The sequence below is a fragment of the Kitasatospora sp. NBC_00039 genome (assembly GCF_045160625.1).
In the GTDB taxonomy this organism is placed as follows: domain Bacteria; phylum Actinomycetota; class Actinomycetes; order Streptomycetales; family Streptomycetaceae; genus Kitasatospora.
This window is the reverse complement of record NZ_CP108289.1, coordinates 958,352-1,013,602: the sequence shown is the minus strand read 5'-3', so window position 1 is coordinate 1,013,602 and position 55,251 is coordinate 958,352. Positions and strand designations below refer to the sequence as shown.

The following is a 55,251-nucleotide window of genomic DNA, read 5'->3' as shown; positions in this document are numbered from 1 at the left end:
CGGGTTCCCGCTGCCGGTGCCGGTGGTGACCCGGGTCAGCCCCGCGTCCGGGCCGCAGGCCGGCGGGACGGTCGTCACCATCGCCGGGACGGACCTGGCCGGCGCGACGGCGGTCAGCTTCGGCGCCGCCGGGAACGCCACCACCTTCTCGTGCACCGCGACCGCCTGCACCGCCACCGCGCCCGCCGCCTCCGCCGCCGGCGTCGTGGACGTCCGGGTCACCACCCCGGGCGGCACCAGCGCCGTGACCCCCGCCGACCACTTCGGCTACACCGCGCCCACCGCCGACCTCGCCGTCGCGCTCGGCGCCAACCCGGTGGGCGGGCTGTTCTCCGGCCGGGTCGACTACACGCTGACCCTCACCAACCAGGGCCCGGCCGCGGTGGACTCGGCCACCGTCACCGCCGATCTGCCCGCGGGCTTCACCGCCTCGTCCACCGACTGCACCATCGCGGCCTCCAAACTGGCCTGCACCGTCGCCGGCCCGCTCGCCGCCAAGGCGAGCACCACCCGGCATCTGACGCTCCAGGTCGGCCTGCTCAACCTCGGCCGCAACTTCACCGTGACGGCCGTTCGCACCGCGAGCACGCCCGCCGACCCGGTGCCGGCCGACGACCGGGCCTCCCGCACCTGCTCCGCCACTCTGGCGCTGCTGATCAGCTGCCGCTGAGCCCCCCGGCCCCCGTCCCGACGCCCGGGGCGGGGGCCTCGTGCCGACGCTAGTGGACGAACAGTCCAGGTTGGACGTACAGTCCAAATATGACCGCAGAGACTCCCGACCCGCGTATCCAGGCCTGGGCGCCCGTCTGCCAGGCGGTGGCGCTGCTGCTCGGCCCCTACGCCGAAGTGGTGCTGCACGACGTCGCGCAGGACGAGGTGCTCGCCCTCTGGAACCCGATGAGCAGCCGCGCCCCCGGCGACCCGTCCCTGCTCGGCGAGCTGGACGAACTGGACCCCTCCGCGCCCGACGTCTACGGGCCCTACGAGAAGCTGCTCCCCGACGGGCGGCGGCTCTCCTCGGTCAGCGCCGTGCTGCGCGACGCCGACGGTCGGCCGTCGGCGGTGCTCTGCGTCAACCTCGACCGCGGACCGCTGGAGCACGCCGCCACCCTGCTGGCCGGCTTCGCCGCCCCGACCGTACCCCGCCCCGCGCCGCTCTTCGAACGCGACTGGACCGAGAAGATGAACGACGTCATCGGCGGCTACGTCCGTGCCCACGGGCGCCCGCCGGAACGCCTCGGCCGTGAGGACCGGCTCGCCGTGCTGCGCGAACTCGACCGGGCCGGGGTGCTCGCGGTGCGCCGCGCCGTTCCCGCCGTCGCCACCGCGCTCAAGGTGTCGCGTTCCACCGTCTACACCCTTCTCGCCGACCTCAGGGCCGAACCCGGGGCCGCACCAGGGGTCGCGCCTGGGCCTGCACCCGGGGACGAGCCCGTGACAGGGACCGCGAGAGAGACCGCGACCGCGACAGAGAACACGACAGCGACCGCGACAGCGACAGCGACCGACGCACCGCAGAGGAACGACCGATGACCAGGCTCCCCGACTTCCGGCTGGAAACCTACTTCTCCCGCTGGGAGTTCACCGCCCGCCACCACCTCACCGCCTCCGACGCGCAGACCATGGGGATGTCCGAACTGCTCGCCCTGGCAGGCCCCGAGGACCGGCACGCCTGGGAGACGCTCACCCTCGGCTATACCGAGACCTTCGGCGACCCGGCGCTGCGACAGGCCGTCGCGGGCATGTACGAGCACGTCGACGCCGACGACGTGATCTGCTTCGGCGGCGCGCAGGAGGCGCTCAACCTCGCCATGCAGGTGCTGCTGGGCCCCGCCGACCACGCCGTCGTGGTGACCCCCAACTACCAGTCCGCGGAGACCATTCCGCTCTCCCTCTGCGAGGTCACCGGCGTCGCCCTGGACGCCGGCCGGGACTGGGCGCTCGACCTGGACGAGCTGACCGCCGCGCTGCGGCCCAACACCCGGGTCGTGTCCGTCAACTTCCCCAACAACCCGACCGGCAAGGTCATCGACGCCGCCGACTTCACCCGGCTCGCCCGGATCTGTGACGAGCGCGGCATCCACCTCTTCAGCGACGAGGTCTACCGCGGCCTGGAGCGCGACCCGGCCCGCACCCTGCCGCAGGCCGCCGACCTCTCCGAGCGGGCGCTCTCGCTCAACGTCACCTCCAAGTCGCTCGGCCTTCCGGGCCTGCGGATCGGCTGGATCGCTTGCCGTGACCGGGAGTTGCGCAGCCGCCTGGAGCGCGCCAAGCACTACACCACGATCTGCAACTCCGCGCCCAGCGAGATCCTGGCCCGGATCGCGATCAACAACCGTGAGCCGATCCTGGCCCGCAACCGCGCGGTCGTCGCCGCCAACCTGCCGCTCTTCGACGCGTTCTTCGCCGCCTTCGCCGACCTCTTCGAGTGGCGGGCCCCGGACGGTGGCTGCGTCGCCTACCCCCGCTACCTCGGGCCGGACGGGGTGGAGGAGTTCTGCACCGCACTGGTCGAGGAGGCCGGCGTCCTGCTGCTGCCGGCGAGCATCTACCGCTCCGACCTCACCCCCACCCCCGCCGACCGCTTCCGGATCGGTCTCGGCCGCCGGGACCCGGAGCCCGCGCTGGACGCCTTCGCCGGCTGGCTGAAGGGCCGGCGGTGACCGTCCCCGCCGGAGGAGGGCGGGCGGACGGGGTGAACCGGTGGGTGCCGCCGGCCCGTTGAGGCAGGTGCGGGGCCGGGTGGCTCCGGGCAGCGGAGGACCTCGGGAGGCCGGCTGTGCTGAGGATGGACGGGCCGTGGCGGATCACGGTCATCGGCAAGGACGCCGCCTTCGACCAGCGGGCGGTGATCCGGGCCTCGTACGGGACCAGCGTCCTGTCCGGTCGGGTGGGCGAGTTCCTGGACGTCCGGGAGGACGAGTGGGAGCTGGAGCTGGAGCACAGCTGGGACGGGCGCTGGTGGCCCAACGTCCGCGTGCGGCCCGGCCCGGTGCAGAGCCTCGGCTCGGGCGCCCGCACCCGGGAGATCCGCAGCAAGGACGCCGACTGGACCGGCGGTCACCCCGACCATCCGAACTTCGTGCTGCGCCTGGACTCGCTGGAGACCACCGCCCCCCGGGCGGGGGAGTCCGCGGGTGCTGCGCCCGAGGCGACGGGGCGTGCGGCGGTGACGGGGATCGTCCCGGGCGTGCTGCTGTCACCGGCAGCCCGCGCCGGCGCCCCGATGGCGGCCGCCATCCAGGCCACCCGTGCCACCCAGGCCATCCAGGCCATCCAGGCCACCCGTGCCACCCCGCCGGCCACCGCCGGGGCGGGCGTGCCGGCCGCGACGCAGATGGTCCGCACCAGCTCCGGCCCCGCGCCCGTGACCAGGCGGCCGGCCGAGGAGCCGGAGCGGGCCGCAGCTGCGGGGCAGGCCGGGACCGCACCGGCCCCGCGGGCGGCGCGCACCAGCCGGCCGTAGCCGGATCTGCCGCATCGTCAGGGCTGAGCAACGACCGGCTCCGCCGGTGCTCAGCCCTGACGGGCCGCCTTCGCCCGGTACTTGAGGCCGAGCAGCACGCCCGAGAGCCCGTGCGGCACCAGCCAGGAGACGTCCTCGCGGTCCTCCGCGTCGAACCGGTACTTGTACGGCTCGGTGCCGCGCAGGAAGTCGAAGGTGGCCAGGCCCTGGCCGGCGGCGGCCCGGACCGCCTCGGCGATCACCGCGGTGCCCAGCCGCAGCGGAGCCCAGCGCTGGTCCCAGCCGATCTGGTAGTAGGCGAAGGTGTCCCGCCACCGGAAGCCGTAGAGCACGCCGACCACCTCCCCGGCCCGTTCGGCGACCAGGAAGGCCGGGCCCTCGCCGCGCCCGGTGGCGGCGGCGCGTTCGAGCAGCCGCAGGTGCAGCGGTGCGCGGGCCGCGTCGAAGGTGGTCGGCAGGCCGAGCGCGGCGCGCCGCTGCCGGTGCAGCCTGAGCACGGCGTGCAACAGCTCGACCCGCTCGGCGAGTTCGTCCTCCCCGACGGCCGGCGCCTCCCAGCGGAAGGTGATCCCCTCGGCGGCCAGTTTGCGGCCGTAGCGGCGCAGGTCGGCGCGGAACTGCCGGGAGCCGAGCGCGTCGGGCCCCGCCGTGAGGTCGGCGCGCGGGCACGGGGGGGCGGCCGGTCTCCACCGCGCCGGGCGGCAGCAGTCCGCCCTGCCCGGGGTCGAGATCGCCGAGCAGCAGCGTGGCGCGCCGCGCCCGCCGGTCGAGCCAGGCGGCGACCTCGGCGCAGCGCTCGGGTGCGGCGGTGAAACCGCAGTGGTCGGCCGCGCCGGGGCCGGAGCCGAGCACGGTCAGGCAGGGGACGGCGAGCGGCGCGCGCGGGTGGAGCCGGCGCCAGGTGCGCAGCAGCGGGACGACGGCCGAGACCCGGCCACCGGGCTCACGCCAGACCGTGATCTCGCCGGCGCCCTGCTTCGCGCCGAGCGTCTCCCACCAGGCCAGCGTCCACTCGGGCGTGGTGAACCACGAACCGCCCGGGTCGGCCGCCGCCAACTCCCGCCAGCCGTCCAGGACGTCGGCCGGGAGTGCGGCGCTCCGGTACCGCACGGGCGCGGCCGCCCGCGTCACCGTCCCGGCCTCGGCCGCAGTAGCTTCGACAGGAACCCCCTCGGCCGTCGTCAGGCTCCGCCGCGCAGTCGGTGCAGGGCCGGATGGAGCCCGGAGAGAATTGTGTCGAACCTGTCCCGGCTGGTGGTGGAGTTCACCCGAAGACGGCTGGTCCGCAGCGGCCGGCGCGGCAGCAGCCGGTCGTGCCGGTGGTCGAACAGAAAGCCGACCCGGTAGCCGAGCCGGCGCAGCACGGTGTCGGCGCGCCGGTCGAAGTTGCCGTTCGGGTAGGCGAAGGCGGTGGGCTCCTCGCCGTCGAGCCAGCCGGTCAGGGAGCTGTGGGCGGGTGATCTCGTCCCGGACGGCGTCGTCGTCGCAGTGGTCCAGGCAGGGGTGGACGGCGGTGTGGTTGCCGATGGCGATGCCGGACCGACGGAGCGTCAGCAGGTCCTGCGGGCCGAGCTGTTCCTGACGGGGCGCACGGGCGCGGGCGCTCTCGCGCAGCTCGGCGAGGGCGGTGCGACGGTCGGCGTCGGGCAGCGTCTTCAGCCTCCGCACCACCTCGCCGGGCGCGCAGCCGGCCAGTGCGCGGGCGGTGCCGCCGTGGGCGGCCAGGAAGGCGGCCTCCGACCACCAGAACGGCTGGTCGCCGCCGATGAGTTCGGTGACCACGAAGGCGGCCGCCGGGATGCCGAGCCGGGTGAGGACGGGCAGGGCCTCGGTGAGTACGCTACGGTCGCCGTCGTCGAAGGTGACCAGCACACTGCGGTGCGGCAGCGGCCGCCCGGAGCGGACGGCCTGGTCGACCCTGGCCGGCGAGACCGGGCGGGCGGTCCGGACGAGGCGCTCCATCTGGAGGGAGAAGGTCCACGGGTCGTCCACGCCGTGGTAGGCCAGGACGGCGAGCCGGCGGGTGGCGGCGAGGCGGAACAGCGGCTGCGCGGGGGAGTTGCGCAGGGCGGCGTCGACGGTGGTGCGCCGGCCGGCCAGGCGGCCGCGCGGTGGTGGTGCCGCGGCCGGTCGCGGGTCCGCGGTGTCCGGATCAGCGGGGGGCCGGGCGGGTTCTCCCGGCGGCCGGGCCGCCGGCCGGGTAGGCAGCCGGGGAGGTGTCCGGGGCGGTGTCGGGACCCGCCGGGCCGGTGCCCGGGCCGGTCGTGCCGATGGTGGGGCCGCCGTCGGCCCCGGTCGAACGCGTGGTCCCCTCGGGCATCGACACGCTCCCCCTTCGTCCCCGTCGGTGCTGCCGTGGCGGGGGTGGAGCGCGGTGCGCGGGCAGATTCCGCCGTGCGGCGCGCGCCTGCCCGGTGGGCGGCCCGCCCCGCTCCACGAATTACCAAGATAGTGCAAAGTCCCATGCTCCGAAGAGGGTTGCGCGCTCCGGGTGGGTTTCGGCGGGAGGTCGGCGCATTGTCGGCGAGCCCTTGGCCTGAGTGCGGGCTGGGAACTTACCGAGTGGCTGCCGGTGGAGCCGGGGAGGTTCGGGGGGAGCGGATCTCCCGTGCCCCCCGAACCGCTTTCGGTCTACGGATCCCCCACGGACCCCGGAGACCTCGAGCACCTCACCGAGATCAGCGTCTCGCCGAGAAGTGGCCGCACCGGGCCCGGAACCCCACTGGGCTCAGAACCCCGCCGGGATCAGAACGGGTTGGTACAGGTGGTGACCCGCTGCGCGGCCTCCAGGGCCGGGCCGCCGGTGGCGCAGATCATCCGCAGGTCCTTGGTGACCACGCGCGGCGTGACGGCCTTGGCGGACCCGTGGGTGACGGTGGTCGCGGAAGCCACGGTGACCCACGGGCTGCCCCAGGCCTGCTGGGTCCGGATCTCGACCCGGACCAGCGTCAGCTGCGCCGGGTCGGCGGCCGACACCTGCGCGACGCCGATGAAGCCGCCGCCGTCCCGCTCCTGCCAGGCGCACGGCTGGTTGACGACGGTGGTGCAGGCCACCTTGCCGGACTCGTCGGTGACCGTGGCTGCCGTGGCCGGCAGGGCCGTCGCCGCCGTGATCCCTGCCACCGTGACCATCAGAGCTGCGATCCGAGCGTGCATGATAGGAACCTCCTTGGAAATCAAGGGAATCTCACTGGATGGGATGAGTCTTGCACAGATTGTGGACATGCCATATGTGCGCTGCATCACACTCCAGGTGACTGTTCAACTACATGCTGCAACCATGACGACCATCCGCCCCGGTCGCCCCAGCCGCCCCGCGTCGCTCCCCCCGGGCGCCCGTCGCCGACCGCTCGGCCGGCCGTTCAGCCGGCCGGCGGCAGCACCATCCGCCGCCCGGCCGTCGCTCCGCCGTCCACCGGGACGGACACGCCGCTCTGGTAGGCGAAGTCGTCCGAGGCGAGCGCCAGGATCGCCCGGGCGATCTCGGCGGGCTCGGCCATCCGCTCCAGCCCCTCGACGTTCAGCGGGCCGAACGCCTGCTTGAACCGCGCCCAGTCGGCGTCCGGGATGCCCGGCGGCCGGACGAACGCGGTGTCGGTGGTGCCCGGGAGGATCGCGTTGATCCGGATGCCCCGAGGCCCGTAGGCCAGGGCCGCCGCCTTGACGATGCCCTGGATCGCCCGCTTGCTGGCCGCATAGGCGCCGCCGTTCGGCCGGGTCTGCTCGGCGGCCGAGGAGGCGGTGCAGACGATCACCCCGTGCCCGGCCTTCAGCATGTGCGGGATCTGGTACTTGACGGCGAGGAAGACGCCACGCGCGTTGGTGTTCATCACGTCGTCCCACTCGGCGACGGTCAGCTCGTGGAGCAGCTTGCCGCTGCCGATGCCGGCGTTGTTGACCGCGATGTCGATCCCGCCGTACCGGGCCGCGACCTGCTCGGTGAAGCGTTCGACCTGGGCCGGATCGCGGACGTCCGCCGGGAAGTAGGAGGCCTCTGCGCCACTGCGGCGGATCTCCTGCTCGACCTGGCGGCCGAGTTCGGCCCGCCGTCCGCAGAACCCGACCCTGGCGCCCGCCGCCGCGAAGGCGCTCGCTGCGGCCCGGCCGATGCCCGAGGTGGCGCCGGTGATCAGGACCGCCCGGCCCTCGAACCGGCGCGGCGCTCGCTTCTCCTGCGGTGCGGCCTCGGCGCGCCCGGCGGCGCCCATCGTGCCGGCCGCCGTGGCCGCGGCCGCCAGCCCGAGCGCGGAGGCGCTCAGGAGGGCCCGTCGCCCGGGGGCGGCCGTCGGTGAAGTCATGCCCTGTTCAGGGGAGTTGGTGGTGTCCATGGCCGTAACCCTGGCAGCCGGGTGCCGCCGCGTCTCTCGGCCGACCGGCCCGACCCACCGGCCTGGAGGAGGAGCGGCCTCCGCCTCAAGGAGGAGGCCGGGCTCGTCCGACCGGCCGCCAACTCCTCGTCCGGACCGTCGGATTGACCGTCCCGGGCGGCAGTCCGGTGCCGCTCCGCCACGGGTGTTCACTCGTACGGGTGGCGGACCGGTGTGAGGCCGTTCGGACGGCTACGATCGACGCGAACCACGGAGGTGGCCTGCATGGACACGGTCATCGTGCAACTGCCCGAACCCCGCCCCGACGCCCGCCGCGAACCCCCCTGGGGGCCCGCGCCCGGCGGACCACCCACCCGGCCCGGTGGCTCCACCCGGCCCGCGCTGCTGCACCTGGGCCCGGGCGAGGTGGCCGAGTTCGGGCGCGGCGAGCCCGGCCGCCCCGTCGCCATTCCCCTCAGCGACCAGGGCGTCTCGCGCCGCGCGGGCGAGATCACCGCCGCCGAGGACTACTGGCGGCTCTCCAACTTCAGCTCCTCCGCCACCTACGTGGTGGAGAACCTGGAGGGCGCGGGGGAGCACGTCAAGGTGGCGCCCGGCCGGCTCGGCGCGCCGGTGCCGTTCGAGTTCTCCCGGGTACTGCTGCCCGCCCTCGGCGAGCCGGCAGCCTTCAAGGTCTTCGCACCGCAGCACGCCTACCTGGACGGCGAGTCCGGTGCCGGCGAAGGCGAGCGCACGGTGAGCCCGTTCGCCCTCGACCCCACCTCCAAGTACTTCCTCGTCCTGCTGGCCCTCTGCGAACCCCGGCTGCGCTCGCCCTCCGCCGCCCTCGTCCCCGGCGCTACCGACGTGGTGACCAGGCTGCGCGCCCTGCCGTCCTGCCGCGGGCTCACCCGCTCCGCCGTCAACTACCACATCGACTACCTGGTGGCCACCAAGCTCCGGCTGCGCGAGACGCCGGAGGAGGCTCCGGACGGGGCCGGCCGCGGTGGCGGCAAGCGGGAGGAACTCGTGGCCCTGGCCCTGAGGTTCGACCTCGTCCGGGAGGAGCACCTGGTGCTCCTCCCGCCCCGGCGCGGCGGCTGAACCCGCCGTGCTACCGCCCGCGCAGCCCGCCGCACCACGGCCGGACCGGCCCGAGGAGCCGCCGCCCGCGGTGCCGCCCGGCTACCCCGTGGCCGGCTACCGCACCGGCGAACCGATCGGAGCCGGCGCCTGGGGCAGCGTCTACGCCGCCCACGGGGAGGGCGAACTCCCGGACGCCGCCGTCAAGTTCCTCAGCCCCGCCCGGCTCAGCCCCGGCCAGCGCCGCACCATGGCGCAGGTCGCCCGCAGCGAGATGCGGTTCAGCCGCCTCGCCGACCACCCGCACCTGATCCGCACCCTCGCCGTCGTCACCGTCGACGACCCGGCCCACCCCGGGCTCGACGGCGCGGTGGCCCTGGTGATGGAACGCGCCGCCCGCAGCCTCCAGGACGTCCTGGCCGCGGCCCGTCCGCACGAGCCCGTCCCCGGGGCCGAGCGGATCCTCGCGGAGGTCGGCGCCGGCCTCACCCACATGCACGGCGCCGGCTGGGTGCACGGCGACCTCAAGCCCGGCAACATCCTGCTGATGGCGGACGGCACCGCCAAACTCGCCGACTTCGGCCTCACCGCCGAACTGGAGGGCACCCACGCCTACGCCCCGCCGCTGGGCTCGCCCGACCACGTGCCGCCCGAGTGGTGGTCGGAGCGGACCGGCGCCCGCGGTGTCGCCCTGCGGCCCAGCGCCGACATCTGGGCCTTCGGCGTCCTCGCCCACCAACTGCTCACCGGCGGGCTGCACCCCTTCCTCGGTGCCACCGCCCGAGCCCGCTCGCTGGCCGCGCTGGCGTACGCGCGGGGCGCGGCGCCGCTGCGGCTGGACGACGCGCTGCCCGCGCGCTGGCGGGCGGTGGTGACGGCCTGCCTCGCCGCGGACCGGGAGGCGCGGGGCGGGGTGGACCTCGCCTCCCTGCTCACGGCCGCAGCGGGCGGTCCGGGTGGGCCGTCGAGCGCCGCCACCGGACCGGTGCGCCGGCGCAGGCTGCTCGCCGAGGCGGGAGGACTGGGCGTGACGGCGCTGGTGGCCGCCGCCCTGCTCGCCCTCACCGGCTCCCCGGAACCCGCCACCCCCGCGGGGACCGCCCGCCCGGCGCCGGTCCCGGCCGCCTCGGCGGGCGCGGCGGCTGCCGGTACGGTCCCGGCAGGCGCGATCCCGCCCGGTGCCGACGTGCCCGCCGCGCTGCGCGGCCCGATCGAGGACGCCGCCCGCCGCTGCCCCGAGCCGGAGATCACCCCGGCGCTGGTGGCCGCCATGCTCAAGGCGGAGAGCGGGTTCGACCCGAAGGCCGCCCACCCCGAGTCCGGCGAGTACGGCGTCGCCATGTGGACGCCTGCCGTCTTCAACGCCTGGGCGCAGGACGGCGACCACGACGGCGTGAAGGACTACATGAACCCGGCGGACGCCATCGCCTCGATGGGCAACTACGTCTGCTGGCTCGACCAGCAGTTCAAGCACCGGGGGCTGACGGGCAACCTGCCCGCCCTCGTCACGGCCGGCTACCGGACCAGCGACAAGTCCGTCGCCGACACCGGCGGCGTACCCGAGCGGGTGAAGGCGCACGTCGCCAGGGTGCTCGGCTACCTCGCCGAGTACGGAGGCTGACCGGCGTGGCCGGCGCGCACCCGGCTGGCCGGCGCGGTCGGCGCGCACCCGGCTGACCGGCCCGGTCGCATCGGCCGAGGGTCCCCGGCGGCGTTGGCCGGCCGCCGGGCTGCCGGGATGCGATGCTCGGCCGCATGATCATGAAGCTCCGCGCGGCCGTCACCCAGTGGACCGCCGTCGTCCCGGTGGCGGCCTTCGTCGTTCTCGTCCTGACCTGGCACCGGGACCTGCCCGGCTGGGTGGTGGCCGTGGTGGCCTGCGTCCTGGCGGGCGCGGTGCCCGCCGCCGTGCACCACGCCGAGGTGATCGCCCACCGGGTGGGGGAGCCGTTCGGCTCACTGGTGCTGGCGGTGGCGGTGACCGTCATCGAGGTGGCGCTGATCGTGACGCTGATGGCCGACGGCGGTGACAAGGCCGCCACCCTGGCCCGGGACACCGTGTTCGCCGCGGTGGTGATCACCTGCAAAGGCATCCTCGGCCTGTCCATCCTGGTCGCCGCGCTCAGGTACCGCGTGGCGGTGTTCAACGCCGAGGGCACGGGCGCGGCGCTGGCCTGCATCGGGACCTCGCCACGCTCAGCCTGGTGCTGCCGACCTTCACCACCAGCTCGCCGGGCCCGCAGTTCTCGTCCACCCAGCTGATCTTCGCGGCGACCGCCTCGATCGTGCTCTACGGGCTGTTCGTCGCCATCCTGACCTTCCGGCACCGGGACTACTTCCTGCCCGTCACGCCGGAGGGCAAGGCCACCCCGCTCCAGGGCGCGGTGCACCTGGCGGTGCTGGCGGCGTACGTGGTGCTGGCGGTCAACCCCTGACCGGAGCGCCCGAAAGCGGCGGGAGGGCCGGCGACCCCGTCGGTCGCCGGCCCTCCCGCCGCGCTGTCCGGGCTCAGCGCCCCCCTCAGGCCCCCCTCAGGCCCCCCTCAGGCCCGGGCTCGGCGCCGGGGCCGTGCGGGTCGCTGCGGGTTCAGGACGACCGGCGGGTGCGGCGGGTGTAGACCACGGCGCCCGCACCGGCGAGCAGCAGCGCGGTACCGGCGCCGGCCACCAGGAGGCTGCCGTCGCTACCGGTGGAGGCGAGGCTCTTGCCGGCCGCGGCGGTGCCGGGGATCGGGGTCGGGACGCTGGCCTTCGCGGGCACGATGAGCGGCTTGTCCGGGTTGACCACGGTGCCGGCGGGCGGGGTCTGCACCGGGACGGTCGCGGTCGGGGCGGTCGACGGGCCGGCGGTGGGAGCCGGGGCCTCGGTGCCCGTCCCGGCGGTGGCCGAGGTGCTCGCGGAGGCCGACGGCGTCGCCGACGGGGTGGCCGACGCGGTGGCCGGGGTCGTCGTCGAGGGGCCGGCCGACGGGGTCGTGGTGGCGGTCGCGCTCGCACTCGGCGAGGCCGAGGTGCTGGGCGTGGCGGACGGCGACGGCTTGCCGGTGGAGCTGGGGGAGGTGGTCGCGGAGGGCGTCTGCGACGGCGACGTGGTCGGCGTCGTGGTGGCGCTCGGCGAGGCGGAGGCGGTCTTGGTCGGGGTCGCGCTCGGCGAGGGCTTGCCGGTGGGAGCGGGGGTGCGGCCGCCGCAGTCGACCTTGAACACCTTGTGCTTGGGGTTGTTCAGCTCGGGCTCGGCCGGCAGCTTCCCGTCGACCAGCTCGACCGAGGCCCAGTACAGCTTGTAGTGGCCGTCCGGCAGGTTGATGTCCTCGGTGCGGACGTGGCCCTTGCCGTCCACCGGCAGGTCGCCGAACGCGACCGCGGTCTCGGTCTTGTCGTGCACGTCGGCGATCAGCCAGATGACGTCCTGGCCGGGGTCGAAGCCGAAGGAGTCCAGGTAGAAGGTGCAGACCTTGGGCTCGTTGCGATTGTCCTCCTGCCCCGTCGCGCTGTCGTGGATCTTGACGGTGCCGTTGTTGCCCTTGGGGGGCGTGCCTCCGGCGGCCGCGTGCGCGGTCGGCGCGAGCAGCAGCAGGGCGGCGGCGGTGGGGACGGCGACGAGGGATCTCGCCGTGGTGGAGCGGATGCGCATGCTGGTGTCCATCGTGGAGGGCGGGCGGGGGAGGCCCGCACGGCAGGTGGGGGGAGCCCTCGGGCAGCCGGGGACCCGGCCGGTGACGGTGGGTGACGGCGCACGAGAGGCCCTAAGGTCCCGCAGTCGCCGCGGTGGCGCAAGGCAGATTTGGGGGGATTGCCATGCCGCCGGGGTGATTGTCCGACTTAGTCCCACGCAACGATCAGATCACCCGATTGTGAGAGAGACGTGCGCCGCTCCGCGCGGCAGTGGGCCCTCGGTCGCCCCGCATCCTCCGCCCGCGGCGAGGGGTGCGAGGATGGCCCCGACCGCCCTCGACGGCGGACCTCCGCCGACCGGCCGCCCCCACACCCCGGGGCGGCCCCATCCGGGCACACGGCGAGGTGGTCCGCCCTGCGTACCCCGGCAGCCCTCAGGCGCGGCGTCTCCCCGAACGCACTCCCTCACCTGCGAAGAAGACGCATCGCGATGCACCGAACCCTCATCACCCCCGCCTCCGGACCTGCCTCCGGACCTGCTTCCGGACCCGCCTCCGGACCCATTCCCCCGCACACCCCCGCACCCCCCTCCGGACGCTCCTGCCGGCCACTGCGCGCCGCCGCCGCGCTCGGCGCCGGAGGGCTGCTGCTCACCGGCTGCGGCAGCGGCGCCGCCCCGGCTCCCGGCAGCCAGGACGACCTGAAAGCCCGGCTCCCCAAAGCGGTCAAGGCCGCCGGGGTACTCAAGATCGGCTCCTACCTCAACTACCCGCCGGTGGACTTCAAGGACTCGTCGGGCGCGCCCGAGGGCCTCGACCCGGAGCTCGCCAAGGCGCTCGGCACCACGATCGGGGTGAAGGTCGAGTTCACCGACATGCCGTTCGAGAAGCTGATTCCGGCCGTCCGGTCCAAGCAGATCGACCTGGCGATGTCGGCCGTGATCGACACCAAGCAGCGCCAGCTCGGCGCGGCCGACGACGGGCACCAGGCCGACGCGGGCGTCGACTTCGTCGACTACTTCGGTTCCGGCACGTCGATGGTGGTCAAGTCCGGCAACCCGCTGAGCCTCTCCTCGCTGGAGAGCCTCTGCGGCCGGGGCGTGGCCGTCCAGCGCGGCACCGTCCAGGACGAGCTGGCCACCCGGCAGACGGCGGCCTGCCTGCGAACCGGAAAGCAGTTGCAGATCCACCGTTTCGACACCGACGAGCAGGCGCTCGCCGAGGTCGCCTCCGGCGCCGCGGCCGCCGATCTGAACGACTACCCGGTGGCTCAGTACAACACCACCCAGCCGGGCCGCGCCGGAACGTTTCAGCTGGCCAGTACCAACTTCCTGCAGGCCGGCCCCTACGGCATCACCGTTGCCAAGGACAACACCGCCCTGCGCGACATCATCGCCAAGGCGCTCGACGAGGTGATCCACAGCGGCGAGTACGACAGGATTCTCGCCAAGTGGAACCTGCACCGCGGCTCGGTCTCCAGCGCGGTCGTCAACGGAGGCCTCTGACCGCCTCCGGCGTTCCGTGCACCCCGCACGGGTGCCGACCCCCGCCCCGATGGCCGGTATCGACCGGTCATCGGGGCGGGGTCCGCGTGTCGGGGCGCGGCGCGGCGGCTGCTGTCCCTATCGTCGGTGACCGCGAGTCCGCAGCCGATCCGACCCGTGGGAGTTGCCTGATGCCCGGCCCAGAGCAGCAGTTGTCCACCGACGTCGAGCCCGGACGCGGGCCGGACCACGCCGATGTGATCGTGGTGGGCGCGGGACCGGCCGGTTCCACCGCCGCCTACCACCTCGCCCGCACCGGGCTCGACGTGCTGCTGCTGGAGAAGTCGGCCTTCCCCCGGGAGAAGGTCTGCGGCGACGGCCTGACGCCGCGTGCGGTCAAGCAGCTGGTCGATCTGGGCATCGACGTCTCCGAGGAGGCCGGCTGGCTGCACAACCGGGGGCTGCGCCTGGTCGCCGGAGAGCGCCGGCTGGAGCTGGACTGGCCGCAGCTTTCGGCCTTCCCGTCGTTCGGACTGGTCCGGCGGCGGGCCGACTTCGACGAACTGCTCGCCCGCCGGGCCGCCTCCGCCGGCGCCCGGCTGGTCGAACGGGCCAACGTGACAGGCGCGTTGGTCGACGAGCGGACCGGCCGGATCACCGGGGTGACCGCCCGCCTCGGTGAGGAACGGACGCCGGTCAGCTACCACGCGCCGCTCGTGGTCGCCGCCGACGGCAACTCCACCCGGCTGTCCCTCGCCATGAACCGCTACCGCCGCACCGACCGGGCGATGGGCGTCGCCTACCGGACGTACTTCACCACCCCGCGCCACGAGGACCGCTACCTGGAGGCCTGGCTCGACCTGCGCGACCCGAAGGACCCGGCCCGGCGCCTGCTGCCCGGCTACGCCTGGGTCTTCGGCATGGGGGACGGGACCGCCAACGTCGGCCTCGGCGTCCTTGACACCGCCGCCGTGGCCCGCGAGGTGGACTGGCGGGACCTGCTCCGCCGCTGGTGCGCCGACCTTCCGCCCGAGTACGGCTTCACCCCCGAGGGCGTCACCGAGCCCGTCCGGGGCTCCGCCCTTCCGATGGGCCTCAACCGCCAACCCCACTATGCCGACGGCCTGTTGCTGATCGGCGACGCGGGCGGAACGGTCAGCCCGGCGACCGGCGAGGGCATCGCCTACGCGATGGAGTCCGGCCGGTACGCCGCCGAGACGATCGTCCAGGCCCTGGCCCGGCGCACCGACCGCGGCCGTGAACTCGCCCTGCGTGCCTACCCGCAGGCGCTGCGCGCCGCCTACGACGGTTACTTCGCGCTCGGCCGGCTGGTCGCCGACGTGCTGGGCCGGCCCCGGCTGCTCGGCGCTGCCGGGGCGCTCGGCCTCGGCCACCCGGCCCTGCTGAAGGTGGCCTTCCGGCTGATGGTCAACCTGACCGAGCCGAACTCCCGCGACGCGCTCGACCGGCTGCTGCACATCCTCGGCAAGGTGGCCCCCAGCAGCCGGTCCTGACGCTCAGTCAGTCAGCTAGGCGTTGAACCACCGCCTGCCCTCGTGCGACATGAAGGCCGTGACGATCAGCAGGGCGATGGCGAGACCGGCCAGGGCGAGGGTGGCGCCGGAGAAGAGCTGGAGCACGCCGGAGATGATCGAGAGCCACTCGATCACCAGTACGGTGATCCGGGTCCAGCCCGCCCGGTGCGGGGCCAGGGCGGCGCAGAAGCAGAGCACGATGGCGATCATGATCGACAGGACGGCGACGAACCGGACCAGCCCGACGCCCTCCCCGTCCTCGCCGCTCATCAGAGCGAAGAGGAAGAGCCCGGCGAGGCCGTTGAGGACGGCATGAACCCAGACGCCCGCGACCGCCCACCTGATCGAGCTCGGCATCCGCTCGGAATTCCACTGGTGCATCTGGTTCGCCATCACTGACCACCCCCGGGTTCGGTACGGCCGCGACCCGGCGGCCCGGCCGTATCCGAGATGGTCCGGTCGGCCTGACAGGGTGTCAACGTGGTGCGTGGCACCCGGAACAGCTTCGTTACGGTCGAGCCGGGGGCTCGTGGTGGAGGGCGCGTGCCCCGGAGGGTTCGCGGCCCTCCACCCTGTGCGCCCTCCGGGATCGGGCATGGGCGGGTCGGCCGAAACGGGAGAAAGCAGTGGCCCTCCGGGCCCGTCCTGTTGACGTGGAGTCAGGTGATCCGCTTGCCTGGGTGCCGACCTGGACACGGAGGGTGACGGATCACCCCCCGGTCGCCATGACGCTGATACGACGGAGACATCGTGCGCCTTCGCCTTCGCCTGTTCCTCGCACCGCTCGCCGCGGTCGTCGCCCTGCTCGCCCCGGCCCTCCCTGCCACCGCCGCCGACGCGGCCACCGCCGGGGCCGCCACCACGACCCCCTCCGACGAGTGCTCGGCCGCCGACTACCACGGCGACGTCCGCCTCGGCCCCGAGGACCTGCCGACCACCGGCCCGGTCGGCCGCGAGCTGATCGGCTACAAGCGCACCGGCAACCTCTCGGAGGACAAGTTCCTCGCCACCTACTACAGCCCGACCGCCAACAACGGCAGCCCGGGCTGGATCTACCCGCCGGCCAACGGCTACGTCACGCTGCCGGACGGCACCCCGGTCGAGTTCGAGATCACCCTGTACCCGAACCAGAACATCGACCGCTTCGGCAGCGAGTACGGCTCCTTCCTCGCCCCCGAGGGCCTGCCCTACGCCAGCCGCTCGATCCCGCCGCAGAGCCTCGACAGCAACCCGGCGGCCGGCTGCAACTACCACGACTACAAGGTGCTGAAGCCGTTCAAGGTGCACGCCGGCCCGATCGCGCCCTGGTTCGGCCAGCCCGGCTACGGTTTCCAGTACCAGCTCGACGCCGCCCTGGTGCCGAACGGCCCGGCCCGGCTGAACGTGCTCTGGCTGGTCGACAACGGGTACCTCGCCCGGATCTGACGCCCGTTCGTACGGGCGGGTGCGGCCGGTGGCCGGGGGTGCACGCCCCCGGCCACCGGCCTGTCCAGGGGGAACGCGCGGGCACGCACGGGAGCGCGCCGGGAAAACGCACGGGAGCGCGCCGGCGCCCGCCGTGGTGGCCTCCCGGCAGGCCTGCCGCGGCCCTGCCGGGCCCGTCGCCGCGCCCTCCAGGCGGGCCCACCGCCGCTCCCGGCTCGGGTAATTCGCTGGCGCACCCGCCGGGAGCCGGGATAGGAAAAGCGGATGAGTACCGCTGAATCCACCTCCGACCAGCGCTCCTTCGTCCCCGTCACGCTCGACCTGGGGGACTTGGTCCTGCGCCCCTGGGGGCGGAAGACCCTCGTCCGCGGCGGCGCCGTGCCCGGCCTGGTCGCCGCAGCGGCCGACCCGGCCATCGCCCTGTGGAACCCGATCCGCACCACCGACGAGGCCGCGGCCGAGGCGTACCTCGACCGCTGCGACGCCGGCTGGGAGAGCGGCAACACCGCCGCCTTCGCCGTCCTCGACGCCGCCGACGACGCACTGCTGGGCAACGTCGCACTGCGCTGGGTCGACCGGGCCGACGGCCTCGCGATGATCGGCTACTGGCTGCGGCCCGGCGCCCGCGGCCGCGGCGCCGCCACCCGGGCGACCAGGGCCGTCACCGGCTGGGGCATCGCCACGGCCGACACCCGCCGGATCGAGATCGCCCACGCGGTGGGCAACGACGCCTCCTGCCGGGTCGCCGATCGCTGCGGCTACCCCGCCGAGGGCACCCTGCGAGCCTCGTACCGGTTCGGCGACGGCAAGTACCACGACGAGCACCTGCACGCCCGGCTCGCCACCGACCCCGAGCCCGCGTAGCCGGCCAGCCGTGGGCAGGCGGGCCTCCCGGAGTGGTTCGGCGAGGACGCGGTGCCCACGCTGCGAGCCGTCGGGGGCGCGGCGCAGCGCATCCACCACGGGCCCTGACACAGCCGGCCCCCTCCGTGCGGGGCCGGGGCGGAGGCGGGGGCCCGCGTGCCCGGGGCGCCGGCCCCGCCCGACTTCCCGGGAGGGGCGCTGTGGCCGGGCGCGGGACGGGGGTGGGGGCCTAGTCTGGAAGGGCGCGCCCCGTGCGTGGCACGGCAACGGGAACGGTGGGCCATGACGGTCATCTCGGCGGCACTCTTCGGTACCGACTGGCGCGGGGCGCTGCCCCGTACCGCGACCGGTCCCGCCCCCGCGCCGGGCGAGGCCGAGCTGCTGCGGGAGTGCGCCGCGCGGGGCTGGACGGTGGTGCTGACCGGGCCCGGTCCGGCCGGGGTGCCGGTGCTCGCCGTGACCGCCCCGGGCGGCGACCCCGTCCGTGCCGCCCTCGACCTGGTGGACGGTGCCGCATCACACGCCGTGTTCGTCGCAGGGAGCGTCGCCGAGGTACGGGCAGCCCGCCGTGCCGCCGTGCCGTGCGTCGCACTGGAGACCGGCGGCGCGAACGGTCCTGAACTGCGGGCGGCCGGCGCGGCCGAGGTGCACCGCGACACCGCCGCCCTTCTGAACGTGCTCGACGACAGCCTGCTGGCCCGACCCAGGGCCTTCGGCGGCTGCCGTCCGACGGCCCCGGCCGTACCGGCCGGCCGGAGCGGTTAGGGCACACCCGAACCGGGCAACCGCCCGGATGTGAGAACGACGTCACCGGACGGGTCGGAGGTGACCGAGATGGACGGACCCGCGTTGAGCGGCCGGGAACGGCGGCTCCTGGACGAGATCGAGTCCGATCTGCGCCAGGACACGCGCCTGGATCGACGGTTGAGCACGATGGGGGCCAAACAGCCGAGCCGGGTCCGGGTCGTGCTGCGCCGCGTGGCGCGCAAGCTCCCGCCGGGGGTGCTGATGACCGCGCTGGTGATGAGCGCGATCTGCCTCAGCATCGGCGTGCGCACCCCGACCGCGCCGGTCCTGACCGCCGTCGCGCTGGTCTGGGCGGCGAGCGTGGGCATCGCGGTCGCCGTGGCGGTCCTGCTGCGCCGACGCCGTCCGGGCCGCCTGCTGGACGCCGAGGGCACGGACCTCCTCGGCGGCGGGGGCCGTGACTGGGGCGAACGCGGTGACCGCCCCGATCGCGGTGAACACGGGGAACGACGCCCGTGGGACCAACCGGAGGCGTGAGTGCCATGACGACCGACCTGTGGGAGTACCGGCCGGGCTCCCACCATGCCGCCGACCTGAACCTGGTCGGCTACGAGGTGGAGGCGACGGACGGCCCGCTCGGCCGGGTCGAGCAGGACGCCGGCGACCACCTGCTGGTCGACGCCGGGCCGTGGGTGCAGGGCACCCGGCTGCTGGTCCCGGTGGGGCTGGTGGCCCGGATCGACCACCTGGAGCTGGTGGTCCACCTGGACTGCCCGCGCGCCCGCGTCCGCTCCGCGCCGCCGCCCGCCGCCGTCGAGCTGACCCCGGGCGACCTGGGCACGCACGGCCGCACGGCGCTCGACCAGCACTTCGCGGCGACCGGCCACCTGGCAGGGAACGGGCACGACGCAGGGAACGGGCGCAACGCAGATGACGGCCACCTGACAGGGAACGGGCGCCCGGCGGGGTGAGCGCCGATGCCACTGGTGACCCTGACCGGCCGCACCGTCGCCTTCCTGGTCGCGCCGAAGGGCGTCGAGCAGATCGAACTGACCTCGCCCTGGCAGGCGGTGGCCGAGGCGGGCGGCACGCCGCGGCTGCTCTCCACCCGGCCCGGACGGGTGCAGGCCTTCAAGCACCTGGACCGCGCCGACACCTTTCCGGTGGACGACCTCGTCGGTGAGGCGGACGTCGACCGGTACGACGCCCTCGTCCTGCCGGGCGGCGTCGCCAACCCCGACCATCTCCGGACGGACCGGGCCGCGGTGGCCTTCGTCCGCGCGTTCTGCACCTCCGGCCGCCCGGTCGCCGTGATCTGCCACGGGCCGTGGACGCTGGTGGAGGCGGACGCGGTGCGCGGACGGACGCTGACCTCTTGGCCGAGCATCCGCACCGACCTGGTCAACGCGGGTGCCCACTGGGTGGACGAGGAGGTGCACATCTGCCGGGACGGCCCCGGCGTCCTGATCTCCAGCCGCAAGCCGGCCGACCTCCCGGCCTTCAACGACGCCCTGGTCACGGAGTCCGCGCACGCGCCGCGCGCGAAGTCCCGCCCGCCGTGGCCCACGGCGCACGAGCCCGCACCGTCGCGCCACGTTTCCGGGTCCCGCGGTCCGGAGGAGCCCTGAGTAGCGTCAGGACGCTCGCGAGGGGGGCCCGGTTCAGTCCCCGCGCAGGCGGACGAAGGCCGCCGTCGGCGGCCGGCCGGTGACCGTCACCTCCGCCCGCAGCAGCGCGGTGAGCGGCCGCAGCGTCCCGTGGTCCGGATCGCGGACGGGTGCGCCCAGCCGCCCCTGCGCCGCCTCGGCGACCTGCCGGGCCTGTGCCGGCGTCAGCTGCGGGGTGGACAGCAGCACCCGGCCGTCGGCCAGCTCCAGGACCAGCGCCCGTGGCCGGGCGGCCGTCCCGACGACGGCGCGGACGGTCGCGTCGAGGGTGTCGCTGCGCCGGTACTTGACCCACACGTGGCCGGCGCCGCGCGGCCGGTACGAGGAGCCGGCGGCCTTGCAGACCAGCCCCTCCACCCCCGTGTCGGCCAGCTGTTCCATCCACGCCAGCGCCTCGGCCCGGTCGGTCGTGGCCATCACCGGCTGGACCGGCGGCGGCACGTCGGCGAGGGCGGCGAGCAGCAGCCGGCGCCGGTCGGTGAGCGGCAGCCTCCGGACGTCCCGCCCGGGCAGCGCCAGCACGTCGAAGGCGATCAGCCCGAGCGCCGTGTCGTCGGCGGCCCGGGCCTGCCGGGTGCGCAGCAGCTCCTGGAACGCGAACCGTCCGCCGCGCCAGGCGACCAGCTCCGCGTCCAGCACCAGCCCGGCCGGCAGCCGCGCGACGGCGGCGGCGATCGGCGGGAACTCGGCGGTGAGGTCCCGCCCGGAGCGTGACTGGAGATACGGGGGCCGCTCCCCGCGCGCGAACGCCACGCAGCGGAAACCGTCCAGCTTGAGCTCGTACAGCACGCCCGAGCCGCCCAACCCGTCCGGTGGCGGGACGGCGGCGACGGCGGCCGGGCGCATCACCTCGACGGGCGGGTCCAGCACCAGGGGCGAGCGAGCGGCCGCGGGGGCCGGGGCAGCGGCGGGAGACGGCGTCGGCGCCGCCGGGAGGGGGCGGGCCCGGTCCGCGTCCAGCAGCGGGGCGAACAGGTCACCGGACTCCGCCAGCCGCCCCGGGACTTCGGCGATCGTGAAGACCAGCTCCTCCGCCGAACGGGCCCGCTCCAGCTCCGCCCACGACAGCGGTGTGGACACCGTCGGCCGGGCACGCGCCCGCACGGTGTAGGGGGCGGCGGTGGTCTTCTTGGCGGAGTTCTGCGACCAGTCCACCAGCACCCGCCCGGTGCGCCGCGCCTTCGCCATGGTGTGCACGACGAGGTCCGGGTGCGCCACCTCCAGCGAGGCCGCGAGCGCCTTGGCGTAGGCGGAGACCCGGGTGCTCGGCGTCGGCTCCAGCGGCACCAGCAGGTGCAGGCCCTTGGAACCGGAGGTCTTCACCCAGCAGTCGAGCCCGTCCGCCGCCAGCCGCTCGCGGAGCAGGACCGCCACCGTCCGGCAGGTCAGCACGGACGCGCCCTCGCCCGGGTCCAGGTCCAGGACGAGCCGGTCCGCCAGCGCGGGGGCGGCGGCGTGCCACTGCGGCACGTGCAGCTCCAGGCAGCCCAGGTTGGCCGCCCAGAGCAGCGCCGCGCCGTCGTCCAGCACCACCTGCCGGAGGTCCCCGCTCGTGCTCGGCACCTCCACGGTGCGCACCCAGGGGGGCGTTCCGGCGGGCGGGTTCTTGGCGATGAAGACCTCGCCGTCCACCCCGTCCGGGCAGCGCAGGAAGGAGACCGGACGGTCGCGCAGGTGCGGCAGCAGCGCGGTGTGCACGGCCGCGTAGTAGCGCAGCACCTCGCCCTTGAGCGTGCCCGTGTCCGGGTAGTACACCTTCTCCAGGTGCGAGAGCGCGAGCGTGCGCCCGTCCACCACCATCTGCGGCATGGCCGCCTCCGAGCTGCGTCGGGCCGCCGCGCCTGTTCGCCGGGCCCGCGCAGCCAGTCTGCCCGTCTGCCCCGCAGTCCGCCCTCCCGGCAGGGCGGTGACGGCCCGGGCAGCGCCGGGGCGGCCCGGGGCGGGGCTCGGCGGCTCCTCGCCGGGGCAAGGAAGGCCTGCGCCCAAGCCCGTCTCAGCCCACGACCAGGGCGTGCGCGTCCGCCACCAGGTCCTCGATCCGGGCCCAGTCGACCGGTGGTACGTCCAGGTCGACCCCGATCCAGCCGCGGTGGCCGACGTACGGGGGCCGGAAGAAGCGGTCCGGGTCCTCGGCGATCAGGAACTCCTGTGCCCCGGCCGGGGCCGGACACCAGAACGCGAGGCGGTCGTCGTGATGGTGGTCGGCGAGCATCACGAACACCCGCGCCCGCCGCCCCGCCCCCGCGAACCAGGTCGGCTCGCCGTGGCTCACCCGCTCCGCCACCTCCGGCAACGACAGGCAGAGCGCCCGCAGCCGTTCGACGCGGTCCTCGGGGGAGGGAGGCCGGGGGTCCGGGGCCCGGCCGGCCGACACCCCCGTGGCCGGCCGCCGGGCGACTCCTGCGGCGCCGGGCGCGTGCCGGCCCGCGTGCGCCGGGGCACGGGACTCAGCCGGCCGAGGGGCGCGGGGCGCCCGGGTAGGTGCCGAAGTACCAACGGTTGCCCTCCGGGTCGGCGGCCGCGAAGTCCCGCGAGCCGTAGTCCGTCTCGTACGGCTCCGTCGTGATCCGCGCCCCGGCGGCGACGGCGCGCGCGTGCACCGCGTCCGGGTCCGCCGTGACCACGTACGCCGTGAAGCCGCCCGGCCGGCCCGGCCAGGGTTCGGCGCCCTCGGGGTCGGGGCGGACCGAGCCGAGCATCACGCCGCCGCCCTCCGGCCAGGCCAGTTCGGCGTGCGTGACGAGGTCGCCCTCGCCGTACACGACCACCTCCTGGAAGCCGAAGGCGTCCACCAGGAAGCGGATCAGGGCCCGGGCGTCACGGGCACGCAGGCTGGGCCAGACCTGCGGGGCGGGAGTCTTCGTCTCCATGGCGGCAGTCCTCCTCGGAGCGGCTGTGGCGAACCGGAGCGGTTGTCACAGCTCCCACTCTGGCGCCGCCGCACCCGCCCCGCCTTGGACGTTTCGGAACTTCGCCGAGTCCGGGCCCTCCTCCGCCAGCCACACGCTCGGCGCACAGCCGGCGAGCGCACGGAACTCGCGGGCCAGATGGGCCTGGTCGAAGTAGCCGCAGCGCGCGGCCAGCTCCGCCAGCCGGGGCACCGGCCCGGGGGCGCCGAGCAGCCGCCGGGCCCGGTCGAACCGGATCACCCGGGCGGTGGCCTTCGGGGTCAGCCCGGTCTCGCGGCGGAACCTGTCCTGCAGGTGCCGGCTGCTCCACCCGGTCTCCCGGGCCAGCGCCGAGACCGGTAGGGCCCCGCCGCTGCGCCGCAGTGCCTGCCAGGCCCAGGCGACCTCGGGCGGGACGTTCCCGGAGGGGCGCGCGGCCCGCAGCAGTGCGCCGTCCAGGGCGGCGAACCGTTCCGGCCAGCCTCCGGCCTGCTGGAGCGCCTCCTGGAGCAGTGCGCTCGCCCGTCCGAGCACCGCGTCGGCCGGGAGGTCCACCCCGGCCAGCTCGCCGGCCGGCAGGCCGAAAAGCACCCGGGCGGCCAGCGGGTGCACGGCGATCTGGACGCCGGACTGCCGGCCGTCGTGGGTGATCAGCGCCGGGGAGGTGTGCAGGCCGCCCAGCAGCGTCGCGTAGCTGTCGGCCGGCTGGGCCGGATCCGGGTGCCCGGCGACGGTGAGCGGCTCGTCCAGGGTGAGGATGAAGGTCAGGTACGGCGAGGGCAGCCCGCGGTGCACGGCGGGTGCGATGCCGCGCTGGCGGTAGCCGGAGTACCAGGCGACGTACGGCCGCAGAGCCGTGGCGGGCCGGCTCCGGACGGCTTCGTCGACCGTGTCGGCGAGTTCCTGCGTCACCTCCCCAGTATCGGCCGCCCGGGACGGCGCCGGCCCGGCCGTCCCGTCTGCTCGCGGGCTCGCGAGCGGTGAAGGTGTTGCTTATGGTGATCGCACCGGAACACCCGGTATTCGGGGGCGGACCTGACAAGGAGTCCCAGTGACCACTGCCCGAGACATCATGCACACCGGCGCCCAGTGCATCCGTGCCGACCAGACGCTGGCCGAAGCCGCCATGATGATGCGCGACATGAACGTCGGCGCTCTTCCGATCTGCGGTGACGACCAGAAGCTGAAGGGCATCATCACCGACCGCGACATCGTCGTGCGATGTATTGCCGAGGGCAAGGACCCGGCCGGCATGATGGCCATGGAGCTGGCCGGCCATCTGCACTGCGTCCGTGCGGAGGACGGCATGGACATGGTGCTGAAGAAGATGGAGCAGCACCAGATCCGCCGTATCCCGGTCATCGACGGCGAACGGCTGGTCGGCATGATCAGCGAGGCCGACCTGGCCATGGGCCACCGCAACGGCCAGCGCCTGACGGACCAGCAGATCATCGAGTTCATGGACAGCGTGTACATGATGCGGTGACCGGCAGGGCTCGGTGAGAGTGCCCTCGCGCGCCGATGCGTGCGAGGGCACTTGCCGTTTCCCGCGCCAATCCGGCGCTGCCTGGGTCCCGACCCGGGCGCCCGACCCCGCCTCGACCCGCGTCCCGGTGGCGCCTCTCCGCCTCGCGTCTCGGCATACGAGAGACGTGTTCTTACTATCCGGGATGAGGCAGAATCGCCGTCATGGGGAAGACATACGAGAAGATCGATGGCCGCCTGCGGGAGTTCATCGAGCGCCAGCCCGTCTACTTCGTCGCGACCGCGCCACTCGCCGCTGACGGCCATGTCAACGTCTCGCCCAAGGGGAGGTCGGGCACGCTCGCGGTGATCGATGAACTCACCGTCGCCTACCTGGACTTCGGCGGTTCGACGGCGGAGACCATCGCCCATCTCCGGGAGAACGGGCGGATCACGCTGATGTGGTGCGCCTTTGACGGTCCGCCGACCGTCGTGCGCGTCCACGGGCAGGGCGAGGCGGTGTTCCGGGACGACAGCAGGTTCGCCGGACTGCTGGGGCACTTCGACCCGGGGGCGGACGGCTCGGCGCTGCGGGCGATCGTCCTGGTGAAGGCCGACCGGGTGAGCGACTCCTGCGGATTTGCGGTGCCGTTGATGGAGTACCGTTCGGACCGGGACCTGCACGTGCAGTACTTCGACCGCAAGTCGGAGGAGGAGTTCAACACATACTGCGAGGGCAAGCAGTACGTCGGTACCAGCATCGACGGCCTGCCCGCCCTTCCGCTGCCGCTCCCGCCCCGTCCGGCATAGCCGGTCGAGCCCGCCGGCGTCAGACCGCGGGCCGGGTCCGCTCGCGGTAGAGGTCGCGCAGGAGGGCGATCTCGGCGCCGTGGTGGAGCAGTTCCTGGTTGACCCACCACACCGTCTCGCGGAACGGGTCCTCCGGGTCGCTGCCGTAGGGGTAGGCGCTGTGGCCGATGGTGTCGAGCGCCTTGTCGTCGGCGTCGACCAGGACCGACCGCCACGCGTCGGCCGCCGCGGCGAAGGCCGCGAGCGCGGTCGCCGCGTCGTCGGCCACCGGGTGGTCGTCGCGGGTCAGCGCGCGGCTGCCACCGGTGTGGTCGGCCCGGAGGGCGAGCATCTCGGTGAGGTGGCTGAGCCGCCAGGCCAGTGTGGTGAAGGGCGGCGGCACCGGGTGCGGGGCGGGGGCGGTGTCGCGGCCCCAGGGGCCCTTGCCGACGAGCAGGGTCGCGCGTGCCCCGGGACCGTCGGCGTGGCGGCGGACCGACCAGCAGCCGGCGACCGGCTCCCACAGGTACTCGTCGTCCGTCATCGCGCCGACCGGGACGTCCGTGCCGTTGCCGCTGTTCACGACCGGTCCGGCCAGGCGGTCGGCGAGGCGCCCGCGGGCGAAGTCGTACTGCTGGAGTAGGGGGACCATGCGTGGCGGCATCGTCATCTGGCGCTCCCACGGTAGACGCTGATCGGCTCCGGACCGGGGCCGGCGATTCCGGGACCCGCCCGCACCCTGCCACAGCAACCGCCGCACCGCGACGGGTTATTCGCCCGGTGCCGGTGTCCGTGCGGCCCGATAGGTGTGTGGAACGCCGCGACGCCGCTGTTCCCGGACCGTGGGTGTTCGGTCGGGTGCAGCGGCGTTGTCGTGGGGGTGACGTCGGGTGGGCGTCGGGGGGCGGGCGGGCCGGTGGGGTGGTGGCCGGGTGCCGCCTGGTTGGTGGTGGGGGGTGTTACTTGGTGAGGCCGGCCTTGACGGAGCAGACGGGCCAGGCGCCGGGGCCCTGGGCGGCGAGGACCTTTTCGCCGATGGTGATCTGCTGGGCCTTGGTGGCCTGGTGGGCCTGGGGGGCGTAGGCGGTGCCGCCGAAGGCGGCCCAGGTGCTGGAGGTGAACTGGAGTCCGCCGTAGAAGCCGTTGCCGGAGTTGATGGCCCAGTTGCCGGTGGCCTCGCAGGCGGCGACCTTGTCCCAGACGGAGGCGGGTGCGGCGGAGGCGGTGTTGGCTGCGACGAGGCCGGCCACCGGCAGGGCGGTGAGGGCGCCGGCCATGAGTGCCATGCGGACGCGGTTGCGGCGCTTGGTGGTGGTGGCGGTGGTGGTCTCGTTGCGGAGGGTCATGTGGTTCCTTTGCGTGTGGCGTGTGGCGTGTGGCGTGAGGTGTGTGGCGGGTGTGCGGGCGTGCGGAACCAGGCCCTGGGGGCTGTTGGTTTCGGGGGGTGTGTCGCTCGCGTGGGTTGTGCGCCGTGGTGCTCCGGGGTGGGGGCCTCGGGGCGGTGTGGTCGGTGCAACGGGTTCGAAGTTACGGGGGTGGTGGTGGGGGTTTCAAGGATTCGTGGGTTTGGGCACGTCAGGGGGTTGTTACCGCGGGTAGGGATCAAGGAAATGGGATGATTTGAAGCCAAATGCCCCATTTTTCAAGATCGAATGGGGGTGGAAGTGGTCCGGGCCACACGGGTGGTGGTGTGAGGCCGCGCACATCGTCGACGGTGGGTGACGGGTCCTCGGCCGCGCGTGCCGAAGTGGTGGGGTGGTGACGGGGCCGGGGGTGGCCCGCGCCACAGCCCTCACCCGTCGTGCCCCGCGCCGTCACCCGCTGTGCCCGGGAAACGATCGGGAAGGCGGCGCAGGCCTGTCAGCCGAGGAGCGAGATGCTGTTGCCGCAGATGTTGAACTGCGCGTTGATCGGGATCTGGACCTGGTTTCCGGAGAGCACGCCCGGGGAGCCGGTGACGATGCCGCTGGCGGTGGCGCTGCCGGTGTTGATGCAGGTGGTCCCGCCCTGCGAGCCGTCGAGCAGCACGCTGTCGGCGAGCGCGGCGGCGGGGTTGTCGGAGACCACCGAGGCGGGGGCGCTGACCCGGCGCTGTCGCAGTCGCCCGCGAAGGCGGGGCCGGCGGAGAAGACGGCCAGCGCGGCGCTGAAGCCGGCGGGGACCAGGTACTTCCTGGTATTGGTCATGCCGGAAGGAATAGCCAGGCGACACGCCTGACACGACACAATCCGCCCACCCGAATGCAGTCCTGATCCGCCCCCGATGCAGGAGCCGCGCCACCCGGTCGGAGCGCCGCCGCCCCCGCCGGAGTGCGGACGGCCCACCCCCGGGGCCGTCGGCCGCCCGGCGATAGGGTTCGTGACCATGACGGACACCCGGACCGCCACCCCGGCCACAGGCGTGGCCGCCACCGACGACACCGCCGCCACCCCGGCCAGAGGCGTGGCCGCCACCGACGACACCGCCGCCACCCCGGCCAGAGGCGTGGCCGCCACCGACGACACCGCCGCCACGACCTCCGGCAGCGACCTGCACCTCGAACTGCCCGCCACCGGCGGCCGACGCGCCGCGCTGATGGCCGCGCTGCGCGAGGCGATCCGCAGCGGCCGCCTCGCCCCCGGCACCCGGCTGCCGCCCTACCGCGCGCTCGCCGCCGACCTCGGCATCGCCCGCAACACCGCCGCCGACGCGTACGCGGAGCTGGTCGCCGAGGGCTGGCTCACCGCCCGGCAGGGCTCGGGCACCACCGTTGCCGACCGGGCCGAGCCCGTCGCGGCGAACCGGGCCCGCCGGGCGTCCCCGCCCCGCCGGCTCGCCCACGACCTCCGCCAGGGCCAGCCCGACGCCGCCTCCTTCCCGCGCACCGCCTGGCTCGCCGCCGGGCGCCGGGCGCTCACCGCCGCACCCAACGAGGCCTTCGGGCCCGGCGATCCGCAGGGGCGGCGCGAACTGCGGGCCATCCTCGCCGACTACCTGGCCCGCGCCCGCGGAGTGCGCACCGACCCCGAACGGATCGTCGTCTGCTCCGGCTTCGCCCACGCGCTGCGGCTGCTGTTCGACGGCGCGGGCGCCGTGCTGCCCGCCCGCGAGCACGGTCCGCTGGCCGTGGAGGCGTACGGGCTGGCCTTCCACCGCGCGCTGCTGGCGAGGGCGGGGGTGACCACCGTGCCGCTGCCGCTGGACGAGGACGGCGCGCAGGTCGGCGGGCTGGCCGCGCTGCCCGACGTCCGGACGGTGCTGCTCACCCCCGCCCACCAGTTCCCGACCGGGGGGCCGCTGCACGCGGCCCGGCGCGCGGCGGTGGTCGACTGGGCACGCGGGCGCGGCGGGCTGGTCCTGGAGGACGACTACGACGGCGAGTTCCGCTACGACCGGCAGCCGGTCGGCGCGGTGCAGGGGCTCGACCCGGAGCGGGTGCTCTACCTCGGCACCGCGAGCAAGAGCCTCACGCCCGCGCTCCGCCTCGCCTGGATGGTGCTGCCCGACCACCTGGTGGACCGGGTGCTGGCCGCCAAGGGCGAGCGCGAGGCCTGGGCGAGCACACTCGACCAACTGACGCTCGCCGAGTTCATCGACTCGGGCGGCTACGACCGGCACGTCCGCCGGATGCGCCGCCGCTACCGGGACCGCCGTGACCACCTCGTGGCCGCCCTCGCCGCGCGGGCGCCGCACATCGAGGTGTCCGGCATCGCGGCCGGCCTCCACGCGGTGCTCCGGCTCGCGCCCGGCACCGAACGCTCGGTGCTCAAGGCGGCCGCGTACCGGGGGCTGGCCGTGGACGGGCTGGCGGACTACCGGCACCCGCTGGCCGGGCAGGACGCGATGCCCGCGACGGACGGCCTGGTGGTCGGGTACGCCACGCCGCCGGACCACGCCTACCAGGCGGCCGTCGCCGCGCTCTGCGACATCCTGCCGTCACCGGTCTGATCGCAGCGACCGCCGCACCGGCGGCCGCCGGTAGGGCCTCGGACTCCGGGATCCTCGACGTCCCCGGCAACGAGGATCCCTGCTCCTGAGTCGTCTCGAAACCGGGAATCCCGGGACTTCCCTCCCGGACGCCCCCCGAGCCCGTCAGGTGCCGGCCGCCCCCGTACCGGCACCTGACGGGCCGTCCGCACGGACGCGTGGAAGTCCGGACGCACGGAGGCGCGGATGTGCCGATGCGGGGACGCGGGATGCACGGACTGTCAGACCCGGATGGCAGGCTTGGGCCCATGGCCGAACCGCTGACCTCCGACGCGCCCGAGCCCGGCGCGCCGACCGGGACCACCACCGTGACCGGGACCACCACCGCGACCAGCCCCGATGGTGCCCTCCCGGGCTGGAGCGCCGTACGTCCGGGCGAGACGCTGCCGACCGACCTCGGGCTTCCGATGCCCTTCGCCGTGTACGAGGCGATCCGCGCGCGGGCGGACGCCGACACCGCGCCGCTGGTCGACCGGCTGTTCCGGCCGTCCCTCGCACTCGATGCGGTGGCGCCCGGCCCGGAGGCCGGACGGCTCGGCGGACTGCCCGCGCTGCCGGAGGGTACCGAGTGGCCCGAGTTCGCCGGCCGGCCGATGCAGTTCCTCGCCGGGCTCGACTGCGGCGGGCTGGCGGAGGCCTTCCGCGCCACCGGCGCCACCGGCGACTGGCCGCTGCCCGAAGACGGCCTGCTCCTCTTCTTCCACGACGACTGGATCTCCGACTTCAGCGGGCGCGGCTGCCGTGTCCTGCATGTCCCCGCCGATGCGCCGCCCCGGCCCGCGCCGGAGAGCGAGCTGAGTACGCCCGCCGTCGCGGCCGTCCCCGTCCGGGCCCGCTGGCTGCTCTCCGCTCCCTCCTACCAGGACCAGGAACTGGAGTACCTCTTCCCGGACGACTTCATGATCGCCCTCGACCTCGCGGCCGACTTCCGGGACCACCTGCCCCGCCCCGACGTGCGCGTACTGGGCTGGTGCGACACCGACACCGGCCGCCCCGCCGGACACCGGCCGCTGCTCCAGGTCGAGAACCAGGCCCTGGACGTGGAGTGGGGCGAGTGCGTGAACGTCTCGTTCTGGATCACCGACGAGGACTTGGCGGCCGGTCGCTTCGACCGGGTCCGGCACGGGTTCGAGGTGGCCTGAGCGGCGGCGCGAGCGGGTCCGGCGCGTCGCCACTAGGCTGCTGGGAGAGGCCGCGGCACCCGCTCGTGGCGGCCCGCGGCCGAGGGCGAGCGGCCCGGGGCGGAGGTGGCCGGGGCGGAGCGGGCCGAGGTGAAGCGGTGAGCGCCGAAGCGGTGAGACGGACGTGGCACCAGAGGGATCGTCGGTACCGGTACCGGAGCAGCACGGCGCGCCCGAACCCCCGGTGGCGGAGCTGCTGCGCGCGGTCCGGGCCCACCCCGCCCAGCTGCCCGAGGTGCTCGCCGTGTTCGCCGTCCGCCACCGCGGCCCCCGTGCCGCCCGCAGGGTCGCCGCGCTGCGGGCCGCGCACCCGGACGCGGCGCAGGGCGAGCTGGTGGCGCGGTCCGTCCAGCACGCCCGGCGGGTGACCCAGAGCGAGGGCGCATTCGTCGGCGGACCGTTCCTGTGGCTGGTGCCGTTTGCGTTCTGCACCGCCCTGCTGGAGCAGGGGCAACTGCTGCTCGAACTCGCCGCCCTGGCCGGCAGGGACCCGGCCGCCCCCGCGCGGGCCGCCGAGGTGCTGGTGCTCCAAGGCGCCCACCCGGATGTCGCCGCCGCCGAGCGCGCCCTCGCGGCCCCGCCGACCGGGGGCAGCGGACGCCGCCGCCGCGGGTTCTGGTCGCTGATCCGGCGGATGGCCCGGCTGCTCGGGCTGACCAGCGAGGGCGTCGACCCGCCGCCTTCCCGTTGGCGGACGGCCGGCTCGTGGCTACTGGTGGTGGTGGTCCTCCTGGTCGGCATGGTCGTTCCGCTGGTCTGGCTGCCGTACATGGCGGTCTCCTACGCGCGCGCCACCGACCGCGTCGGGGTCCGCGCCGTCGACTTCTACTTCGATGGCGACCCGGCCGGCTGGGCCGAGCATCGCCGCGCGCGCACCGACCCCGGGATCGTCGCGGCGGGCGTCCGGGCGGGGGTGTCGCTGGTGCTCCCGGTGGCGGCCGTGGTCACCCTGCTGCTCGCCGACATCCGGGTCGCCGGGAGCCGGTGGCCGGTCCTCACCGTCGTGCTGCTCGGCCTGTCCGGGCTGGTGGGCGCGCTCTGGTACCGGCGCCGCCGGCGTACGCGCAGAGGCTGAGCCCGGGGGCGTGCCGGTGGCGGCGGTGGGCGCGGGCTCTGGTCGGACAGTCAGCCGTCAGCCGTCAGCCGTCCCGGGCGTTGTCCGTTCGGGGGTCGAACGCCTGTCCGCACGGTTGGTGTCTCCCGGGCCGGGCCCCCAGCCCGGCCGCTGCTCCGTTCGGATGGATGGGATGGTTCCGGGCCGGGGGCGATTCGCATGCACAGGAATTCGGGGTTCCGGCTGGGGGCAGTTGACGGATTCCAACCGCCGCACGGTCGAGATTCACCCTATCGGGCGGCACTCGCTGTGCGTACGAGGTCTGCCGGGTGGCGGTGATCTAGGGTTCCCGGTGGGCCGCCCGAGAGGGCGGAGAAGAGCGCGGATCATTCGCCAACGCCCCCACTATGACGCCTATCTGACGATCTGCCACGGCAGCTGCCGAGGCGGGTCGGCGTGACCTGACCAGATGAAGGAGAACCCTGCCGATGCCGGTGGACACCAGCCCGGAGACACAGCAGGTTCCGCAGCAGTCGAGCCTCACGACGGCCGCTGCCCGCAATCTCGCGACCACCACCAAGTCCGCGCCGCAGATGCAGGAGATCACCTCCCGCTGGCTGCTCAAGGTACTGCCCTGGGTGCAGGCCGCGGGTGGCGCCTACCGCGTCAACCGACGCCTCACCTACACCGTGGGCGACGGCCGCATCGAGTTCGTCAAGACCGGTTCGGAGGTCCGGGTCATCCCGCGCGAGCTGGGTGAACTCGCCCTGCTGCGAGGCTTCGAGGACGACGACGTGCTGACCGCCCTGGCCGACCGCTGCGAGCAGCGGGACTTCGGCCCGGGTGAGGTGCTGGCCGAGCGCGGCGCGGCCGCCGACCGCATCCACCTGATCGCCCACGGCAAGATCAACCAGGTCGGCACCGGCAAGTACGGCGACGAGACCGTCGTCGGTGTCCTCGGCGACGGCGACCGCTTCGGCGAGCAGGCGGTGCTCGACCCCGACGCCGTCTGGGAGTACACCGCCAAGACCGCCACCGCCGGTACCGTGCTCTCCCTGCCCCGGCGGGAGTTCCAGGCGATCCTGGACGGCTCGACCGCCCTCCAGGACCACATCCGCGACTTCCTCGCGCTGCCGCTCCAGCGCCAGAACGAGCGTGGAGAGGCCGAGATCGCCATGTCGGCCGGCCACCGGGGCGAGTACGAGCTGCCCGGCGCCTTCGTGGACTACGAGCTGAAGCCCCGCGAGTACGAGCTGAGCGTCGCGCAGACCGTGCTGAAGGTCCACACCCGGGTCGCCGACCTCTACAACCAGCCGATGAACCAGACCGAGCACCAGCTCCGGTTGACCATCGAGGCGCTGCGCGAGCGCCAGGAGTTCGAGCTCATCAACAACCCGGAGTTCGGCCTGCTCAACAACGCCGACTTCGACCAGCGGATCCAGACCCACTCCGGCCCGCCCACCCCGGACGACCTGGACGAGCTGCTCAGCCGCCGCCGCGACCCGGACTACCTGCTCGCCCACCCGCGCGCCATCGCGGCGATCGGCCGTGAGCTGAACGCGCGAGGGCTCTACCCCCACCATGTCGACCTCGGCGGGCAGCAGGTGCCGGCCTGGCGCGGGGTGCCGATCCTGCCGTGCAGCAAGATCCCGATCACCAAGGAGAACACCAGCTCCATCCTGGTGATCCGGACCGGCGAGGACAACCAGGGCGTCATCGGCCTGCACCAGACCGGTATCCCGGACGAGTACCAGCCCAGCCTCTCGGTCCGGTTCATGGGCATCAGCGAGAAGGCGATCATCTCCTACCTGGTCAGCGCCTACTACTCGGCCGCGATCCTGGTGCCGGACGCGGTCGGCGTCCTGGAGAACGTCGAGATCGCGCACGGCCGCCACTGAGTGGTCCGCCGGGCCGTCGGCCACTGACGGCCGGACAGGACGCGGTCCGGCCGTAACCCGGCCCACCGCAAGATCGTTTCACCTGATGTCGGACGGCCCGCCCTTCGAGGCGGGCCGTCCGGTGTCGGCCCTCCCGGCGCCGGCCGATCCCCCTGACGACGCTCCCGACGATGCGAGAGGTGCATGGAGCCCATGCTGCAGCGACAGCAGTCCCAGCGGCCACGACGGATACCGGTGGACGGGCAGCCGTGACCGCAGACCTGATCATCGTGAGCGGTGACGGCGGCGTCCTGCGCGGACGCCTGGTCCGGTTGGCCGGAGCGGCGGCCGGGGTCGCCGCGCTCTGTGCGCTGCTGAGCGGCGCGGCCGGAGCCCGCGCCCCCGAGCACCAGGGCGGGGGCAAACCCCACGGCCCGGTGGTCGAGACCTGTGTCGACACCGACACGGACGTCTCGGTGTCGGTCGGCAAGGGGGGCGTGGACGTCGAGGCCGACGTCGACGTGGAGGTCGGCGTGACGGTCGACCTCTCCGGGGTGCTGCACCACCCCAAGCCGCACCCGCACCCGCACCCCAAGCCCGGTCACCACCACCCGTGCCCCACCGCCACCCCCACCCCCACTCCAACGCCCACCGCAAGCCCGAAACCGACGCCGATGCCGACGCCGACACCGACACCCGTTCCGACGTCCCCGCCCAGACCCACCTCGGCGCCGACACCGCCGCCGGCCCCCGCACCGGTACCGCCGGCCGCGCCCTCCCCGACGCCGAGGCCCACCCCGCCGCCCGCGTCACCCCGGCCTACGCCGCCACCCGCGCCGAAGCCCCCCGCGCAGCCGGTCGTCCCGCCCCCGGCGCCCGCACCCGAGCCGCCCGCGCCGACGGTCGCTCCCAGCCCGCCGGCCCCCAGCCCGGTGCGGCCCCAGCCCGTGGTCAAGCCCGTCCGGGTGCCGCTGGCCCCGCCGGTGCCCGCGCCGCAGCGCCACCACGGCGGTTCGCCGACCAGGACGATGCTGCTGGTCACCGTGCCTGCCGTGCTCGCGGCGGCGGCCCTGCGCCCGCGCGGCGGCGGCCGGTCCGGTCGCGGTGGCTCCGGCCGTTCCTGACCGCGGTGCGGGCGCCGACACCGCCCCGCGACGAGCACATCCCCCGGCGTGCGGCCGCTTCCTACGACGCGGCCGGACGGACGCCGGACCGACCGGCCGGCGAACCCGGCCGGAAAACCCCAGCCGAAGAAGGGAGTTCCCATGTCCGAGTGGTTAGCGCTGGCCATCGCCATGTCCGCGGCCTGCGTCGTCGTGGTGGCGGTGGTGCTGCTGAGGCACCGCCGGGCCCGCCAGGACGAGGACGCCGACGAGACGCCCGACGTCATCGAGTACATGACGATGATGATCGGCGTGGTCTACGCGATCGTGCTCGGCCTCGCCATCGCAGGTGTCTGGGAGGCGCGCGGCGCCGCCCAGGACGACGTCCTGCGCGAGGCGCAGTCGCTCCACGAGGTGAGCGAGCGCGCCCAGGTCTACCCGGTCGAGTTCCGCGACAAGGTCCGGGCCGATGTGGACGCCTACGTTTCGTACGTGGTCGACGTCGAGTGGAAGTACATGCGGGACCACGGCGAGATCTCCGAGCAGGGCACCGCGCTGCTGGAGAAGCTGCGTACGGACGTCGCGACCCGCGCGCCCGCGTCGGACCTGGAGGCCCAGGCCTACCAGCCGATCATGGACCGGATCGGCATCGCCGACGAGACCCGCAACGCCCGTGGCCAGAACGCCGGACCGACCATGCCGGGCGTGGTCTGGTTCGGCCTGATCGTCGGGGCCGTGGTGACGGTGGGCATGGTCTTCGCGCTCCAGATCCGGCGCTCGACCCGGGAGTTGCTGCTCGCGGGGGCGTTCAGCGCGCTGATCGCCTTCCTGCTCTTCCTGATCTGGGACTTCGACGATCCGTTCGGACGGAGCGTCTCGGTCACCACCCAGCCGTTCACCGACCTCTTCCCCACGCTCGGTGGCGGCCAGGAATGACCCGTCCCGGCCGGTCCGCGCGGATGCATCCTTCGATAATCTGATCGGTCCGTCGGGGATCGATCCCGTCGGGTGTCTCCGAAGGGATCGTGAGCCGTGGCCTACCCGCCGCCGCGCCAGCCTGCCCCCCATCCGCCGCGGCGCCCCGAGCGGGCGTGGTGGTGGCTGCCCGAGAAGGAGCGTCGGCGGCGGCAGTTGCAACGGTGGGAGTGGCTGGGCGGCAGAACCGCAAGAAGAAGGACCGCGACTGGTCGGACGCCTGCGACGCCTGTGACTGCTGTGACCTCGGCGATCCCTGCCTGATCGCGCTGGTCCCGGTGATGACGGTCGCGGGCGTCCGGTTCGCCCTCACCGGCGGCCGCGGCCCGCGCCGCGGCCACGCCGACCCGGCAGCGCCGGCGCCGGGGGGATTCGCGGCCGGCGTGCTGTACGGCGCGGTGCGGTACTACCGGACCGACATCAGCCCGAAGCGCCCGGCCTGCTGCCTGTACACGCCGACCTGCTCGACCTACGCCGTCCAGGCGCTGCACCGGCACGGTGCGGTGCGCGGGGCCCGGCTGACGGTCGGCCGCCTGCTCCGCTGCCGCCCGGGCGTGGCGCGCCGCGGCAACGGGGCCGACCCGGTGCCGGAGCGCTGACGCCGGACGGCTGAGCGCTGACGGCGGAGGCGACCCGGGGCCGCGCGGATCACCGTGATCCGCGCGGCCCCCGGCCGCATGTGACGGAGCGTCAGTGAAGGCTGCTGTCGATCGCGTTGAGCAGCGTGCCGGAGGCGTCGTCGTTCTCCAGCGAGAAGGCGAACATTCCGGCCAGGCCCTTGCTCCTGGCGTAGGCCCCACGTGCCTGGATGGCCTGCAGGGTGTCACCCGTCCAGAAGTTGGTGCCGTCATGGACCCACGAGGTCTCGGTTGCCGTGACCTTGCCGGCCGTCACGCCGGTGGGCGTGGTGACCTTGCCGTCCCCGGCCGGGCCGGTGTCCGCCGAGGTGGGGCTGCTGGAGGCGGTGGGGCTGGTCGTCGCCGTCGGGCTGGTCGAGGCCGTGGGGCTGGCCGTCGCGGTCGGACTGCCGGACGCGGTGGGGCTGGTGGACGCCGTCGGGCTGGTGCTGGTGGTCGGCCCCGCCGGGCCGGTCAGGGTGGGGTCGCCCGGCGCTCGGCAGGGCGCGCGGGCGTGACTCTGTCGTGCATGGGGTGTCCTCCGGATGAGTGGGGGTTCCGGCGGTGCGATGGGCCCGGGCGGGCCTCGGGGAGCCGGGCCGAGCGCTGTGGGGGCGCGCGGCCGGGGTGAACACGTGCTTCGGTACGGCGTGGTGGCGCGGTGGGACCACTGGTCCGTACGCATCGACGACATCACGGATTGGACTGGATCAATATTCGCTGTCAAGGGCGTCCGCCCGCCGGATGGCCGAAAGCCGCCGCGCCGGTACGGTGGCGACAGGGCGGCCCCGCCGGACGGACGCGCCCCGCCGAACGGAGGACGAGCGATGGACAGCCGGGACTGGGACGAGCGCTACGCCGCGAGCGAGCTGGTCTGGGGAGCGGAACCCAACCGCTGGGTGGTCCGCGAGATCACCGGGCTCGCCCCCGGCCGGGCCCTGGACCTCGCCGCCGGGGAGGGCCGCAACAGCATCTGGCTGGCCCGCCAGGGCTGGCAGGTCACCGGCCTCGACTTCTCCGCCGTCGCCCTCGAACGCGCCGGGCGGCTCGCCGCCGGACTCCCCGGGGAGGTCGCCGCCCGGCTCGCCTGGCGCCGCGGCGACGCCCGCACCCTCCCGGCCCCGCCCGCAGGCTATGACCTCGTCGTGGTCGCCTACCTCCAGCTCCCCGCCGACGACCGCCGAACCGCGCTGCGCCGAGCCGCCGCCGCGCTCGCCCCCGGCGGTACCCTGCTGGTGGTCGGCCACGACACCACCAACCTCACTAAGGGGGTCGGCGGCCCCCGGGACCCGCGCGTCCTCTTCACTCCGGACGACATCCTCGCCGACCTCGCCGACTCCGGCCTGCGCACCGTCCGTGCCGAGCGTGTCCGCCGCCCGGTCGCCGCGGAGGCCGGCCACCGCCACCCCACCGAGGAGGGCTCGGGCCGGGCCGAGGCGATCGACGCGCTGGTACGGCTGGAGCGGGCCGGCTGACGGGGGGCTGCCGCGGAGCAGGGTGCTCTCGGGGGAGTGGTGTCGATCCCCCGGGATCTCTGCTCCGTGCTCGGATGATGTGGTGTTGATCGTAGGAGTGGGGTACCTGGTCTTCTGGGAACGAATGCCGCGCGCGGATGGAACGTCGGCCCAGGGAATCTCTACAGTGCTGTAGATTCGAGGCGCGCACGGCGGAGGAACGAGGAGGGCACGATGAGCGTTTCCCTGGCCAAGGGTCAGAAGCTGAGCCTGGAGAAGCCGGGCGGGGGTCGGCTGGGTCTGGTGCGGATGGGCCTCGGCTGGCGCGCCGCGCAGAAGAAGGGGTTCTTCGCCAAGCTGCTGGCCTCGCAGGAGATCGACCTGGACGCCTCGGCGGTGCTGTTCGCCGAGGGCAAGCCGGTGGACGTGGTCTTCTTCCAGCACTTGCAGAGCAACGACGGTTCGGTGCGGCACAGCGGGGACAACCTGACCGGCGGCGCCGGTGACGCCACCGACGACGAGTCGATCACCGTGGACCTCTCCCGGGTGCCGGCCGAGGTCGACCAGATCGTGTTCACCGTCAACTCCTTCACCGGGCAGACCTTCCAGGAGGTCGAGAACGCCTTCTGCCGGCTGGTCGACGAGCAGACCGGCGCCGAGCTCGCCCGCTACACGCTCACCGGCGGCGGCCCGTACACCGCGCAGATCATGGCCAAGGTGCAGCGTACGGCGGGTGGTTGGCAGATGGCCGCGATCGGCCAGCCGGCCAGCGGCCGGACCTTCCAGGACCTGATGCCGGAGCTCGGCAAGCACCTCTGAGCCCACCCCTTCGGCCGGCCCCGGCCGGCCGCCCCCGGAAGCAGCGGGGCCCGTCCGATCTCCCCCCGGACGGGCCCCGCACCTGTAGCGCCCTGTCCGCCCGCGGGCACGGACGATCACACCGCCCCGCCTGGCCGGGGTCGGAGCCGCCGACCCCGGCCGTCGGGGTCAGTGCGCCGAGGGCGAGGGTGCGGCCGAGGGGGAGAGGGCGGCGGAGGGGGTGGCGGTCGCGCTCGCGCTCGCCGACGGGGTTGAGGTCGGGGTAGGGCAGCCGGGAGCGGTGGGCGTGGCCGTCGAGGTGGCGGTGGCCGAGGGGGATGCCGTCGCGCTCGGCGTGGCCGTGGCCGTGGGGACGGGGCAGGTGGTCGGCGTCGCGGTCGGCGTGCCGCTGGGGGTGGTGCTGGGCGTGCCGCTGGGGGTCGTGCTCGGTGTCCCGGTGGGCGTCGCCGTCGGCGTGGGAGTCGCGGTGGGAGTGGTGGTGGGCGTCGCGGTGGGCGAGGCGCTCGAGGTCGGGCTTGCCGTCGGACCGGTCGTCGGTCCCGCGGTGGCCGAGGGGGAGGGCTGTGAGGTGGGCGTCGCCGTCCCGGACGGCGCGGACGGCGTGCCCGAGGTCGTGGCCGACGGGACCGGCGTGGTGGGCGCCGTGGGCGGGAGGGGGGCCGTCGGCACGGTCGCCGGAGCCGGGCGGTCCGGGGTGGTGGCCGGGGTGCCGGTGTCGAAGTGGGCCATCCAGTTCTTGACGGTCCGCAGGTACTCGCCCGAGTTGTTGTAGCCGAGGATCGCCCGGTCGAGCTGAGCCGGGTCGGCGAGGTCGCGGCCGCCCGCGCAGAGGTAGCGGCCGGCGCCCTCGGCGGCGTCGAAGATGTTGTTCGGGTCGGCTTGGCCGTCGCCGTTGGCGTCGACGCCCCAGGTGGACCAGGTGGAGGGGATGAACTGCATCGGCCCGACGGCCCGGTCCCAGACGCGGTCGCCGTCGTACCGTCCGCCGTCGGTGTCGGGGATCGCGGCGAAGCCCTTGCCGTCGAGCACCGGGCCGAGGATCGGCCGGTACGTCGTCCCGGCTGCGTCCACCGCGCCGCGGCCGGCCTGGCCGGACTCGACCTCGCCGATCGCGGCCAGCAGTTGCCACGGCAGGTGGCAGCCGGGCGAGCGCTGGGCGAGGGCCGTCTCGGCCTTGCGGTAGGCGGCGAAGACCGTCTCCGGCAGGGCGGGCCCGGTGCGGAACGGTCCGGCGGACGGCCCTTCCGGCAGGGAGGTGGGCGGCTGCGGCAGCGGGCTGGTGCCACCCCCGTCGACGGGGAGGCCGCCGCCGGTCGTGTTGGCGAGCGTCGGCTGTGCGGTGCCGGGGAGCGCGGCGCCGGGCAGGGTGGTGGAGGCGGAGACGGCGGTGACAGGCTCGCCGGCGGCGGTCGCCGTGCCGGCCGCCGCGACGGGCGCGAGCCCGAGGCCGGTCACCTGAGAACCGGTCAGAGCCGCCAGCGCGGTGAACGCCGCGGCCGTCCCGGTGACGCGCTTGCCCAGTCGTAGCCGGCGCCCCGGGAGCCCCGTGCCGCCGTGTCCAGCGTTGCCCAGCCCTGCCCTCATACCGTGCCCCTCCCCTGACCGTCCGGACCCTCGGGGAACGGACGGGCTGTCACCATCGTGCCTGCCCGTGCATGACAGTTCGCATTGCCGCAATGATTAGTATCACGACGATCTGGCGCGGCCCGGGTGAGCGGAGGGCGTCCTGGGCGCCACCGTTCGGTGAACGCGCAGGTGGTGAGGGGGTCGGTCGGCGAGCGGGAGTCAGAGCTCGAGCAGCATCCCGTCCTCGGTGACGGCCGGCGTCCACTCGGCGCGCCCGGGCGCGTGGACGGCGCCGGCCCGGCCGTCGGCGTCGGTGAACCGGAAGCCGCAGACCCAGTCCGCCCGGCCCTCCCAGCCCTCGCCGGGGAGGTCGGCCGTGTAGCGGGGCCGCTTGCCGCCGAGCGCCAGCGGCTCGGCGCAGGCCACCCGCCAGCTCGACCGTGCGGCCCGGGGTGAGGGTATGCCAGCCGGCCTTGGTGTACGGGGCGAGCAGAGGTCCGGCCGGGAAGGCCGAGTGGAGCGCGCAGCGGACCGGCAGGGTGGCGTGCACGGTCAGTTCGGCAGCCTCGCGCAGGGCCAACAGGCCGAGCGTGTGGTCGAGTTCTCCGCTGGTGAGCAGGACGCCGCGCAGCGGGGTGTTCCGTGCGCCGGGGGCGGGGGCGGGGGTGAGTTCGGGGGCGGCGAGCAGCTGACCGCGCAGGTCGGGCGAGGCGTTGAACGGGAGGCGCCGCCCGGCGCCCCCGGTCGCCTTCGAACGGCCTCAGGCCGCCTCCGGGCGGTCCGGGCCGCCGGGCCCCGGCCCCGGGAGCCGCGGCGGCCGGGGATCAGCCGAGCGACTTGGCGAGCACCAGGGCCAGCGTGCTCTCGGCCAGAGCCTCCGCAGGGGCGTTGACGTTGTCGCCGGGGCCGCGGTCCTTCACCACCTCGACGGAGTAGGCCTGGCCGTCGGCGACGAAGTAGACCACCGGGTGGGTGCCGTCCTTGCGCTGCGCCAGCAGCGCCTCCTGGCCCACCCCCGGCACGGCGGTGATCTGGTAGTCCGGGTTCGCCTTGACGGAGGCGAGGACGGTCGGCTTCACCTCGCGGATCGACGCGTACGACTGGCGGGAGCCCCAGGTGCAGCCCCAGACCGGGCTGCCGTCGCTCGCCGGGTCGGGGTGGGTCCCGGCGAACGGCCCGCCGGTGCCGACGGCGGCGATCACCTGGGGGGAGTTGAGCAGCGTGCAGGCGTCCGCGGGCCGTTTGGCGGCGGCACCGGTCGGCGCCGTGGTGGCGGGGACGGCCGGGGTGGACGCGGCAGGCGTGGACGCCGGGGCCGAGGTGGTGGGCGCGGCGGCCGGGGCGGTCGCCGCCGTGGTGGCGGGCGCGGAGGTCGCCGCCGACCCGCCCCCGCCGGAGGAGGAGCACCCGGCCAGCGCCGCGCCCGCGAGCGCCAGCGCGGGCAGCCAGAGGTGCCGACGGCTGTACGGGAGCGTTGACTTGAGCAGCATGGGATCCCCCTCCGATGACGTCCACCGCGGCGGCGGACTGCCTCGGGCAGGATCCTAGTGGCCGGGTGGGTCCGGTATTTCCGGTTTCGGCAACGGGAGTTGTACGGATCCGTCACGGCCGGCACCCGGGGCGGACGTGAACCGGGCGCGGCCGGGAGCCGAACAGGCGGTCCGGGGCACGGCGGTGGTGCGCCCACGTGCGAGCGGGCTCCGGGCGGCGCCCGCCGGTGAGCGGCCTGACCTGGCCCGATGTGTCGGTCCCCTCATACCAGGGCGCGCCCGGAGACGTCACGCTCTACACCATCCGCTCCCCGGACGGGTGATGTTCCGGTGAAAGTGGTCATGCCAGGAACGGGGACCCGTCATCCTGGGCCCGTGACCAGGCGCACCCTGTGACCGAACAGGCGGACCCCATCCCGGTGAACCCGATTCCGGCGGACCCGATCCAGGCAGATCCCGTGACCAGGCGGACGGAGGCCCTGACAGTGAGCACGAACCTGCCGGAGACCGTGACGGGGCGTCCGGCCGTACTGCCGGCCCCGCCCCGGGTGGTCGACGACCTGGCCCGCGACCTCACCCACGCCGCGGCCGCGGTCAGGGCGGTATCCCGGGTCGGGCGCAGCGGCGGCGACGTCGCGGTCGCCGCCTACACCGCCGTGGTCTGCACCGGGCGTTCGGCGGCCCGGGCCCTGGAGGAGGCCGCCGCCTGGTGCCGGCAGGCGCCCGAGGCCGAGGTGCACTCGCTGGCCTGGGCCCGCGTCCCCGGCCACTGCGACGACGTTTTCGAGTACCGCGTCACCCTCGCCGTCAGCTTCCCCGACCACGAGACCGGCGAGCACACCGGCGACACCCACCACGCCCTGCGCTGACGTCGGGTTAGGATCCCCTTCATGGATTCCGGGGGCACGAACGAAACGCGGGAAACGGCTGCGGAGGAAGGCGAACTCTCCACCGGCGCGGCCGTGATGGTCACCATCGTGGCGGCGCTGGGCGCGGCCGGGGTGCTGCTGGCGGTCTTCCACTGGCTGGGCTGGACCCTCCCCGGCCTCGGCTGGCTGCTCGCCAAGGGCGCCGTCAAGCTCTGCGCGGGCGGAGCCGTCGGGCTGGTCGCCGCCCTCGCCTGGCTCCGCCGACACCGCGCCGGGCGCGGGTAGTCCGAAGGCCTGTCGGCAGGCCGGGCCCGGCACCGGTACTCGGCGTGGACGCCCGACGGGACGTCCGGCCGGTCGCGCAGGCCGATCGTGGGGTGGACTACGCGCTCACCCCGCCCCCGCCCCCGCCCCCGCCTCTGTTCCCGTCCCGTCCCCGACTCCGTCCCCGCTTCCGTCCCCGGGGCGGAGGCGGAGCCGTGCGCGGGGCTGCGCCGCGGCGGGTGCGAGCGCGGGACAGGGGGAATCCCGGTTCTCGGCCCAAGATCACCAAGGAGTAGGATCGGCCCGCAACACGACGCGAAGGGGAGCCAGTGGCGCGGGTTGCGATCATCGGTGGGGGCATCAGCGGGCTGGGGGCGGCGCTCATGCTCGGCCGGCGGGGCCACACGGTCACGCTGTTCGAGCAGGACGCACGGCAGGCCGGGGAGGATCTGGACCGGGACTTCTTCGACTGGCACAGGCCCCGGATCCCGCAGGCCGTCCAGCCCCACTCGCTCCTCGCACCCGTACGCACCGTGCTGCGCACCGAGGCCCCCGACGTCTACGCGGACCTGCTGGCGCGCGGAGCCCGGGAGTACCACGAGTTCGACTGGTTCGGCGAGCACCCGCCGTACCGGGACGGCGACGAGGAGCTGGTGACCCTGCGCACGCGCCGCATCGTGCTGGAGGCCGCTCTGACGGCGGCCGTGCGACGGGAGCGCACCGTCGAGGTGCGGCGAGGGTGCCGGGTGCGCGGCCTCGCCGTCGAGGAGGGCCGCCCTGCCCGGGTCGCCGGCGTGCAGGCGGGTGCGGACGTACACCGGGCGGACCTCGTCGTCGATGCGTCCGGTCGCCGCTCGCCCGTCCCCGCCTGGCTGATCGCGGCCGGCTGCCGTCCGCCCGTGGTCGACAGCCACCGTGCCGGGATCGCCTATCTGTGCCGCTGGTACCGCCTGCGAGCCGACGGCCCCCGTGACCCCGGGCGGGTGAAGAACGGCTCGGCGGCACCGTTCGCGCTCGCCGGCGTCTTCCCTTCCGACAACGACACCTTCGCGGTGAACCTGGTGCTCTCCACGGGGGATCCAACCCGCGGCGCGCTCACCGACCCGGCCGTGTTCGAGGCTGCCGCCCGCCGGTTCCCCGCCACCGCCGCCTGGCTCGGCCTGGCCCCCGAACCACAGTCGGCCGTCCTGCCGATGGCCGGACTGGACAACCGCTGGACCGCCCTCGCCGACGCTGACGGACCTGTCGTCACCGGCCTGGTCAACGCCGGGGACAGCCTCATCCACACCAATCCCACCCTGGGCCACGGCGCGGCCCTCGGCCTGCGCGCCGCCCAGCACCTCGCCACCCATGCCGACCGGATCGCCGCGGACCCAGTCGGCTACCACACCTGGACGGTACAGGCCCTCCGGCCGTGGTTCGACACCCAGGTGACGGCCGACCGTATCAACGCGCAACGCCTCGCGGAGAGTTCACCGCTGTCGGACCGGCGGGCCGCCGCCCTCGCCGCCTGCGCCTTCGACGATCCCGTGGTCATGAGGGCCCGGGCCCAGGTGCGCCATCTCCTGCGACCGGCCGACGACGCCTACGGCACGGACGAGGTGGACCGGCACGTCACCGCCTGGCTGGCCGCCAACCCGGACTTCTCGCCGACGCACGACGGCCCGACCCGGGATCAATGGGACGCACTCATCCCGGCTGAGCGTTCGACCGGCACCTCACCCTCGGCGCCCGGGCCCGTCACCGCTGGACGGTGACGGCCTCGACCCCGCTGAAGTCGCCGGCGGCCAAGTCCTCGTCGCGGATGACGAAGTAGAGCGGGCACTCGGTGAAGTCCGGGCGGCCCGCATCGAGCAGGATCCGCTCCGGGCCCCGGCCGTACGGCGCCACCACGTACTGGTCCGTCTCGCGGTCGGGGCCGAGAAGCACCATGGAGGCGCCGTGCTCCGGCGCGACGTCGAGGGCCGCGGGCGCCAGGGTGGCCAGGCGCTCCGCGGCCTCCTCGGGGAGGTCGACGAGCGGGTCGTCGTAGAACCGCTCGATCCGCGCCGTCATGGCCTTGCCGGCCGCGTACAGCGGGGCCGGCGGGCCGGTGAACTCCCATGGTGGGGCGCCCCACCCGGCGGTGAGGTCGGCGAACGCCGGATCGGCGGCCACGTCGTAGGGGGCGGTGTCGGCGGCCGACCGGTCGGGGAAGAAGAGGACGGCCACCGGGTCGCGGCCGGCGAAGCCGTCATGGCCGGGGAAGAAGAAGTAGAGCAGGCCGCGGGGCGGCAGCAGCCCGTTGGCGTCCTCCCGCGAGATCTCCGCCAGGTCGATCTGGGCGACGAAGCAGTCCGGCAGCGACTCCGGGCCGTCCGCCGTCCCCGGCCAGACGAAGCCGGGAGGAACGGCCGGTACGCCGCCGCAGCGGGAGAACGGCTCCGGCCCCTCGAGGCCGGCCGGCCGCGGCCCCAGGGCGATCGCGTGCTCGGCCACGCCCATCAACTCGTCCTCCCACGGCGCGAGTCCGGCCTCGCCGATCAGCCGGCGGAGCATCCGCGCGTCGGCGGCGGTCACAGGGTTCGGGCGCATCATGCCGCCACTCTACGGAGGGGATTCCTCCCGGCGGAGGCGAGGCCGGCGGTTCCGCGGCCGCCGGCGTCCGGAGGCCGTCGGGCCGCCCGTGCGGGGGTGGTCTGCCGGCCAACCGCCCGGAGCCGGGCTCCGAAAACCCGGTGACCGCGGTCGGCTCCGTTCCCTAGACTCGGCTCGCAGACATGCGCCGCCACCGTTCCGGGGGCGGTGCCACCGTGACGAGTTGAGGGAGGGCTGGCCGTGCGCTACCGCACCGCTGTCGTCGTTCCCTCCTCGCGGTACGAGGTGATCCTGGTGTCCTCGTGCGCCCGGTGCCCGCTGCGCGGCCGGCATCGGATTCCTGCGACGAACGCCTGAACTCGCCACCGTGGTGTCCCGGTTGACGGGGTGCCCGAGTGAGGTCCCGCGTGCGCGTGTGCTCTCCGGCCCCGCGTCGTGGCCGTTCCGTCGCCGCAATCGCGCCGCCCTTTTCCGGAATACCCCGAAAGGCACCGGGCCATGCGCACCGACCTCGCCACCACGACCGTCCAGACCATCGCCGGCGTCCGCAACCTCGGCATCCTCGCCCATGTGGACGCGGGCAAGACCACCGTCACCGAGCGCATCCTCTTCCTGACCGGGGAGACCCACAAGCGCGGTGAGGTCCACGACGGCACCACCGTCACCGACTTCGACCCGCAGGAGCGCGACCGGGGCATCACCATCTTCGCCGCGGCGGTCAGTTGCGCCTGGGGCGGCCACCGGATCAACCTGATCGACACCCCGGGCCACGTCGACTTCGCCGACGAGGTGGAGCGCTCGCTGCGGGTGCTCGACGGCGCGGTGGCGGTGTTCGACGCCGTCGCCGGCGTCGAACCGCAGAGCGAGGCGGTCTGGCGGCAGGCCGACCGGCACGGCGTGCCCCGGATCGCCTTCGTCAACAAGCTCGACCGTGCCGGCGCCGACCTGGACGCGGCCGTCGCCTCCATCCGCGATCGGTTGCACCCGGCCCCGCTGGCCGTCCAACTGCCGATCGGGCGGGAGGACGGTTTCACCGGGGTGGTCGACCTGCTGACGATGCGTGCCCTGACCTGGGAGGACCAGCCCGGCCCGGACCCGTACCGCGAGGGGCCGGTGCCCGAGGAGCTGCGGGAGGAGGCCGAGCGGCGCCGCCACGCGTTGGAGGAGGCGGTGGCCGGGCTCCATCCCGGCGCGCTGGAGGAGTTCTGCGACCGCGGGTCGCTGGCCCCCGGCACGCTGGCCGCCGCCCTGCGCGACCTCACCCGCACCGGCGAGGCCGTGGTCGTGCTCTGCGGCTCGGCCTATCGGAACCGGGGCATCGAGCCTCTGCTGGAGGCCGTGGTGGCGTACCTGCCCTCGCCGCTGGACGTGCCCGCCGTGCGCGGCACACCGGTCGGCCGTGCCAAGGGCCTTCCCACCGGCCTTCCCGCCGGCGATTCCACGGGCGGTCCCGAGGGCGGTTCGACGCGCGGAACCGACGGCACGGTGCTGGAGCGCACCGCCGACCCGGCCGGGCCGTTCGCGGCGCTGGTCTTCAAGGTGAACGCCACCTCCACCGGCCGGCTCACCTATCTGCGCGTCTACTCCGGAACACTGCGAAAGGGGGACACGGTGCTGGACGCCGGCACGGGACGCACCGAGCGGATCGCCCGGATCCTCCGGGTGCAGGCCGACCGGCACGCCGAGACCGGGTCGGCGGTGGCGGGAGACATCGTCGCGGTGGTCGGTGCGAAGGCCGCCCGTGCGGGCGCCACGCTCTGCGCGCCCGGCGCGCCGGTGCTCCTGGAGCCGACCGTCGCGGCCGACCCGGTCGTCACGGTGGCCGTCGAGGCCCGGCGGGCCACCGACACCGACCGGCTCGCCACGGCACTGGCCCGGCTCGCCGAGGAGGACCCGTCGCTGGTGGTCCGCACCGACCCGGAGACGGGCCAGCGGGTGCTGTCCGGCATGGGCGAGCTGCACCTCGAGGTCGCGGTGGAGAAGATCCGCCGCGCCCACGGGCTGGAGGTCACCGTCGGGCGGCCGCAGGTCGCCTACCGGGAGACCATCGCCGGCGGCGTCTCCGGCCTGGTGTACCGGCACGTCAAACAGGACGGCGGCGCCGGCCAGTTCGCCCACATCGTGCTGGACGTGGCGCCGCTGGACGGCGAAGGGGCCGAGGGTTTCGTGTTCCGTTCCACCGTCACCGGCGGGCGGGTGCCCAAGGAGTACGTCCAGGCGGTCGAGGCCGGCTGCCGGGACGCCCTCGCCGAGGGCCCGCTGGGCGGCCACCCCGTCACGGGCGTGCTCGTCACGCTGACCGACGGGGCCACCCACCCGAAGGACTCCTCGGACCTGGCGTTCCGCACCGCCGGGCGTCTCGCCCTGCGCGAGGCGCTGCGGAAGTCCGGCCCGCTGCTCCTGGAGCCGGTCGCCGAGGTGACGGTGAGCGTGCCCGAGGACGCGGTGGGTGGCGTGCTCGGTGACCTCGCCGCCCGCCGCGGCAAGGTCCAGGGCTCGGCGCCGAGGGCCGGCACCGCGGTGGTCTCGGCGACCGTTCCGCTGGCCGAACTCTTCGGTTACGCGACCAGGTTGCGCAGTCGCACCCAGGGCCGGGGCACCTTCACCACCCGGCCCGCCGGTTATGCCCCGGCGCCGCAGTAGCGGCTCCGGCCGGGGGTAGGTCCTGCCAGGACAAGACCTACCCCCGGCCTTGGCCCAGCCGTGCGGGAGCGGAGGAGTACGCCTCGGGGCGGGCGCCGGGCCGGGGTGGTCACGGGCCGGTACGGCTCGGTGCCGGCGCCGGGCCGGGTGGTCGAGGACCGGGCCGTGCCCGTCGCGCGCGCCGTGCGGCTCCCGTAGGTGCCGGCCGCCGGCCGTGGAACCGTTGGCCGCATCATGATCGTCTCTGCTCGGTAGGCGTGGACGAACGATCGGGCGGGGGACGGGCATGGCAGGGACGGCGACCGCGGCACGGGTGGCCTTGACGGCGCTGCTGCTGGGACTGGCCGGTGTGGTCTGGTTCCTCGGCATGATGGCCGGCTTCGACACCCGCCCGACCCGGCCGTGCGTCAACGCGATCGAAGGCGGCTGGAGCGCCCAGGGGTACCGGGCGCCGGAGCACCAGGGGATCCGGTTCGAGGAGGGGTTCTTCCCGCCCTCGCACGTCTGCCGCTGGCCGGACGGGCGCTCCGTCGAGCTGGTGCCGTGGTGGAACGCCCCGCTCTTCTTGGGGGCGCTGGCCGGGGCGGTCGCGGTACCGGTCGCCCCCCTGGTCCGGCGGCGCCGGCCGGCGCGGAGCGGTGGGCCTCAGAGCGCCCCGGAATCGCGGGCCGTCCACACCGACGGGTAGAGCGGGCGCCACCCCAGCTCCCGGCGGATCGCCGCGGTCGAGACCTGCCCGTCCCACGGGTCGGGCAGGTCGAGCCCGGCCACGCCCTCCGGCTGCGGCACCCCGTTGATCTCGTGCAGGTCCCAGGCCGTCACCGGCGCGTCGTCGCCCACGTTGTATGTCCGGCCCTCCGCGCCGGGCATGACCGCCGCGCGCCACAGCGCCTGCGCCACGTCGGCGTGGTGGACCACGGCCAGCCGGCGGTGCGCAGGCCACCGGCCCGCCCAGTGCAGTGAGGCCGCCAGATGCGGGTCGCCCTCGCCGTAGACGAACGCCAGCCGGGTGACCACCAGCGGCAGCCGGCCGCCCAGCTCCCGCAGCCCCGCCTCCGCCTCGGCCTTCGACGCGGCGTACGCACCCCAGGCGGCATCCGGGTTCAACCGGTCCGCCTCGAGGGCCGGGCGGCCCAGCCCGCACCCGTACACCAGGTTGGTGCTGGTGTGCACGAACCGGCGCACGCCGGCCCCGGCCGCCTCCCGGCCCAGCGCCACCGCCGCGTCCCGGTTCACCGCGAACGCCTCCCCGTCGGGTACCCCGCGCAGCGCCGCCGCCACGTTGACCACCACGTCCGCGCCGTCCAGGGCACGGGCCCGGTCCGCCTGCTCCCGCAGGTCGCCGACCATCACCTGCACGCCGAGCGCTGCCAGGGCGGCGGCCCGAGCCTCGTCCCGCACCAGCACCCGGACCGCGTCCGCGCCGGCCCACTGCGCCAGCCGCGGCACGAACCTGCGGCCGACCTGTCCCGTCGCCCCGGTCACCAGAAACACCGTCATCGTCGACTCCTCGTCGGCTGGTCGTCCGGCGGTCGGCCCGTCCGGCCGCCGCGACAGACTCTTCCGGGCCGGCCGCGGCGGCGGGAGAGACCTCCTCAACCAGGGATCGGCGATCCCTGGCTCGGCGTGCCGCCGGTGCGCGATGCTGAAGGCATGATCGACCGACCGGCCCTGGCCGACTTCCTGACCCGTCGTCGTGCGCGCCTCGCCCCCGCCGACGTGGGCCTGCCGCCCGGCGCCCGGCGTCGCACGCCGGGCCTGCGCCGCGAGGAGGTCGCCCAACTGGCCGGGCTCTCGGTCGACTACTACGCCCGGCTGGAACAGCGGCGCGGCCCCCAGCCGTCGCCGCAGCTGGCCGCCGCCCTCGCCCGCGCGCTACGCCTGACCGACGACGAACGCGACCACCTCTTCCACCTGGCCGGCCACGAACCGCCGCGCCGGCACAGCCCGTTGAGCCACATCCGGCCCGGCCTGCTGCTGATCCTGGACCGCCTGCACGACACCCCGGCCCAGGTCGTCTCGGACGTCGGCGACGTCCTCGCCCAGAACCCGATGGCCGCCGCGCTCCTCGGCGACGCGGCGGACCGGGCGCCCCACCTGCGCAACGTGACGGTCCGCTGGTTCGCCGACCCCGCCGCCCGCGCCCTCTTCCCGCCCGAGGAGCACGACGCCCTCGCCCGCGCCCACGTCGCCCACCTGCGCGCGGCCCACGCCGCCCGGCCCGGGGACCGGCACCTCGCCGCCCTGCTCGACCGGCTGCGGGCCACCGGCGAGGAGTTCGCCGCCTACTGGGAGCGGCACGACGTCGCCGTCCGGCGCAGCAGCCGCAAGACCTTCCTGCACCCGGTGGTCGGCCGGCTCGACCTCGACTGCGAAGTCCTGGCGACCGGCGGCCAGGACCAGCTGCTGCTGGTCTACACCGCCGACCCGGGTTCGGACACGGCGGAGCGGCTGGAGCTGCTGCGCGTCGTCGGCAGGCAGGACCTCGGTGCCCCGGAGCCGGGGGGCGTCCTGCCGTGACCACGGCCGACCCGCGGGCTCCGGCGGACCGGCGGGCTCCGGCGGGCCGCCCGGCTGTCGCTGGAGGAGCTCGAAGGGGACCCTGTCATCTGTCAGGGACCGCTCCCGCCGCACCCCTCCTACGCTGCTGACCACTGGCCAGACCAGCCACACCAGAGGGAGATCCACCCATGCGCAAGATCATCCACGCCGCCGCCGCGCTCGCCCTCGCGACCGCCGCCATGACCGCCCTCGGCACCACCGGCGCCCAGGCCGCCGACGGCTCGTGGGACGGCTGCCCGTACGGGGCGGTCTGCGTCTACGGCGAGGGCGCGCCCACCTCCACCCCGCCGACCGACGTGTTCTGGAGCTACGGCGCCCACAACCTGCAGAACAAGACCGGCTGGCACTGGGTCCTCAACAACCAGTCCGGCGGCGCCCACTCCCACCTGTGCCTCGGCTACAACGGCACCAACTGCAACTACGACATGCCCGCCCAGAACGGCGTCTGGGCCGACCTCACCCCGGTCAACTCCATCACCCTCGACCGCCCCTGAGGAGCTGACCACCCCCTGAGCACCTGACCGCCCCTGAGCGCCCCTGAGCGCCCCGACACCCGCCCCTGCCCCGTGGCCGCCGGATTCCGTCCGGCGGCCACTGCCGCGTCCGCGGGCCATCCTCACGAGGCCGACGTGACCGCGGAGGCCGGATGCCGGCTGCCGATGCCCGGCTCCGCTCGCCATCGGCTGGGCGAGGCGCTGCCGTCGGTCGACGGCCCGCCGCTGGAGTACGTCGCCGATGACCCGGTCAACTCGTCTGCGGAGAAGCGCAGGTGAGGTCACGCGCGGGTATCCGGTCGGCGAGCAGGTAGGACTCGACGACGTCGCGGACGCAGGTGTTCGGGCCGGGGTACTGGCCGTGGTCGCCGTTGCCGGTGACCGTCACCAGGCGGGAGCCGCGCAGCGCGCGGTGGGCGGAGAGGGCGGCCTCGTAGTACGTCGCCGGGTCGTGGACCGAGTTGAGCATCAGCGTGGGCGGCAGCCCGGCGCCGGTGACGCGGACCTGCGGCGCCGTGGGGGCCGGCCAGGTGGCGCAGACGGCGGCGAAGGCCAGTGTCCGGGCGCCCACCAACGGCCACCGGGCGGTGTTCTCGGCGCCCCGGGCGGCCCAGACGGAGAGGTCGCGGCTCCAGGCCGTGTCGTTGCAGGTCACCGAGAAGAACTCGACGAGGAACTCCGGGCCGAGGTACTCGCCGAAGACCCGCCGCGCCGTCGCCCGTGCGGCCGGGTCGGCACCGGGCCAGTCCTCCAGTGCCGTCAGCGAGGTGGCCAGCAGCGGGAAGCCGTTGTCCCTGCTGTAGATGCCCTGGATGGTGCCGTTGTCCAACTGGTTGGGGCCTATCGTCAGCGTGCCGTCGACGAGCGGGTTGTCGTGCAGGGCGGCGCGCCGCTGCTCCCAGCGGGCCTTGGCCTCGGCGGGGGTGGAGCCGTAGTGGTAGGTGCTGTCGCGCGCCGCGAGCCAGGGCAGGAAGTCCTCCTCGAAGCGGCGCTGGAAGCTCATCGGCTGGCCGAGCTGGAACTGCTCCCAGCTGCCGTCGAAGCCGATGTTGCTGTCCAGTACCATCCGCTCGACCCGCTGCGGGAAGAGCGTCGCGTAGTACGCCCCGATCATGGTGGCGTAGGACGGGCCGTAGTAGGTGATCCGCCGCTCGCCGAGCAGGGCGCGGAAGAGGTCGATGTCGCGGGCGGTCTGCTCGGTGTTCAGGTAGGGCAGCAGGCCGCCGCTGCGCTGCTCGCAGTCGGCCGCCAGCTTGCGGGAGTTGGCGATGACGCGGTCCCGTGCGGCGGGGGAGTCGTCACGAAAGTCCCCGGCGAAGAAGGCCTGGAACTCCTCGGGGGTCTGACAGACGGCCTGGGTGCTGTGGCCGACCCCGCGCTGGTCGAAGCCCACCACGTCGTACGCGGCCCCGAGGGCGGGCGCGTCGTGGACGAAGCCGGCCGGGCGCAGCAGACCCTTGCCGCCGGGGCCGCCGGCCGCCATGAGCAGCGTGCCGCGCCGCTGGGCAGGGTCGGCCACACGGTGCCGGGAGACCGCCACGGTGAGGTCCGGGCCGCCCGCCGGGTGGTGCCAGTCGCGCGGGACGGCCATGGTGGCGCACTCCAGCGAGGGCTCCTCGGCGCAGGGCTGCCAGGCGAGGTGCTGCTGCGCGTACCGGGCGGGGACGGCAGGTGTGGCGGGTAAGGCCGAAGCGCCGGCGGCCCCGGCGGTGGCCGGCAGGGTGACGGCGGCGAGCAGCGCGGCCGTCAGGGCGGCGAGCGGCGTCCGGCGCCGGCGCGTGCCGGTAGGGGCGCCGGTGCGGCTGTCGGCCGGGGTGGACGGGTCAGGGCGGGTCACGTTCGCGTTCACGTCCATGATCCTGGCCGCCCGGAGCCGGGTGATCGATGGGGTGGGCACCCGTCTTGGGGGTGTAGCTGGATACACCGCCCGGACGGTGACTGTCCGGGGGGTGTCCGGGGCACGCAGCACAGCTGTCGGAGCATCGGCAGCCCCTGATGGAGTACTCGGGGGACGAACACCGGGGCAGGACGGACGGTGCTTGCCATCGACGGCGGCCCGTTGTCCGTGACGGCCGCTAGGCTGCCGTCCGCAGCGATCAGGACGGCACCACAGCAGGGCGGGCGGTACAGACATGACGACGGACCAGGGCACGGACCGGGGGACGGATCACGGCACGCACCGGGGCGCCGGGGAGGGCGTGAGCCACGCGCAGCGGGCGCTTGCCGCGCTGCACGCGCTGGCCGAGGAGCTGCCCGACGAGGTGGAGCTGCTGGCCGGCTTCACCGACGAGCAGATGGACTCCTGGCCGGTCTTCGTGCCCGAGGCCTGCCGGGCGGTACTGCGTGAGGTCGGCGGCGTCGAGAGTGACGAGTGGGGCACCTACTCCTTCGGACCGTCCGGACCGGGCGGCTTCGGAGACGGCTACCTGGCCGTCGGCGGGACCGGGTACGAGGGCGGCGAGGTGCTGGTCGGCGTTGGGACCGGGCAGCGTGACGACTGGGGCCCGGTGCTCCTGATCGAGCCCTGGGACGAGGCGGAGAGCATCGCCGAGGCGCCCGGATTCGTCGGGTGGCTGCCCGAGTTCGCCGGCCGGCTGGCCCGCGGCGGCGAGGCCTGGGAGCAGACCCCCCCGGGCCGGGACGGTGGCCGCCGTCCCCTCGCTGCGCGCGGCCGCCGACGACCCCGGGCTGGCCCGGCTCGCGGGCCCCGGCGACAGCCTGACCGACGTCGTGGACCTGCGGGCGCTGCCCGGCTACCCGTGCCTGCTCGCCTGGGAGCCCTACTACTCCTTCTCCTACGACACGGCGGACACCGGCAGCAGCGAGACCGGGTTCGCGCTCGCCGGCGACGGCCAGGTGCTGCTGATCCGCAGTCTCGTCAGTGGTGACTTCCTCGGCCGCCCGGTGGCACGCCCCGCCGTGCCGGCCGACGCGCCCGAGCGCGCGGTGGCCGAGCTGCGGGCCCTGGCGGCGGAGCTGCCCGGCCTGGTCGAGCTGGACGAGGGGTGCGGCGAGGCCGAGCTCGATGCCTGGCCCGTGCCGCTGCCCGGCGACGTGCGCGCCGTGCTGCGGGAGCTGGGCGGCGTCCGGATCGCCGGGCTGGCCCCGGTCGAACTGCGCGCCGGGTCGGCCGCCGGGCGGCTCTCGCCCGCGCTGGTGGAGATGGTCGGCGGTGTGGGGTCGTTCTGGCCGGTCGCGTCGATCGAGTACGGCCGCCGGAGCGCCTCGGTCCAGGTGCGGATCGACCAGGAGTCGGGGGCGTGGGGCTACGTCGTCTCCGTCCCGGCGGACGCGGAGCGGCTCGCGCAGTCCCCGGAGCTCACCCTGCTCGCCGAGTCCTTGCCGCACCTGCTGCTCCGTCTGGCCCGGATCGCCCGTGGCGCGGCGCAGCGGGCGAGGACAGCGGAGGGCGGCGTGGACGGCACCGGCTTCGCGAGCCGGGCGCTGGCGGGCGGTCAGCACTTCTTCCCCAACACCGGCGAGCCGTGGGTCCACCCGGCCCCGCCGCACGGCTGGTCGGCGGACGGTGACCCGCTGCGGGCCGCGGCTGCGGCCCGACTGCCGGCGAACGCGCTGGTGGCGGACCTGCGGGATGCCCCCGTCCCGGCCGACCTCTGCTTCCACCGGGTCAAGGGGTGGGGCCATCGGGCACGGGCCGAGCGGCTGCGGTTCTTCGGCGGCGGCCGGCTCGCCGCCGTCGTCCCGGCTCCGGCACCGGACCGGGCCCCGCGGTAACCGGCCGGGCGGGCGCCGGGCGTTCCGCCGGGCCGGGGTCTCCCGCGTCGGGCCGTCGGCCCGTCTCCAAGCGCGACCGGTCGACTACTGTATGCGCGGAAAAGCGGGGGCGGCTGCGGCTCGACCCCCGGCCCTTCGACGCAGGAGACAGACGGTGGCTGAGAGCCTCATCGCGACGCTGGACACGACCCTCGGCACGATCAAGGTCAGGCTGTTCCCGAACCACGCGCCCAAGACCGTCCGCAACTTCGTGGAACTCGCCCAGGGCGAGCGCGAGTGGACGCACCCGGAGACCGGAGAGACGTCGAGCGACCGGCTCTACGACGGCACCGTCTTCCACCGGGTGATCGCCGGCTTCATGATCCAGGGCGGTGACCCGCTCGGCCTGGGCGTCGGCGGTCCGGGCTACAAGTTCGACGACGAGATCCACCCCGACCTCTTCTTCAACCGGCCCTACCTGCTGGCCATGGCCAACGCCGGGAAGCAGAACGGCCGGGGCACCAACGGCTCGCAGTTCTTCATCACGGTCGGCCCGGCCCCGCACCTCAACACCAAGCACACCATCTTCGGCGAGGTCGTCGAGGGCACCGACGTGGTGGACGCGATCGCCAAGACCGAAACCGGCGCCAATGACCGCCCGGTCGAGGATGTCGTGCTCCGGACGGTCACCATC

55 protein-coding genes and 4 pseudogenes (2 of these 59 only partly in view) are annotated in these 55,251 nt (G+C 74.8%); 36 read left to right on the top strand and 23 right to left on the bottom strand.

Features of this window, described 5'->3' with window-relative positions; all coding sequences use genetic code 11:
• From OG286_RS04960 to OG286_RS04945, 4 genes are all read left to right on the top strand, one after another.
• Positions 1-670, top strand: partial view of a beta-propeller fold lactonase family protein gene (locus OG286_RS04960; protein WP_396323424.1) — the 3' portion only. The gene continues 986 nt to the left of window position 1, outside the view; only the last 670 of its 1,656 coding nucleotides appear in the window; the start codon falls outside the window, past its left edge; the stop codon is at positions 668-670.
• Positions 671-759: 89 nt separating this feature from the next.
• A complete protein-coding gene (locus tag OG286_RS04955) occupies positions 760-1,533 on the top strand; it encodes a transcriptional regulator (RefSeq protein ID WP_396323425.1) in 774 nt (257 codons plus the stop codon).
• The gene (locus OG286_RS04950; RefSeq protein ID WP_396323426.1) at positions 1,530-2,663 is read left to right on the top strand and encodes an aminotransferase class I/II-fold pyridoxal phosphate-dependent enzyme; all 1,134 of its coding nucleotides are present in this window, start codon (positions 1,530-1,532) and stop codon (positions 2,661-2,663) included. The genes OG286_RS04955 and OG286_RS04950 overlap by 4 nt, the downstream gene beginning before the upstream one ends.
• A gap of 116 nt (positions 2,664-2,779) precedes the next feature.
• A complete protein-coding gene (locus OG286_RS04945) occupies positions 2,780-3,466 on the top strand; it encodes a hypothetical protein (RefSeq protein WP_396323427.1) in 687 nt (228 codons plus the stop codon).
• A gap of 50 nt (positions 3,467-3,516) precedes the next feature.
• Here the strand turns inward: OG286_RS04945 and OG286_RS04940 are convergent, their stop codons facing one another.
• The 5 genes and pseudogenes from OG286_RS04940 to OG286_RS04920 form a co-directional block, all read right to left on the bottom strand.
• Positions 3,517-4,197, bottom strand: coding sequence for a GNAT family N-acetyltransferase (locus OG286_RS04940; RefSeq protein WP_396323453.1), 681 nt, complete (start codon positions 4,195-4,197; stop codon positions 3,517-3,519).
• Between the two features lie 450 nt (positions 4,198-4,647).
• Positions 4,648-4,830: a hypothetical protein gene (locus OG286_RS04935; protein WP_396323428.1), complete on the bottom strand. Its 183-nt coding sequence runs from the start codon at positions 4,828-4,830 to the stop codon at positions 4,648-4,650.
• 142 nt (positions 4,831-4,972) lie between these two features.
• Positions 4,973-5,428, bottom strand: a pseudogene (locus OG286_RS04930) (polysaccharide deacetylase family protein); the annotation flags it as partial.
• 783 nt (positions 5,429-6,211) lie between these two features.
• Positions 6,212-6,622, bottom strand: coding sequence for a hypothetical protein (locus tag OG286_RS04925; RefSeq protein ID WP_396323429.1), 411 nt, complete (start codon positions 6,620-6,622; stop codon positions 6,212-6,214).
• A 206-nt stretch (positions 6,623-6,828) separates the two neighbouring features.
• Complete coding sequence (locus OG286_RS04920; protein ID WP_396323430.1) at positions 6,829-7,794, bottom strand: SDR family NAD(P)-dependent oxidoreductase; 966 nt, start codon at positions 7,792-7,794, stop codon at positions 6,829-6,831.
• Between the two features lie 264 nt (positions 7,795-8,058).
• Between OG286_RS04920 and OG286_RS04915 the strand changes: the two genes are divergently transcribed.
• The 3 genes and pseudogenes from OG286_RS04915 to OG286_RS04905 all read left to right on the top strand — a co-directional run.
• Entirely contained in the window at positions 8,059-8,877 is an 819-nt protein-coding gene (locus OG286_RS04915; RefSeq protein WP_396323431.1) for a serine/threonine protein kinase, read from the top strand.
• 70 nt (positions 8,878-8,947) lie between these two features.
• Complete coding sequence (locus tag OG286_RS04910; protein ID WP_396323432.1) at positions 8,948-10,477, top strand: serine/threonine-protein kinase; 1,530 nt, start codon at positions 8,948-8,950, stop codon at positions 10,475-10,477.
• A 134-nt stretch (positions 10,478-10,611) separates the two neighbouring features.
• Positions 10,612-11,219 (top strand): annotated as a pseudogene (locus tag OG286_RS04905) (calcium:proton antiporter); the annotation flags it as partial.
• Between the two features lie 223 nt (positions 11,220-11,442).
• Here OG286_RS04905 and OG286_RS04900 read toward each other — a convergent pair.
• Entirely contained in the window at positions 11,443-12,489 is a 1,047-nt protein-coding gene (locus OG286_RS04900; RefSeq protein WP_396323433.1) for an LPXTG cell wall anchor domain-containing protein, read from the bottom strand.
• A 471-nt stretch (positions 12,490-12,960) separates the two neighbouring features.
• On the opposite strand from OG286_RS04900, the gene OG286_RS04895 reads away from it, so the two are divergent.
• On the top strand, positions 12,961-13,974 hold the full coding sequence (locus OG286_RS04895) for an ABC transporter substrate-binding protein (RefSeq protein WP_405362981.1): 1,014 nt from the start codon (positions 12,961-12,963) through the stop codon (positions 13,972-13,974).
• 170 nt (positions 13,975-14,144) lie between these two features.
• Positions 14,145-15,467, top strand: a complete 1,323-nt coding sequence (locus tag OG286_RS04890) for a geranylgeranyl reductase family protein (RefSeq protein ID WP_405362982.1) — start codon at positions 14,145-14,147, stop codon at positions 15,465-15,467.
• Positions 15,468-15,482: 15 nt separating this feature from the next.
• Here the strand turns inward: OG286_RS04890 and OG286_RS04885 are convergent, their stop codons facing one another.
• Positions 15,483-15,881 (bottom strand): hypothetical protein, encoded by a 399-nt coding sequence (locus tag OG286_RS04885; RefSeq protein ID WP_405362984.1) that lies wholly within the window; start codon positions 15,879-15,881, stop codon positions 15,483-15,485.
• Positions 15,882-16,238: 357 nt separating this feature from the next.
• Between OG286_RS04885 and OG286_RS04880 the strand changes: the two genes are divergently transcribed.
• The 6 genes from OG286_RS04880 (at position 16,239) to OG286_RS04855 (ending at position 20,152) form a co-directional block, all read left to right on the top strand.
• A complete protein-coding gene (locus tag OG286_RS04880; protein ID WP_396323437.1) occupies positions 16,239-16,913 on the top strand; it encodes a TNT domain-containing protein in 675 nt (224 codons plus the stop codon).
• 264 nt (positions 16,914-17,177) lie between these two features.
• Positions 17,178-17,777 (top strand): GNAT family N-acetyltransferase, encoded by a 600-nt coding sequence (locus tag OG286_RS04875; RefSeq protein ID WP_396323438.1) that lies wholly within the window; start codon positions 17,178-17,180, stop codon positions 17,775-17,777.
• Positions 17,778-18,059: 282 nt separating this feature from the next.
• Complete coding sequence (locus OG286_RS04870) at positions 18,060-18,542, top strand: hypothetical protein (RefSeq protein ID WP_396323439.1); 483 nt, start codon at positions 18,060-18,062, stop codon at positions 18,540-18,542.
• Between the two features lie 69 nt (positions 18,543-18,611).
• Entirely contained in the window at positions 18,612-19,061 is a 450-nt protein-coding gene (locus OG286_RS04865; protein ID WP_396323440.1) for a hypothetical protein, read from the top strand.
• Between the two features lie 5 nt (positions 19,062-19,066).
• Positions 19,067-19,495, top strand: coding sequence for a hypothetical protein (locus tag OG286_RS04860; protein ID WP_396323441.1), 429 nt, complete (start codon positions 19,067-19,069; stop codon positions 19,493-19,495).
• 6 nt (positions 19,496-19,501) lie between these two features.
• On the top strand, positions 19,502-20,152 hold the full coding sequence (locus tag OG286_RS04855) for a type 1 glutamine amidotransferase domain-containing protein (protein WP_405362988.1): 651 nt from the start codon (positions 19,502-19,504) through the stop codon (positions 20,150-20,152).
• A gap of 33 nt (positions 20,153-20,185) precedes the next feature.
• Here the strand turns inward: OG286_RS04855 and OG286_RS04850 are convergent, their stop codons facing one another.
• The 5 genes and pseudogenes from OG286_RS04850 to OG286_RS04830 form a co-directional block, all read right to left on the bottom strand.
• Positions 20,186-21,037, bottom strand: coding sequence for a DNA ligase (locus OG286_RS04850; protein WP_396323454.1), 852 nt, complete (start codon positions 21,035-21,037; stop codon positions 20,186-20,188).
• Between the two features lie 81 nt (positions 21,038-21,118).
• Positions 21,119-22,000 (bottom strand): annotated as a pseudogene (gene ligD / locus OG286_RS04845) (non-homologous end-joining DNA ligase); the annotation flags it as partial.
• Positions 22,001-22,184: 184 nt separating this feature from the next.
• Positions 22,185-22,565 (bottom strand): MmcQ/YjbR family DNA-binding protein, encoded by a 381-nt coding sequence (locus OG286_RS04840; protein ID WP_405362990.1) that lies wholly within the window; start codon positions 22,563-22,565, stop codon positions 22,185-22,187.
• 73 nt (positions 22,566-22,638) lie between these two features.
• On the bottom strand, positions 22,639-23,061 hold the full coding sequence (locus OG286_RS04835) for a VOC family protein (RefSeq protein ID WP_405362992.1): 423 nt from the start codon (positions 23,059-23,061) through the stop codon (positions 22,639-22,641).
• 45 nt (positions 23,062-23,106) lie between these two features.
• A complete protein-coding gene (locus OG286_RS04830; RefSeq protein WP_405362994.1) occupies positions 23,107-23,991 on the bottom strand; it encodes a helix-turn-helix domain-containing protein in 885 nt (294 codons plus the stop codon).
• A gap of 139 nt (positions 23,992-24,130) precedes the next feature.
• On the opposite strand from OG286_RS04830, the gene OG286_RS04825 reads away from it, so the two are divergent.
• Both OG286_RS04825 and OG286_RS04820 read left to right on the top strand, forming a co-directional pair.
• Complete coding sequence (locus tag OG286_RS04825) at positions 24,131-24,565, top strand: CBS domain-containing protein (RefSeq protein ID WP_396323446.1); 435 nt, start codon at positions 24,131-24,133, stop codon at positions 24,563-24,565.
• Positions 24,566-24,768: 203 nt separating this feature from the next.
• Complete coding sequence (locus OG286_RS04820) at positions 24,769-25,353, top strand: pyridoxamine 5'-phosphate oxidase family protein (RefSeq protein ID WP_396323447.1); 585 nt, start codon at positions 24,769-24,771, stop codon at positions 25,351-25,353.
• Positions 25,354-25,372: 19 nt separating this feature from the next.
• On the opposite strand, the gene OG286_RS04815 is transcribed toward OG286_RS04820, so the two are convergent.
• From OG286_RS04815 to OG286_RS04805, 3 genes are all read right to left on the bottom strand, one after another.
• Positions 25,373-26,002: a DinB family protein gene (locus OG286_RS04815; RefSeq protein ID WP_405362997.1), complete on the bottom strand. Its 630-nt coding sequence runs from the start codon at positions 26,000-26,002 to the stop codon at positions 25,373-25,375.
• Between the two features lie 289 nt (positions 26,003-26,291).
• Positions 26,292-26,678 (bottom strand): transglycosylase family protein, encoded by a 387-nt coding sequence (locus tag OG286_RS04810; protein WP_405362999.1) that lies wholly within the window; start codon positions 26,676-26,678, stop codon positions 26,292-26,294.
• 514 nt (positions 26,679-27,192) lie between these two features.
• Positions 27,193-27,399 (bottom strand): chaplin, encoded by a 207-nt coding sequence (locus OG286_RS04805; RefSeq protein WP_396322162.1) that lies wholly within the window; start codon positions 27,397-27,399, stop codon positions 27,193-27,195.
• A gap of 297 nt (positions 27,400-27,696) precedes the next feature.
• Here OG286_RS04805 and OG286_RS04800 point away from each other — a divergent pair, with 297 nt between their 5' ends.
• From OG286_RS04800 to yidD, 7 genes are all read left to right on the top strand, one after another.
• Positions 27,697-29,259, top strand: coding sequence for a PLP-dependent aminotransferase family protein (locus OG286_RS04800; protein ID WP_405363001.1), 1,563 nt, complete (start codon positions 27,697-27,699; stop codon positions 29,257-29,259).
• A gap of 287 nt (positions 29,260-29,546) precedes the next feature.
• Positions 29,547-30,440 carry a DUF1963 domain-containing protein gene (locus OG286_RS04795; RefSeq protein WP_396322164.1) on the top strand — a complete coding sequence of 298 codons (894 nt, stop codon included), beginning with the start codon at positions 29,547-29,549 and terminating at the stop codon, positions 30,438-30,440.
• Positions 30,441-30,603: 163 nt separating this feature from the next.
• Complete coding sequence (locus OG286_RS04790; RefSeq protein WP_396322165.1) at positions 30,604-31,554, top strand: hypothetical protein; 951 nt, start codon at positions 30,604-30,606, stop codon at positions 31,552-31,554.
• Between the two features lie 467 nt (positions 31,555-32,021).
• On the top strand, positions 32,022-33,431 hold the full coding sequence (locus OG286_RS04785) for a family 2B encapsulin nanocompartment shell protein (protein ID WP_396322166.1): 1,410 nt from the start codon (positions 32,022-32,024) through the stop codon (positions 33,429-33,431).
• A 248-nt stretch (positions 33,432-33,679) separates the two neighbouring features.
• On the top strand, positions 33,680-34,534 hold the full coding sequence (locus OG286_RS04780; protein WP_405363004.1) for a hypothetical protein: 855 nt from the start codon (positions 33,680-33,682) through the stop codon (positions 34,532-34,534).
• A gap of 141 nt (positions 34,535-34,675) precedes the next feature.
• The gene (locus OG286_RS04775) at positions 34,676-35,449 is read left to right on the top strand and encodes a hypothetical protein (RefSeq protein ID WP_396322168.1); all 774 of its coding nucleotides are present in this window, start codon (positions 34,676-34,678) and stop codon (positions 35,447-35,449) included.
• A gap of 209 nt (positions 35,450-35,658) precedes the next feature.
• On the top strand, positions 35,659-36,087 hold the full coding sequence (gene yidD, locus OG286_RS04770) for a membrane protein insertion efficiency factor YidD (RefSeq protein ID WP_396322169.1): 429 nt from the start codon (positions 35,659-35,661) through the stop codon (positions 36,085-36,087).
• A gap of 91 nt (positions 36,088-36,178) precedes the next feature.
• Here yidD and OG286_RS04765 read toward each other — a convergent pair whose 3' ends face one another.
• Entirely contained in the window at positions 36,179-36,382 is a 204-nt protein-coding gene (locus OG286_RS04765; protein WP_405363007.1) for a glycoside hydrolase family 18 protein, read from the bottom strand.
• Between the two features lie 10 nt (positions 36,383-36,392).
• On the opposite strand from OG286_RS04765, the gene OG286_RS04760 reads away from it, so the two are divergent.
• The 3 genes from OG286_RS04760 to OG286_RS04750 all read left to right on the top strand — a co-directional run bounded on the left by OG286_RS04760 (position 36,393) and on the right by OG286_RS04750 (position 38,378).
• On the top strand, positions 36,393-36,623 hold the full coding sequence (locus tag OG286_RS04760) for a hypothetical protein (RefSeq protein WP_396322171.1): 231 nt from the start codon (positions 36,393-36,395) through the stop codon (positions 36,621-36,623).
• Positions 36,624-36,932: 309 nt separating this feature from the next.
• Positions 36,933-37,580 (top strand): class I SAM-dependent methyltransferase, encoded by a 648-nt coding sequence (locus OG286_RS04755; protein WP_405363009.1) that lies wholly within the window; start codon positions 36,933-36,935, stop codon positions 37,578-37,580.
• Positions 37,581-37,793: 213 nt separating this feature from the next.
• Positions 37,794-38,378: a TerD family protein gene (locus OG286_RS04750; protein ID WP_396322173.1), complete on the top strand. Its 585-nt coding sequence runs from the start codon at positions 37,794-37,796 to the stop codon at positions 38,376-38,378.
• Between the two features lie 168 nt (positions 38,379-38,546).
• Here OG286_RS04750 and OG286_RS04745 read toward each other — a convergent pair whose 3' ends face one another.
• The 4 genes and pseudogenes from OG286_RS04745 to OG286_RS04730 all read right to left on the bottom strand — a co-directional run bounded on the left by OG286_RS04745 (position 38,547) and on the right by OG286_RS04730 (position 41,434).
• Complete coding sequence (locus OG286_RS04745) at positions 38,547-39,962, bottom strand: lytic transglycosylase domain-containing protein (RefSeq protein WP_396322174.1); 1,416 nt, start codon at positions 39,960-39,962, stop codon at positions 38,547-38,549.
• Between the two features lie 201 nt (positions 39,963-40,163).
• The gene (locus tag OG286_RS04740; protein ID WP_396322175.1) at positions 40,164-40,370 is read right to left on the bottom strand and encodes a hypothetical protein; all 207 of its coding nucleotides are present in this window, start codon (positions 40,368-40,370) and stop codon (positions 40,164-40,166) included.
• Positions 40,371-40,389: 19 nt separating this feature from the next.
• Positions 40,390-40,632, bottom strand: a pseudogene (locus OG286_RS04735) (MBL fold metallo-hydrolase); the annotation flags it as partial.
• A gap of 136 nt (positions 40,633-40,768) precedes the next feature.
• The gene (locus tag OG286_RS04730; protein ID WP_396322176.1) at positions 40,769-41,434 is read right to left on the bottom strand and encodes a hypothetical protein; all 666 of its coding nucleotides are present in this window, start codon (positions 41,432-41,434) and stop codon (positions 40,769-40,771) included.
• 485 nt (positions 41,435-41,919) lie between these two features.
• Between OG286_RS04730 and OG286_RS04725 the strand changes: the two genes are divergently transcribed.
• The 3 genes from OG286_RS04725 (at position 41,920) to OG286_RS04715 (ending at position 44,324) form a co-directional block, all read left to right on the top strand.
• Positions 41,920-42,303, top strand: a complete 384-nt coding sequence (locus tag OG286_RS04725; RefSeq protein WP_396322177.1) for a hypothetical protein — start codon at positions 41,920-41,922, stop codon at positions 42,301-42,303.
• A 21-nt stretch (positions 42,304-42,324) separates the two neighbouring features.
• Positions 42,325-42,588: a hypothetical protein gene (locus tag OG286_RS04720; protein ID WP_396322178.1), complete on the top strand. Its 264-nt coding sequence runs from the start codon at positions 42,325-42,327 to the stop codon at positions 42,586-42,588.
• A gap of 308 nt (positions 42,589-42,896) precedes the next feature.
• On the top strand, positions 42,897-44,324 hold the full coding sequence (locus OG286_RS04715) for an NAD(P)/FAD-dependent oxidoreductase (protein WP_405363013.1): 1,428 nt from the start codon (positions 42,897-42,899) through the stop codon (positions 44,322-44,324).
• On the opposite strand, the gene OG286_RS04710 is transcribed toward OG286_RS04715, so the two are convergent.
• Positions 44,308-45,144 carry a DUF1963 domain-containing protein gene (locus OG286_RS04710; RefSeq protein WP_396322180.1) on the bottom strand — a complete coding sequence of 279 codons (837 nt, stop codon included), beginning with the start codon at positions 45,142-45,144 and terminating at the stop codon, positions 44,308-44,310. The two genes, OG286_RS04715 and OG286_RS04710, sit on opposite strands and share 17 nt — an antisense overlap.
• 498 nt (positions 45,145-45,642) lie before the next feature.
• Here OG286_RS04710 and OG286_RS04705 point away from each other — a divergent pair, with 498 nt between their 5' ends.
• Both OG286_RS04705 and OG286_RS04700 read left to right on the top strand, forming a co-directional pair.
• A complete protein-coding gene (locus tag OG286_RS04705) occupies positions 45,643-47,787 on the top strand; it encodes an elongation factor G (protein WP_405363015.1) in 2,145 nt (714 codons plus the stop codon).
• A gap of 286 nt (positions 47,788-48,073) precedes the next feature.
• Positions 48,074-48,475 (top strand): hypothetical protein, encoded by a 402-nt coding sequence (locus OG286_RS04700; protein ID WP_405364761.1) that lies wholly within the window; start codon positions 48,074-48,076, stop codon positions 48,473-48,475.
• On the opposite strand, the gene OG286_RS04695 is transcribed toward OG286_RS04700, so the two are convergent.
• On the bottom strand, positions 48,433-49,287 hold the full coding sequence (locus tag OG286_RS04695; protein WP_405363019.1) for an NAD-dependent epimerase/dehydratase family protein: 855 nt from the start codon (positions 49,285-49,287) through the stop codon (positions 48,433-48,435). The two genes, OG286_RS04700 and OG286_RS04695, sit on opposite strands and share 43 nt — an antisense overlap.
• A 156-nt stretch (positions 49,288-49,443) precedes the next feature.
• Here OG286_RS04695 and OG286_RS04690 point away from each other — a divergent pair, with 156 nt between their 5' ends.
• On the top strand, positions 49,444-50,307 hold the full coding sequence (locus tag OG286_RS04690; RefSeq protein WP_396322389.1) for a helix-turn-helix transcriptional regulator: 864 nt from the start codon (positions 49,444-49,446) through the stop codon (positions 50,305-50,307).
• A 170-nt stretch (positions 50,308-50,477) separates the two neighbouring features.
• Positions 50,478-50,843: a hypothetical protein gene (locus tag OG286_RS04685; RefSeq protein ID WP_396322183.1), complete on the top strand. Its 366-nt coding sequence runs from the start codon at positions 50,478-50,480 to the stop codon at positions 50,841-50,843.
• 250 nt (positions 50,844-51,093) lie between these two features.
• Here OG286_RS04685 and OG286_RS04680 read toward each other — a convergent pair whose 3' ends face one another.
• On the bottom strand, positions 51,094-52,698 hold the full coding sequence (locus OG286_RS04680) for an alpha/beta hydrolase (protein ID WP_405363884.1): 1,605 nt from the start codon (positions 52,696-52,698) through the stop codon (positions 51,094-51,096).
• 788 nt (positions 52,699-53,486) lie between these two features.
• Here OG286_RS04680 and OG286_RS04675 point away from each other — a divergent pair.
• Positions 53,487-54,578, top strand: a complete 1,092-nt coding sequence (locus OG286_RS04675) for a hypothetical protein (RefSeq protein ID WP_405364759.1) — start codon at positions 53,487-53,489, stop codon at positions 54,576-54,578.
• A 154-nt stretch (positions 54,579-54,732) separates the two neighbouring features.
• On the top strand, positions 54,733-55,251 hold the 5' portion of the coding sequence (locus OG286_RS04670) for a peptidylprolyl isomerase (protein WP_396322185.1). 18 nt of this gene lie beyond the right edge of the window; the window shows 519 of its 537 coding nt (coding positions 1-519); the start codon lies at positions 54,733-54,735; the stop codon falls past the right edge of the window.

Excerpts from the sequence above, each read along its gene's own strand:
- OG286_RS04920 (WP_396323430.1), bottom strand. The coding sequence starts at position 7,794 with ATGGACACCACCAACTCCCCTGAACAGGGCATGACTTCACCGACGGCC.
- OG286_RS04745 (WP_396322174.1), bottom strand. The coding sequence starts at position 39,962 with ATGAGGGCAGGGCTGGGCAACGCTGGACACGGCGGCACGGGGCTCCCG.
- OG286_RS04705 (WP_405363015.1), top strand. The coding sequence starts at position 45,643 with ATGCGCACCGACCTCGCCACCACGACCGTCCAGACCATCGCCGGCGTC.
- OG286_RS04885 (WP_405362984.1), bottom strand. The coding sequence starts at position 15,881 with ATGGCGAACCAGATGCACCAGTGGAATTCCGAGCGGATGCCGAGCTCG.
- OG286_RS04895 (WP_405362981.1), top strand. The coding sequence starts at position 12,961 with ATGCACCGAACCCTCATCACCCCCGCCTCCGGACCTGCCTCCGGACCT.
- OG286_RS04800 (WP_405363001.1), top strand. The coding sequence starts at position 27,697 with ATGACGGACACCCGGACCGCCACCCCGGCCACAGGCGTGGCCGCCACC.
- OG286_RS04685 (WP_396322183.1), top strand. The coding sequence starts at position 50,478 with ATGCGCAAGATCATCCACGCCGCCGCCGCGCTCGCCCTCGCGACCGCC.
- OG286_RS04795 (WP_396322164.1), top strand. The coding sequence starts at position 29,547 with ATGGCCGAACCGCTGACCTCCGACGCGCCCGAGCCCGGCGCGCCGACC.
- OG286_RS04890 (WP_405362982.1), top strand. The coding sequence starts at position 14,145 with ATGCCCGGCCCAGAGCAGCAGTTGTCCACCGACGTCGAGCCCGGACGC.
- OG286_RS04680 (WP_405363884.1), bottom strand. The coding sequence starts at position 52,698 with ATGGACGTGAACGCGAACGTGACCCGCCCTGACCCGTCCACCCCGGCC.
- OG286_RS04925 (WP_396323429.1), bottom strand. The coding sequence starts at position 6,622 with ATGCACGCTCGGATCGCAGCTCTGATGGTCACGGTGGCAGGGATCACG.
- OG286_RS04815 (WP_405362997.1), bottom strand. The coding sequence starts at position 26,002 with ATGACGATGCCGCCACGCATGGTCCCCCTACTCCAGCAGTACGACTTC.
- OG286_RS04855 (WP_405362988.1), top strand. The coding sequence starts at position 19,502 with ATGCCACTGGTGACCCTGACCGGCCGCACCGTCGCCTTCCTGGTCGCG.
- OG286_RS04755 (WP_405363009.1), top strand. The coding sequence starts at position 36,933 with ATGGACAGCCGGGACTGGGACGAGCGCTACGCCGCGAGCGAGCTGGTC.
- OG286_RS04900 (WP_396323433.1), bottom strand. The coding sequence starts at position 12,489 with ATGCGCATCCGCTCCACCACGGCGAGATCCCTCGTCGCCGTCCCCACC.
- OG286_RS04955 (WP_396323425.1), top strand. The coding sequence starts at position 760 with ATGACCGCAGAGACTCCCGACCCGCGTATCCAGGCCTGGGCGCCCGTC.
- OG286_RS04860 (WP_396323441.1), top strand. The coding sequence starts at position 19,067 with ATGACGACCGACCTGTGGGAGTACCGGCCGGGCTCCCACCATGCCGCC.
- OG286_RS04915 (WP_396323431.1), top strand. The coding sequence starts at position 8,059 with ATGGACACGGTCATCGTGCAACTGCCCGAACCCCGCCCCGACGCCCGC.
- OG286_RS04730 (WP_396322176.1), bottom strand. The coding sequence starts at position 41,434 with ATGCTGCTCAAGTCAACGCTCCCGTACAGCCGTCGGCACCTCTGGCTG.
- OG286_RS04810 (WP_405362999.1), bottom strand. The coding sequence starts at position 26,678 with ATGACCCTCCGCAACGAGACCACCACCGCCACCACCACCAAGCGCCGC.
- OG286_RS04870 (WP_396323439.1), top strand. The coding sequence starts at position 18,060 with ATGACGGTCATCTCGGCGGCACTCTTCGGTACCGACTGGCGCGGGGCG.
- OG286_RS04710 (WP_396322180.1), bottom strand. The coding sequence starts at position 45,144 with ATGATGCGCCCGAACCCTGTGACCGCCGCCGACGCGCGGATGCTCCGC.
- OG286_RS04835 (WP_405362992.1), bottom strand. The coding sequence starts at position 23,061 with ATGGAGACGAAGACTCCCGCCCCGCAGGTCTGGCCCAGCCTGCGTGCC.
- OG286_RS04950 (WP_396323426.1), top strand. The coding sequence starts at position 1,530 with ATGACCAGGCTCCCCGACTTCCGGCTGGAAACCTACTTCTCCCGCTGG.
- OG286_RS04775 (WP_396322168.1), top strand. The coding sequence starts at position 34,676 with ATGTCCGAGTGGTTAGCGCTGGCCATCGCCATGTCCGCGGCCTGCGTC.
- OG286_RS04695 (WP_405363019.1), bottom strand. The coding sequence starts at position 49,287 with ATGACGGTGTTTCTGGTGACCGGGGCGACGGGACAGGTCGGCCGCAGG.
- OG286_RS04785 (WP_396322166.1), top strand. The coding sequence starts at position 32,022 with ATGCCGGTGGACACCAGCCCGGAGACACAGCAGGTTCCGCAGCAGTCG.
- OG286_RS04850 (WP_396323454.1), bottom strand. The coding sequence starts at position 21,037 with ATGCGCCCGGCCGCCGTCGCCGCCGTCCCGCCACCGGACGGGTTGGGC.
- OG286_RS04875 (WP_396323438.1), top strand. The coding sequence starts at position 17,178 with ATGAGTACCGCTGAATCCACCTCCGACCAGCGCTCCTTCGTCCCCGTC.
- OG286_RS04820 (WP_396323447.1), top strand. The coding sequence starts at position 24,769 with ATGGGGAAGACATACGAGAAGATCGATGGCCGCCTGCGGGAGTTCATC.
- OG286_RS04700 (WP_405364761.1), top strand. The coding sequence starts at position 48,074 with ATGGCAGGGACGGCGACCGCGGCACGGGTGGCCTTGACGGCGCTGCTG.
- OG286_RS04720 (WP_396322178.1), top strand. The coding sequence starts at position 42,325 with ATGGATTCCGGGGGCACGAACGAAACGCGGGAAACGGCTGCGGAGGAA.
- OG286_RS04750 (WP_396322173.1), top strand. The coding sequence starts at position 37,794 with ATGAGCGTTTCCCTGGCCAAGGGTCAGAAGCTGAGCCTGGAGAAGCCG.
- OG286_RS04865 (WP_396323440.1), top strand. The coding sequence starts at position 18,612 with ATGGACGGACCCGCGTTGAGCGGCCGGGAACGGCGGCTCCTGGACGAG.